Here is a 55,157-nt window from a genome sequence, read left to right as displayed (position 1 = left end):
GTGCGCGAGGAGCTGCGGCTGCACGCCGGGTACGCCGCGCGCTGGGGCATCGACCTCGCCGCGGTCACCCCGGCGCCGGCCACACTGGCCTACACCGACTTCCTGCTGGCCACGGCGTCCCTGGGTGGGGTCGCGCTGACCTGTGCGGCCATGACCCCCTGCATGCGGCTCTACGCGCACCTCGGGCAGTCGCTGACCGGCCGGGCCCGCGGTGACTACACCGAGTGGGTCACCACCTACGCCGACGCCGCCTTCGAGGAGCTGGCCGGCTCGCTGGAGCGGCTGCTGGACGCGACCGGCCCCGGTGACCCGGCCGTACCGGGGGCCTACCGGCGGGCGATGCAGCTGGAGGTCGGCTTCTTCACCGCCGCCTGGACCGGCTGACGGGGCTCAGCGCTTCCCCTGCGACCTCGGGTCGTCGATGGAGGGCTGCTCGGTGAACAGCGGCGGCAGGAAGCGCAGCATCAGCACCGACCAGGTCAGGTGGGTGATCATCGGGGCCTGGATGCCCCCGGTGGCCCGCCGCTGCAGCCCCAGCAGCAACCCCATCGCGATCGAGGCCAGCGTCAGCGCCGGGTTGCGGGTCGGGGTGGTGGCCAGCGCGTAGACGGCGGTCGACTTGAGCACCGGGTGCTCCGTGCCGACGGCGGCGTACAGCGCGCCGCGGAAGAACACCTCCTCGGCCAGGCCGTTGGCCAGGGTGGTGGTGAGCACCAGCGGCACGGAGCCCTGATGGGCGTAGCGCAGCACCCGGGTGATGGCCGGGCCGATCACCGGCACCCGACGGACCACCAGGGCCGCGCCGTAGAAGACGCCGAACGCCCCGACGCCGACGGCCACCGGGGTGAGCACCGGTCGCTGCAGGGTCTCCGACGGCGACCGCATCCAGCCCAGGTGCAGCGGCCCGGCGGCGAACCCCCCGGCCAGCCAGGTGCCGGCCACGGCCAGCGTCAGCCCGTAGAACGCCGGGGTGTTCGGCTTCTGCGACAGCGACACCCCGAGCAGCCCGGCGCCCGCCACCGAGACTCCCGCGGTGACCCGGCGGCGGCGGCGGAAGGCCTCGTCGGACTCCCAGTGGTCGCGAGGCACCTTGTCCACCAGCCATCCCGGCAGGCGGGCGGCGACGGCGGAGCGCAGCGAGGCCGGCCGACGGGTCATCCGACGAGCCGTCCGATGCGGCGGGGATCGCGGCCCGCGCGGGCCTCCCGCCGTTCCCGGGCCCGTTCCGCCAGGGCGGTCAGCACCGCCTCGTCGTACGTCATCGGCTCGAAGGGGACCACCCGGCGGATGGCGTCGTCCCGGACCACCACCTCGTTGGTCATCGAGTCGATCAGCGACCGGCCGGTCTGCACGTCCACGCTGGTGACCAGGGACAGCCAGCGCGAGGACAGCCGCGGGGTGAGCAGCGGCACCGGCACGATCAGCAGCCGTCGTCCCTGGATCTCCGCCACCCGGGTGAGCATCTCCAGGTACTCCAGCACCTCGGGGCCGCCGACCTCGAACACCCGCCCCTCGGCCTCCGGCGCCTCCAGCACCCCGACCAGGTACCGGACGACGTCGGCGACCGCGATCGGCTGGGTGCGGGTGTGCACCCAGCGGGGGGTGACCATGGCGGGCAGGTGCGCCACCAGCTGCCGGGTCATCTCCCAGGAGACGCCGCCGTGGCCGACGACGATCCCGGCCCGGAGCACCGTCACCGGGACGCCGGTCTCGCCCAGCAGCTGCTCCACCTGGCGGCGGCTGCGCAGGTGCGGGGAGAGGTCGTCGGAGTCGTCACCGAGCCCGCCCAGGTACACGATCCGGCGCAGGCCGGCCGCGGCGGCGGCCCGGGCGAAGGACCGGGCGGCCGCGGCGTCGCGCTCCTGGAAGTCCGCGGCGTCGAGGGAGTGCACCAGGTAGTAGGCCGCATCGCAGCCCTCCAGGGCCCCGGCCAGCGAGGACTCGTCGCCGACGTCCCCGGCGACCGGCGTCCCGGCGCCGGAGTACCGCTCGGGACGGCGGGTCATCGCCCGCACCTCGTGTCCCGCCTCCTCGAGAGCCGGCCCCAGTCTGCTGCCGACGAATCCCGACGCTCCGGTCACGAGTACCTGCATGGCCCCAGCTTGGTCGTTCACAACCGATGGCGCGACCGCTCGGCCGGAGGCCGCCCGGCGACCCAGCGCCGTGACCGGCATGATCGAGGCCGTCCCCGGTACCGGGGCGGAGGGGGGTGCAGCGACCGTGACGGACCCGTCCGCGACCGAGCGCAACGTGCTGGGCGGCCCGCTGGAGCCGTGCGGCACCGAGCCGCTGACCGGCTTCTACCGTGACGGGCACTGCAGCACCGGCCCCGAGGACGTCGGCAGCCACACCGTGTGCACCGTGGTGTCCGCGGAGTTCCTGGAGATGCAGCGGCAGCTGGGCAACGACCTGGGCACGCCGCGCCCGGAGTACGGCTTCCCCGGCCTGCGGCCCGGTGACCGCTGGTGCGTGGTCGCCGTCCGCTGGCTGCAGGCCTTCCGCGCCGGGGTGCCGGCCGGGGTCGTGCTCGCCGCCACCCACGAGCGCGCCCTGGAGGTGGTGCCACTGGAGGCGCTGCGCTCCCAGGCCGTCGACGTCCCCGACGACCTGTCGGCGCTGGGGGAACAGCCCCCCGGCCAGGACGGTTGACCGTCGCACCCGACCTGCCCGCCCGAGGAGCCGCCGTGCCCGACCTGCTGGACCTGCCGCTGACCACCCTGGAGGGCGCGGACACCACGCTCGGCGGGCTGACCGGGGGCCGGGTCGCCCTCGTCGTCAACGTGGCCAGCCGCTGCGGCCTGACCCCGCAGTACTCCCAGCTCGAGGCGCTGCACCGGGAGTACGCCGACCGCGGGTTCACCGTGCTCGGCGTGCCGTGCAACCAGTTCGGCGGCCAGGAACCGGGGTCGGCGGAGGAGATCGCCGGCTTCTGCTCGACCACCTACGGCGTCACCTTCCCGATGACCGGCAAGGTCGAGGTCAACGGCGAGGACGCCGCGCCGCTCTACCAGGAGCTGACCCGGGTCCCCGACCTCGCCGGGGAGGCCGGCCCGGTCGCCTGGAACTTCGAGAAGTTCCTGCTCGCCGGGGACGGCGCCGTGCTGGCACGGTTCCGCCCGCAGACCCAGCCGGACTCCCCCGAGGTGCGCACGGCCATCGAGGCCGCGCTCCCCGCCTGAGCCCCAGGAGCACCCGATGACCGACCGACCACCGCTGCCGCCGTTCACCGCGGAGACCGCCGCGCAGAAGGTCCAGGCCGCCGAGGACGCGTGGAACAGCCGCGACCCCGAGCGGGTCGCGCTGGCCTACACCGAGGACTCCCGGTGGCGGAACCGCGACACCTTCCTCACCGGCCGCGCCGAGATCGTCGCCTTCCTGACCGCCAAGTGGGAGCACGAGCTGGACTACGTGCTGCGCAAGTCGCTGTGGGCCTGGACCGACGACCGGATCGCCGTCCGCTTCCAGTACGAGTGGCACGACGCCGCGGGCCAGTGGTGGCGCAGCCACGGCAACGAGCTGTGGGAGTTCGACGGACACGGGCTGATGCGCCGCCGGGAGGCGAGCATCAACGACGTGGCGATCGCCGCCGCCGACCGCCGCTTCACCGGACCACGGACCCCCGAGGAGCACGGAGAGGACATCCCGCTGCGCTGAGCCGCCTCAGGTCGGCGCCGTCCCCGGGAGGACCGGCTCCGGTTCCTGGGTGCGGGCGGTCTGCGCCAGCACGATCCCGGTGAGGACGACGAGGCCGCCGGCGATCTGCCAGCCGCTGAGCACCTGCTCGACCCACAGCCACGCCACGATCGAGGCCAGCACCGGCTCGATGGTGGCGACGATCCCGGCGGCGGTGGGTGGCAGGTGCCGCAGCGCCGCGATGGACAGCCAGAAGGGCGCCACCGCGCCGAGGACGACGATCCAGACGACCAGCGTCCACACCGGCAGCTCCAGCGAGCCCAGCGACACCGGCACGGTGCGGCCGAGCAGCGTGGCGTCGAAGTCCCACCACGGCGCGGCCACCGCCCAGAAGACCCCGGCGGCCGCGAAGCTCCACGCGGTGAGGGTGACCGGGTCGCGGTCGGCCGTCGCACGCTCGCCGAGCAGGTAGTAGGTCGCCAGGCACAGCGCGGCGGTCAGCGCGGCCGCCACCCCCAGCGGGTCCAGCGACCCGCCCCGCCAGACCTCCGCGACCAGCACCAGGCCGGACAGCGAGAGGGCCAGCGCCGACCACAGCCGGCTGCGCACCTGCTCGCGCCGGACCAGCCAGACGTAGAGGGCGATGAACACCGGCGCGGTCATCTCGAAGACCAGCGCGATGCCCACCAGCAGCCGGCCGATGGCCACGTAGTAGAGGTACTGGGTCAGCGCCACGCCCACCACGCCGAACACCACGACCATCGGGACCTCGCGGCGGGTGAGCCGCAGCCGCCGCGGGGCCAGCACGCCCAGGACCCCCAGCAGGGTGAGCGCCGCGCCGGTGCAGCGCAGCCCGGTCAGGTTGGTGGGCGGGATCCCGGCACCCAGCGCCAGCGTGGACACCGTGCCGTTGACGGCGAACAGCCCGGCCGCGGCGACGGTGAACAGGTAGCCGGTGGCGGGGCGGACGGCAGGGGGCACGGTGGGCACCGTAGCCGCCCAAACGCCCCTTGCCCCCTACCGCCCCGGCAGCCCCGAGGTCACCCGGCGATCACCGCGGGGTCCATCCACATGGCCTCCCACACGTTGCCGTCCGGGTCGGTGAAGCTGGTGCCGTACATGACGCCGTGGTCCTGGGCCGGCTGCCAGGGCTTGCCACCCGAGGCCAGCGCGCGGGCCAGCAGGTCGTCGACCTCGTCCCGGCTCCCGGCGGAGATGCAGTTGAGCACCGAGGTGGCCTGCGCCGGGTCGCCCACCTGGCCGGCGACGAAGCTCGCGAACTTCTCCCGGGTCAGCAGCATCACCACGATGTTCTCCTCGACCACCATCGCGGCGGCGGTCTCGTCGGTGAACTGGGCGTTGTTCTCGAACCCGAGCCCCGCGTAGAAGGCCTTCGCCCGGTCCAGGTCGGTGACGGGCAGGTTCACGAAGATCATGCGCACGGTGCTCTCCTCGGCTGTGGCGGTCGGCGGGGTGCTGGGTGCACCCCTCGGCCCTTCAGACCGCCGGTCCGCGCGGAACTCATCGGTGCCCGCCGGACGTGTACCGCGTGTACCGGTCCCACCGCCGGGCGCGCCGGATGGACGACACTGGGGCGCCCCGGCTGCCCGCCGGGGACAGGGACGACGCGATCCGACAGCATGGGCGGTGTCGGACGGCTGACCACAGGGAGAGTCCACATGTCCACGTCGCGGGGCAACCGGGTACGTGCCGCGGTCGGCACCGTCACCCTGACCGGCGCAGCGATGGGCTTCCTCGCCGCCTGTGGCGCCGGTTCCGCCGGCAGCAACGACGAGGACGCCGAGGCCCGCGAGGTCTACTGCGTGGACGAGCAGGACCAGGTGGTCGACGACGAGCAGTGCGAGGAGGCCGAGCGCAACGGCGGCTTCGTCGGCGGCGTGCCGTTCTTCTTCCTGATGGGCGGGTTCGGCGGCAACCGCTACTCGGTGGGCCAGCGGATCCCCGCCCAGTACACCGGGGTGGCCACCCGGGTGAACCCGTCCGACGGCGCGGCCCGCGCCCGGAACGGCCTGCCCCGCTCCGGCACCGTCGCCTCCGGCACCCGGATCTCCGGTGGCCTCGGCGCCGGCAGCGCCGGGCGGGTCGGGAGCGGCGGTTCGTGAAGCGGTTGTACGGGAAGGCCCGGGTCGGCTGGGAGGCCGAGATCGAGAGCCAGGGGCTGGTCTACAACAGGACGGAGGTCCCCGGCGGCGAGGTCCGCTCCTACTGGCGCGAGGACGTGTTCTACGACTTCACCGCTGCCGAGGTCGACCAGTTGGCCGACGCCACCGACCAGCTGTTCGCGGCCTGCGTGGAGGCCGGGGACGCCGCGCTCGCCGACGAGCGGCTGCTGGACCGGATGCGCATCCCGCGCGCCGCCCGCGACGTCATCTGGGCCACCTGGGAGTACGAGCCGCCCAGCGTCTACGGCCGCTTCGACCTGCGCTGGGGCGGCACCGGTCAGCCCAAGCTGCTGGAGTTCAACGCCGACACCCCCACCTCGCTGGTGGAGGCCGCGGTCGTGCAGTGGGCCTGGCACCTGGAGACCGGGCAGGGCACCGACCAGTGGAACCAGCTCGACGACCGGCTGGTCGCCGCCTGGCAGCGCGTGCTCAGCCGCTGGGAGTCCGAGCACGGCCGCCGCCCCCGGGTGCACCTGGCCTGGACCTCGGCCGACGCCTCCGGCGAGGACTGGATGACCGTCGCCTACCTGGCCGAGACGGTGACCCGGGCCGGCTACGAGGCCAGCATCATCACCACCGAGCAGATCGGGCTGGACACCGGCGACGCCCGCTTCTACGACCCGGACGGGCAGCGGATCGACGTCGTCTTCAAGCTCTACCCCTGGGAGTGGCTGCTCGACGACCCGTACGGGCCCTCGGTGCTGGCCGACCTGCGCCGTCCCGGCGGCACCACCTGGATCGAGCCGATCTGGAAGATGCTGTGGTCGAACAAGGGGCTCCTGCCGGTGCTGTGGCAGCGCTACGCCGACGACCCGGTGATCTCCCGGCTGCTGCTGCCGGCGTACTTCGCCGACGACCCGCGCGCGCTGGAGCTGAACGAGACCGGGTACGCCCGCAAGCCGCTGCTGGGCCGGGAGGGCAACAACGTCGAGCTGATCGCCCCGGGCGGCCAGGAGGTGATCACCGGCCGCGGCGGGAAGTACGGCGCCGAGGGGTGGGTTGTGCAGCAGCTCGCCGAGCTCCCCGACTTCGCCGGCCCGGACGGCCCGCACCACCCGGTGCTGGGCACCTGGGTGGTCGACGGCGAGGCCGCCGGGATGGGCATCCGGGAGTCCGACGGCCTGATCACCGACGACCTGTCCTTCTTCGTGCCGCACACCATCGACTTCCGGCGCTGACCCGCGCCCACGGAGTGCGCTGATGCGCAGTTCGCCGGGGCGTTCCTGGGCATCCGCGCACGTCGTCGCACCGCTGGCATCCTTGCCGCCGGACCGAGGTCCTCAGGACGTGGTCAGGTCGCGGCGGGGCGCCCCGGCCAGGGCGGCCAGCTCGGCGACGTCCGGCTCGACCAGCACCCGGCCGTCCGGGGCCAGCACCACCGGCCGGTCCCTGCCGTCGGCGGGCGCGTCGGCGAGCGCCTCGTCGAGCAGCCGGCGGGCGGCCGGGTCGTCGGCGGGGTCGAGCCACTGGTGCGGGACGTCGTGGTCGGCCAGCAGCGTGCGCAGCTCGTCGCTGGCCGGCCAGCGGCGGTCGCCCACCACCCGCAGGCCGCTGGACTGGCCGATCAGCATGGCCCGGCGGATCAGGAACGACCGGGTGACCAGCTGACCCAGCTCCCGGTTGCGGGCCAGCAGCTCGCGCAGCCGCTCGAGGGTCACCACCAGCACCTCGCCGGGCTCGGCGGCCACCAGCGAGCGCACCGGGCGCTGCCCGGCCAGCATGTTCAGCCCCCCGAGGAAGCGTCCGGGCCCGCTGACCGCCACGACCCGCGGCGCCGCGCCGTCCACGCCGTCCAGCGGCCCCTCGACGACGGCGACGGTCCCCTCCAGGACGACGAAGAAGTCGTACTCCGCCGCCCCCGAGCGCAGCAGCACCTGCCCCTTCGTGGTGCGCACCCGGCGGCCGACCCGACGCAGCGCGGCGATGTGCTCCTCGCCCAGCCGCGGGGAGGAGCCGTCGTCCGGCGTCTCCGTGTAGTGCTCGACGGGTGGCAGCTGGACCACCGGGGTCAGCGTCCGGGTGGGCCGCGGTCCGGCCGCCACGGGCGGGGGCAGCGGGGTGCGCTGGGGGCCGCGGGGGTCGGAGGCGAGCAGCGCGGCGGCCAGCTCGGAGGTGTCGGTCCGGCCCTGGTGCCGCTCGCCGTTGACGAAGAACGTCGGGGTGCCGCGCACCCCGCTGGCCTCCGCGCTGACCACGTCGTCGCGCACCCGCTGGGCGTAGCGGCTCGCGCCGAGGTCCCCGGCGAACCGGCCCAGGTCCAGGCCGAGGGCCGCGGCGTGGTCGAGCAGGTCCTCGGCGGCCAGCTGGTCCTGGTGGGCGAACAGCCGGTCGTGCATCGCCCAGAACGCGCCCTGCGCGCCGGCGGCCTCGGTGGCCTCGGCGGCCAGCTCGGCGTGCGGGTGGACGTCGGACAGCGGCAGGTGCCGGAAGACGTACCGCAGGTCCTCGCCGAACCGCCGGCGCAGCTCCTCCACCACCCCGGTGGCGCGACCGCAGAAGGGGCACTCGACGTCGCCGTACTCGACCAGCGTCAGCGGCGCGTCCACCGGGCCGCGCACGTGGTCGACGGCGGGGTCGACCGGCGGGTCCAGCCGGGTGGGCCGGGCCGAGGTGGTGTGCGGGGTGCGCCGGCCGAGCAGCCAGAACCACAGCGTGCCCAGCGCCGCGGCGACGACGGCGGCGGCCAGCACACCGACCATCGCCTCCTCGCGCAGTTCCTCGTCGTCGAAGGCCAGGTCGGTGACGAACAGCGAGACGGTGAACCCGAGGCCGGACAGCGCCGCGCCACCCCACACGGCGGGGAGCCCCACCCCCGGCGGGAGCGCGCCCAGACCGGAGCGCACGGCGAGCGTCGCGGCCAGCCCGATGCCCAGCATCTTCCCGACGACCAGGCCGAGGAAGACGCCGAGGGTGACCGGCGAGGTCAGCGCCCGGTCGAGCAGGTCGGTGTCGAACCGCACCCCGGCGTTGGCCAGCGCGAACACCGGGACCACGACGTAGCCGCTCCAGGGGACCAGCAGCGCGCCGATCCGCTCGTTGGGCGAGATCGCCCGCTCCACCGAGAGCTTGGCGCGGCGGGCCAGCTCGGGGTCCGGCGCCTGCCGGAACGCCCGGGCGAGCACGCCGGCGGACTCGACCTCGGACCGGCGGGGCGGGTAGGCGCTCACCAGCAGCCCGAGCACGACGCCGCCGATCGTGGCGTGCACGCCCGAGGCGTGCATGGCGACCCACATGACGACGCCGACGGCGAAGTAGGCCGGCCCCCGCCACACCTGCAGCCGGGTCAGCAGCGCGAAGGCGAGCACGCACAGCCCAGCGACGGCCAGGGCGAGGACGTCGATGTCGTCGGAGTAGAAGACCGCGATCGCGCTGAGCGCGCCGATGTCGTCCACCACCGACAGCGAGAGCAGGAACACCCGCAGCTGGGTCGGGCAGCGCGGCCCGACCAGGGCCAGCGCGCCGAGCACGAAGGCGGTGTCGGTGGCCATCGGGATGCCCCAGCCGTTCGCGCCCGGCCCGCCGGCGTTCAGGCCGAGGTAGAGCAGCGCGGGGACGACCAGCCCGGCGATCGCGGCCAGCACGGGCACCGACAGGCGGTTGCGCTGGGTCAGCTCGCCCATCGAGAGCTCGCGGCGGACCTCCATCCCGATCAGGAAGAAGAAGAACACCATCAGGCCGTCGTTGACCCAGTGCTGCAGGTCCATCGAGATCGCCGCCGAGCCGAGCCGGACGGCGAACTCGGTGTGCCACAGCCGCTCGTAGAACGCGCCCCACGGCGAGTTGGCCCAGGCCAGCGCGATGAGCGTGGCGAGGACGAGCAGCCCGGCGCTGCCCGCCTCGGTGCGCAGGAACCGGCGGGCCGGCGCGGAGAGCTGGGCGACGAAGGTGCCCGACCGCGAGCTGCTGGTGGTCCGCGGGGTCGAGCTCACGGCGTCCTTCCTACTCCAGCCCGTCCAGCCGCCCGGCCGGACGGGCGCTGCCCGCGGCGGACGGCGGAGGCCGCCGCGCCCCTGTCGAGATGCGGCGCCCCCGCGGCGGACGCCTCAGTGCCGCAGGCCGTGCTGTCGCATCAGCGGCATGACCTCGTCGCCGAACTCCTTGAGCTCCTTGGCGTAGTCGAGGAACCCGAAGATCGCGCCGCTCATGCCGGCCTCGCTGAACTCGGCGAACTGCTCGACGACCTGCTCCGGCGTGCCGACCAGGTTGGGACCGCCCCACCCGGCGATGAACCGCTCCTGGAACTGCTTGATCTGGGTGCCGAACGACTGACTCTGGATGCCGAGGACGTCCATGATGATCTGCGCGCCGGGCCAGTCGCCCTTGTCGATGATGGCCTGGTGGGCGGCCCTGGCCTCCTTCTCGGTCTCCCGGCAGACGACCAGGCAGTAGGTCCAGACGTCGATGTCGCGCTCGTACTTCCCGTTGGCCAGCGCCTTGATGTCCTTGACGTAGGCGGGCACCTCCTCCGTCGGCAGCGCGATGAGGTTGACGTCGACGTTGCGGGCGGAGAACTCCTGCCCCGCGGGTGAGGCGCCGGCGTTGAGCAGCGCCGGCCGCGGGTCCTGCACCGGCTTCGGGTAGGCGTGCGCGCCCTTGGACTGGAAGTACTTCCCGTCCACGTCGAAGCTGCCCGGCTCGTTCCAGAGCCGCTGGGCGAAGTCCAGCCACTCCTGGCCATAGGCGTAGCGCTCGTCGTGCTCGAGCTGCTTGCGGCCGAACAGCTCCATCTCGGGGGTGAACCACCCCATGACCAGGTTCATCCCGAACCGGCCGTCGGAGATGTGGTCGATGGTGGTCGCCATCTTCGCCGCCACGATCGGGTGCACCGTCGGCACGTGCGTGGTGGTGAAGATCCCGATGTCCTCCGTCGCCTGGGCCAGCCCGGCCGCCCAGGTGTAGGTCTCGAAGCAGACGCCGTTGAAGTTGGTCTCCCCGCCGAAGCCGGTCCAGCGACCGACCGGGACCATCGCCTCCATGCCGAGGGCGTCGGCGGTCCGCGCGATCTCGAGCTGCTGGTCCCAGGTGACCCGGAAGCCGGTCGGCTCGTGGCTCATGATCACGCCGCCGCTGCAGTTCGCGGAGAAGATGCCGAGCTTCATCTTCTGGTCGTTGAAGACCGGGTTCTCGCGGACGGACCTGTACTTGCCGAGGAGGCCGTCGGCCTCGTGCATCGGGAGTGTCACGCTCCAGCTCCTCACCACTCGTCGGGCACCGCAGGGGACGTCGTGGCCGGCGCCCCACCGACGACCGGCCGCGGGAGCAACGTAAGCGGCGTCACACGACGGGCCTATCCCGTGCGCGCCAGGTGATGTCCACTCCGTGCGCTCTCCGGTCAGAACCGGACGCTGGGCGGATAGTGCGCATGGCGGCGGGTCCCTACCGTCGGCGGGACCGGAACGTGTCCTGCGCCACAGGTGGGAGGTCGGCGATGACCGGAGGTACCGGCGTCCAGCGCGCTGTTCCCGACGAGGTGTTCCGTGACGTGATCGGCCGCTTCGCCAGCGGCGTCACCGTGATCACGACCAGGGCGGACGGCGCCGACTTCGGCACGACCGCCAGCGCGGTGTCCTCGCTGTCGATGGAGCCGCCGATGATGCTGGTCTGCCTGAACAGGACCAGCGACACCCAGGCCGCCGTCCTGCGGTCCGGCGTGTTCGCCGTCAACATCCTCGGCGAGGACCAGGGGCAGGTCGCCTACGCCTTCGCCAAGAAGGGCACGGACAAGTTCCGGGGGGTCGGCGTCGTCCGCGGGGAGAACGGCGTCCCGCTGGTCGAGGGGGCGCTCGCGCACCTGGAGTGCGAGGTCGACGAGACGGTCACCGGCGGCACCCACACCGTCTTCCTCGCCCACGTCCGGCAGGCGGCCGGCGCGGAGGGCGCGCCGCTCACCTACTTCCGCGGGCGCTTCGGCCGGCTGGAGAGCGCCCTGGACGAGGCCGCCTACCGGACGCTGCGCGACCGGGTCATCGGCCGCGAGCTGCCCCTCGGCCGGCCCCTCGACCTCGAGCAGCTCGCCACCGAGCTCGACGCCGACGCGCAGCGCGTCTACTACGCGCTGACCAAGCTCTGCGCCGACGGCCTGGTGTCGCGCGGGGCCGACGGGTACGTCGTCGAGCCGCTCACCCCGCAGGCGGCCGAGGCGCTCTTCGACGCGCGGTGCACGGTCGAGATCGGCGTCGTCGAGGAGACGGTCGGCAGGGTGGACGACGCTGCGGTCGACGACCTGCAGACGCTGGCCGACGACCTGGCGCGGATCGTCCGCGGCGACGCCCCGGACCTCGTCGCCTTCCTGCGCACCAGCCACGCCTTCCACAAGCGCCTGGTCGCGCTCGCGCGGTGCGACCAGCTCAGCGAGCTCTACGAGCGCCTGGGCATCCCGTCCTTCTGGCACCGCACGATGGCCGACCGCCGCTGGTGGGAGGAGTTCGACGTCGTGCACCACGCGCAGCTGGTCGAGGCCTACCGGACCGGCGCGCGGGACACCGCCAAGCAGCTCGTCTACGCCCACCGCGACCAGGTCAAGGACCTCGTCCGTGGACTGATCACCGAGGCGGGCGGGGAGGTCTGAGCCGGCGCCGGCCCGGCGGTCAGCAGGCCGTGGCGTCCGACCGCGGCCGCGACCGTCCGCCGGCGCGGTAGAGGTTGCTCGTCAGCGGGTGGCCCACGACCTCCTCGACGACGGCGGCCGCGCGCAGCACCGCCTCGAGGTCCAGGCCGGTGGAGACGCCCGAGTCCTCCAGCAGGTAGACGACCTCCTCGGTGGCGATGTTGCCACTGGCACCCGGCGCGAAGGGGCAGCCGCCGAGGCCGCCCACCGAGGCGTCGACCTGGGTCACCCCGGCGTCCACCGCGGCCAGCACGCCGGCCAGGCCCGCACCCCGCGTGTCGTGGAAGTGCACGCCCACCTCGGTCCCCGGGCAGGCGTCGCGCACCCGGTCGAGCAGCTCGGCCACCCGGCCGGGGACGGTGGTCCCGATCGTGTCGCCCAGGCAGAGCTGGTCGGCGCCCTGGTCGACGGACCGGCGGGCGACGTCGACGACCCGCTCGACCGGGGTCCGCCCGTCGAACGGGCAGTCCCAGGCGACCGCGATGATCGCCTCGCACCGGCCCCCCGCGTCGTGCGCCAGCCCGGCGATCTCCTGGACCGCGGCCACCGCCTCGGCGGTGGACCGCCCGGAGTTGGCCCGGCTGTGCCCGTCGGAGGCGGAGATGACGTACTCCAGGTGCGGCATGCCCGCGGCGATCGCCCGGTGGGCGCCGCCCCTGCCGGCGACGAGCGCGGAGAAGTGGACGCCCGGCCACCTGCCGAGCTCGGCCACGACCTGCTCGGCGTCGGCCATCGCCGGGACCGCCCGCGGGGACACGAACGCGGTGACCTCGACCCGGGAGACGCCCGTGGCGGCCACCGCCTCCAGGATGCGCAGCTTGCCCTCCAGGGGGACGGGCTCCTCCATCTGGAGCCCGTCCCGGAGGCCGACCTCCCGGATGTCGACGGTGGCTGGCAGGTGCACGTCGTCCTCCCTGGTCCGGTGGTCCGCGCCCGCGTCAGATGACGCCGGCCGCTTCGAGCTCGTGCAGGTGCTGGTCGGGCAGGCCCAGCAGGTCGCGGTAGACCTCGGCGTTGTGCGTGCCAGGGCGCGGCGGCCCGGCCCAGCGGACCGAACCCGGGGTGGCCGACAGCTTGGGCACCACGCCGGGGCCCAGGACGTCGGCGCCAATGCCCTCGTCGAAGTGCGGGACGAGCATGTCGCGGGCCCGGAACTGCTCGTCCTGGACCACCTCGGCGACGGTGTTCACCGGGCCGACGACGACACCGGCGTCCTCGAGCACGCGGGTGAGCGTCTCCGCGTCGTGCCGGCGGGCCCACGCGGCGACGATGTCGTCGATCTCGTCCTGGTGCCGCCCGCGGGCGGTGTGCGAGCGGAAGCGCTCGTCGGTGGCCAGCTCCGGCCGGTCCATGGCGGCGCACAGCCGGGTGAAGACGGAGTCCTGGTTGGCCGCGATCACCATCCAGCGCCCGTCGGCCGACTGGTACAGGTTGGACGGGGCGATGCCGGTGAGCCGGGTGCCGGAGGGCTCCCGGACGACGCCGCCCCGGTCGTAGTCCGGGATGCTGGACTCGAGCAGTGCCAGGCACGCCTCGGTCAGGGCCACGTCGACCACCTGCCCGGTGCGCCGCTCGCCCCGCTCTCGGGCCAGCAGCGCCATCAGGACGCCCTGCGCGGCGAACATCCCGGCCAGGGAGTCACCGATGGACAGCGCCGGCCGCGGCGGCGGTCCTCCCGGGTAGCCGTTGAGGTACCGCATGCCGCTGACCGCCTCGGCCACCGACGCGTACCCGGGGCGCCGGCTCATCGGGCCGGTCTGGCCGTACCCGGACACCCGGGCCACGACCAGCCCGGGGTTGCGGGTGGCGAGGTCCTCGGGGTCCAGCCCCCACTTCTCCAGGGTGCCGGGCCGGAAGCTCTCCACGAGGACGTCGGCCACGTCGACCAGGTTCAGGAAGAGCTCCCGGCCCTCCGGCCGGCGCATGTCGAGGGTGATGCACCGCTTGTTCCGGGCGTGGACGGTCCAGAAGAAGTGGCGGCCGTCCTGCTCGGCCTGGCCCCACTCCCGCAGCGGGTCCGGGGAGCCGGGTGCCTCGATCTTGATCACGTCCGCGCCGTGGTCAGCGAGCAGCCGGCCGCAGAAGGGCCCGGCGATGATCGAGCCGAGCTCGAGCACCCGGATGCCGTCGAGCGCCGAGGTGGAGGCGGCGCGGGTTCGGGCGGGGTCAGCGGCCACGGGGACGACGCTAGGAAGGGCCCCCGCGCCGGTCTATCCCCCACGTGCGTGCGACTGTCCACCTTGCGCAGGCCGTGGCGCCGCCGCCGGTGGTCCGGCGACGACGCCACGGTCAGGCCCCCTGCAGGGCCCCGCCGTCGGCCCCGCTGCAGGGGCCCGCGCCGAGGTACGAGGCGTGAGGGCAGGTCAGGCCCCCCTGCAGGGTCCCACCGCGAGCTTGCGAGTGGTGGGGGGCAGGGGGGTCCTTTCAGTGCCGGATGCCCGCCTGGACCATGCGCGGCATGACCTCGGAGCCGAAGTACTTGAGCTCCTCGTTGAAGTCGACCAGGCCCATGATCATCCCGTCCATGCCCGCCTCGTTGAGCTTGGCGAACTCCTCGGCGACCTGGTCGGGGGTGCCGACGATCGGGTAGCCGCCCCAGCCGGCGATGAAGCGGGTCTGCATCTCCTTGACCGCGTGGTCGAAGGACTGACTCGCCCCGGAGCTGGCGATCTTGATGACGTTGCCGGCGGCGCCCCAGTCGCCCTCGTCGATGACCTTCTGGTGGAAGTCCTGGGCCTCCTTCTCGGAGTCCCGCGCGATGACCAGGCCGTAGGTCATGACCTGGATCTCCCGGCCGTGCTCCCGGCGCGCCTTCTCCTTGATGTTGGTCGTGTAGGCCTTGATGTCGTCCAGGGTGGCCAGTGAGGCGAAGTTGATGTCCACGTTGCGCGCCGAGAACTCGATGCCGGCCGGCGAGTTGCCGGCGTTGAGCAGGACCGGCCGGGGCGCCTGGTGGGGCTTCGGGTAGGCCTCGAGGTCGCGGCCGTGGAAGTAGCTCCCGTCGACGTCGAAGGAGCCCTCCTCGCTCCACAGCTTCTGCACGACGTCCAGCCACTCCTGGCCGAAGGCGTACCGCTCGTCGTGCTCCCGCTGCTCGCGTCCGAACATCTCCATCTCGGGCGTGACCCACCCCATCACCAGGTTGAGCGCGAAGCGGCCCCGGGAGATGTGGTCGATCGTCGTCGCCGCCTTGGCCGCGACGATCGGGTGCACCGTCGGCAGGTGGCTGGTGGAGGTGATGGCGATCCGCTCGGTGAGCGCGGCGATGCCGGCGGCCCAGGTGTAGGTCTCGTAGGCCTTGCCGTTGAAGTTGGTCGTGCCCCCGAAGCCCTTCCACCGGGCGATGGGGACCAGCGCCTCGAGCCCCAGCCGGTCCGCCCGCTGCGCGATCTCCAGGGTGTGGTCCCAGGTGACGTCGTAGGTGCTCGGGGCGTGGCTCATGACCAGCCCGTAGGAGCAGTTGGTGCCGAACAGGCCCAGCTTCATCTTCTGGTCGCCGAGCAGGGGGTTGGTCTGGCGGCGGTCGACCAGCGGCTTGGTCTCCTCCGGCGGGCGCGGCTCGGTCGGGGCCAGGCCGAAGCGCTCGTTCGCGGACTGGGTGATGCTCACGGCTCTCTCCTCGGGTGCTCGGGTGCCGCCGGACCGCGGTGGGGCGGTCGGCCGGGTGTGTCGCAGGTCACATCAACCGCGACGCTATGGCCCCGTCCACGGAGGAGACAGCCGCCCAGCGCAGGCCGGTGACCGTCCACGGCAGACATCGCTCGACCTGCTGGATCAGGAGTCGGCGCTGCGGAACTCCAGGTCGTGCCCCATCCGCTCCCGCTTGGTGCGCAGGTAGCGGACGTTGTGCGGCGTCTCCACCACCGGCAGGGCGACGCGGCCGACGATGGTGAGGCCGTAGCCCTCGAGGCCGCCGAACTTGGCCGGGTTGTTGGTCATCAGCCGGAGCCTGCTGATGCCGAGGTCGCCGAGGATCTGCGACCCGACGCCGTAGCTGCGGGAGTCGGCCGGCAGCCCCTGCGCGGTGTTGGCGTCCACGGTGTCCAGGCCCTGGTCCTGCAGCGCGTAGGCGCGGATCTTGTGCGCCAGGCCGATGCCGCGGCCCTCGTGCCCGCGCAGGTACACCAGCGCGCCGCAGCCCTCCGCGGCGATGGCGCGCAGCGCGTGCTCCAGCTGCCCGCCGCAGTCGCAGCGCAGCGACCCGAGGATGTCGCCGGTGAGGCACTCGCTGTGCACCCGCACCAGCGCGCCCTGGGCGGAACGCCCGGCCTCGGCGACGTCCCCCATGACCAGGGCCAGGTGCTCGCTGCCGTCGATCGTGGAGCGGTAGGCCACGGCGCGGAACGTGCCGAAGGCGGTGGGCATGCCGGAGGTGGCCACCTGCTCGACCAGGCGCTCGGTGGCCCGCCGGTAGCGGACCAGGTCCGCGATGGCCAGCAACTGCAGGCTGTGCTCCTGGGCGAAGGCAACCACCGAGGCGCCGTGCGGCATCGTCCCGTCGTCGGAGGTGATCTCGGTGATCACGCCGGTGCCGGACAGGCCCGCCATGGTGGTCAGGTCCACGGCGGCCTCGGTGTGCCCGGGTCGGACGAGCACGCCGCCCGCCCGGGCCCGCAGCGGGAAGACGTGCCCGGGCCGGCGCAGCTCCCCGGGCTTGGTGGCCGGGTCGGCCAGCGCCCGCACCGTGGCGGCACGGTCGGCGGCCGAGACACCGGTCCCGGTGTGCATGTGGTCGACGCTGACGGTGAACGCGGTGCCGTGGGCGTCGGTGTTGTCGGCGACCATCGGCGGCAGCCGCAGCTCCTCCGCGCGCTCCGCGGACATCGGGACGCAGACGATCCCCGTGCCGTGCCGGACCATGAAGGCCATCTGCTCCTGCGTCACCAGCTCGGCGCCGACGACCAGGTCGCCCTCGTCCTCCCGGTCGGCGTCGTCGACGACGACCACCATCTGCCCGGCCGCGAGGGCGGCGACGGCGTGCTGGACGGCCTCGGCCGGCGAACGGCGGGTGTTCACTGCGGACCCTCTTCCTGCCGCACCCGGCGGCACCGGTCGGCCAGCCTTCAGGGTCCCGCGCCGAGCTCGCGAGGCGTGGGGGGAAGGGTGGTCCTCTTTCAGTCGCGGAGCTTGAAACCGACCTTGACGGTGACCTGGTAGTGCCCCACCTGGCCGTCCTCGATGTGCCCGCGGATCTGGCCGACCTCGAACCAGTCGAGGTTCTCCAGGGTCTTGCCGGCCCGGCCGACGGCGTTCGTGATCGCCTCGGTGACGCCGACGGGCGAGCTGCCGACGACCTCGACGACCCGGTACACGTGGTCACTCATGAGCTCTCCTCGTACGGGGCAGCCGGCGGCTGCGCGGAACGGAGCGGCCCCCCTGCAGGGTCCCGCCGCGAGCTCGCGAGCGGTGGGGGGCAGGGGGGTCCTCACCCGAGCTGGAAGGGGTCCCGGGTCCCGCCGGTCAGCTCCACGAAGACCGACTTGGTCTCGGTGTACTCGTTCATCGCCTCGACGCCGTTCTCCCGGCCCAGGCCGCTGTGGCCGAACCCGCCGAAGGGCATGTTGGGCGCGACCACCCGGTAGGCGTTGATCCACACGGTCCCGGCGCGCAGCTTCGCGGCGACCCGGTGGGCGCGGTGCACGTCCTTGGTCCAGACGGCCCCGGCCAGCCCGTAGGGGGTGTCGTTGGCCATCTTCAGCGCCTCCTCCTCGGAGGTGAAGGTGACCGCGGCCAGGACCGGCCCGAAGACCTCCTCGCGGACGATGGTGTTCTCCGACGTCACGTTCGTGACCACGGTCGGCTTCACGAAGAGCGCGCCGCGCTCGCTGTCGGCCTCGCCCCCGTAAGCGAAGGTGGCACCCTCCTCCTGCGCCGTCTTCAGGTAGCCGAGCACCTTCTCGTACTGCGGCTGGTTGGCGACCGGGCCCATCTCGGTCTCGGCGTCCAGCGGGTCACCGAGCTTGATGGTGCTCGCCCGGGCGACGACCTTCTCGATGAGCGCGTCGTGGACGTCGGCGTGCACGATCAGCCGCGAGCCCGCCATGCAGGTCTGCCCGGTGGCCGCGAAGACGCCGGCCACCAGGCCGTTGGCCGCGGCGTCGAGGTCCGCGTCGGGGAAGACGATCTGCGGGCTCTTGCCACCGAGCTCCAGGGTGACGCGGTTGACGTTCGCGGCGGCCGCCTGGGCGACCTTGATCCCGGTGGCGGTGGAGCCGGTGAAGGCGACCTTGTCCACCCCGGGGTGGCTCGCCAGCCGCTCACCGGTCGACCGGTCCCAACCGGTCACCACGTTGAGCACGCCGGCGGGCAGGCCGGCCTCGAACAGCACCTCCGCCAGGGCGATGGTGGACGCCGGCGAGTGCTCGGACGGCTTGACCACGCAGGTGTTCCCGGCGGCCAGCAGCGGGGCCAGCTTGAAGGTGAGCAGCAGCAGCGGGGAGTTCCACGGGGTGATGGCACCGACCACGCCCAGCGGCTCACGCCGCGTGTAGGCGAAGTAGTTGGCGTTGACCGGCGGGATGGTGCGGCCCTCGAGCTTGTCGGCCAGCCCGGAGAAGTAGTAGTACCACTGCGGGAGGGCCTTCAGCTGGCCCAGCATCTCCCGCAGCAGCTTGCCGGAGTCCTGGACCTCCAGGCGGGCCAGCTTCTCGGCGTTGGCGGCGATCGCGTCGCCACAGGCCCGCATCACGGCGGCCCGCTCGAAGCCGGTCTTCGCGCCCCACTCACCGTCGAAGGCCGCCCGGGCGGCACCGACCGCGGCGTCGACGTCGTCCGGGCCGCCGTCGGCGATCCGCGCCCACGGCCGCCCCAGGTAGGGGTTCTGCGACTCGAAGGTCCGGCCCGACAGCGCGTCGACGGACCTGCCGTTGATGAAGAGCCGGAACTCTTGCATCTCGGTCGACTGGGTGGAGGTCATGGACCTCTCCTCTCACTGGATGTGGCGCCCGACACGTTGAGTGCTGCCGACGCTAGGCAGCGGCGGCGCCTCCCGCTATCCGCCCAGTGAACGGGCGTGACCGGAGAGCGCAGTCCGGACGCCCCGGGTCGGGGTCACGACCGGAGCGTGCGGCTGGGGAGCTCGCCGAAGTGGTCCCGGTACTGCTGCGCGAACCGGCTCTGGTGGAAGAAGCCCCACTTCATGGCCACGTCGGTCACGCGCACCACGGAGGGGTCGCTGCGCAGCAGCTCCGCCCGGACGTGGTCCAGCCGGATCCGCCGCAGGTAGGACATGGGGCTCTCGCCGAAGGTCTGCTGGAAGGAGGCGTGCAGCGTGCGGACGCTCATGCAGCCGACCCGCGCCAGCTCCTGCGGCGTCAGCGGCTCGTCGGCGTTGGCCTCCATGTACTCGACGATCGGACCCAGCCGGCCCAGCCGGACACCCTCGGCCGGCGCCATGAGCGCGTCGGTGTACTGGTGCCGTCCGGCGTGCAGCAGTTGCGTCATGACGAAGGCCTCCAGCTGCTCCCGCGCCAGCGGCATGGAGGCCAGACCGTCGGGCCGGTCAAGCTCGTCGGCCAGGAAGCGCACCGCGTGCAGCAGGCTGCGTCCGGCACCGGTGGTGAGGTCCAGCCCGAAGCCGAAGTCGACGACCTGGGTGACCGGCTGCCCGAGCAGCTCGCCAAGGTGCGTCTCCAGGCTGCTGCGCGGGATCTTGAGGATGAGCTGCTCGGCCTGCGGCGTCCAGCGGACCGTGTTGCGCTGCACGGGGCTCAGGACCAGGCCGCGTTCCTCGGCGAGGGTGCGCTCACGGGCGCCGTCGGTGCGGTCGGCGTCGGTCTCCCCGGCCGTGGTCAGGTTGACGTGGTAGCAGTTCTCCGTCGGCGGCATGACCAGCTCGGTGGAGGCGTGGTACGTCAGGTAGCCGAGCGTGAAGTGGTGGTCGGAGACGGCGTTGAGGGTCATGTCCACCCGGTCGTCCCGGGCGGTCAGGTCGTGCGGCAGGTAGACCCGGGTGACAGCGTCGCGGGCCTCCTCCAGGCTCCGGGTGCACACGACCGGGAAGTGCAGGAGCGGGCTCTCCCGCCGGGGCTCGTGGAGTGTGTCGGTGGGCACCCTGGACCTCCGCTGCCGCGCCGACGGCGTCGTCGGCGTCCTGTGGCGCGCGCCACATCCCGGCACGATAGGGCCCGCCGGCCGGTGCCACCAGCCACTGAGTGCGCCGACCTGTCCGCGCAGCGCGCGGCTGTCGGACGGCACCCAGCGGATACCCCGCGCGCCCCCGGCTTCCTACTCTCGGGCCTCGACCCCAGGACTGCCGTCCGGCCGGACGCGCACCCGGACGAGGAGGAGCGGATGGCGACGATCATCGGACTCGCGGGCGGCCCCGAGGCCGGCGGGCGGACCGCGACGGCGGTCGCCGGCATCCTGGCCGGAGCCGCCCAGCAGGGTGCCGACACCCGGCTGCTGGAGCTGAGCCAGGTCGCGCTGCCCGAGGTGACGGCCGCCATGGACGGCGCCGACGCGGTGGTCTTCGGCAGCCCCGTGTACCGGGCCACCTACAGCGCCCTGCTGAAGGGCGTGCTGGAGGGCACCGAGCGCGGCAAGTGGGGCGAGACCACCGCCCCGCTGCAGGGCAAGGCGGCGGCCGTCGTCCTCACCGGTGCCAGCAGCCACCACTTCCTGGCGGTCAACGACCTGCGCGACGTGCTGTCCGGGTTCTTCGCCGTCCAGGTGCTGGCGCCCGGGCTGTACCTGGACCACAGCGGCTACGTCGACCGCACCACGCTGGACGAGGGCAGCGTCGCCCTGACCGCCGCCCACGGCGCGGCGCTGGCCGACCTGGCCGCCGCCGTCCGCGGTTCGGCGGCGCTGGCCGGCCTGCGGCCGCAGCTCTGACCTACTCCAGGACGACGAGGAGGTCGCCGCCCTCGACCTGCTGGACCGCGCCGATCGCCACCCGGGCGACCTTCCCCGCCCGCGGTGCGGTGATCCCGGCCTCCATCTTCATCGCCTCGATGGTGGCGATCTGCTGGCCGGCCTCGACGGTGTCGCCGTCGGCGACAGAGAGGCTGACCACCCCGGCGAAGGGGGCGGCGACGTGGTCGGGGTTGCCGCGGTCGGCCTTCTCCGCCGACTTCACGTCCGCCGAGACGGACCGGTCCCGCACCGAGACCGGCCGCAGCTGCCCGTTGAGCGAGCACATGACGGTGCGCATGCCGCGCTCGTCGGCGTCCGAGACGGCCTCGATGGTGATCAGCAGCCGGACGCCGGGCTCCAGGTCCACCGAGTGCTCGACCCCCTGGCGCAGGCCGTAGAGGAACTCCTTGCTGGGCAGCACCGAGGTGTCGCCGTAGGACTCCCGGTGGGCCAGGAACTCCTTGGTCGGCCCGGGGAACAGCAGCCGGTTGAGCGTGGCGCGGGGCTCCTCGGCCAGCCCGCGGACGTCGTCCTCGGACAGCTCGGCGGGCGGCTCCTCGGGACGGCGGCCCTCCAGCGCGCGGCTGCGGAACGGCTCGGGCCAGCCGCCGGGCGGGTCGCCGAGCTCCCCGCGCAGGAACCCGACCACCGAGTCGGGTAGGTCGAACTTGCCCGGGTCGGCGGCGAAGTCGTCCACCGACACCCCGGCGCCGACCAGCTGCAGGGCCAGGTCGCCCACCACCTTCGACGACGGGGTGACCTTGACCAGGCGCCCCAGCAGCCGGTCGGCGGCGGCGTAGGCGTCCTCGACCTCCTCGAACCGCTGCCCGAGGCCCAGCGCGATGGCCTGCTGGCGCAGGTTGGACAGCTGCCCGCCGGGGATCTCGTGGGTGTAGACCCGGCCGGTGGGCGAGGGCAGCCCGGACTCGAACGGCGCGTAGACGCGGCGCACGGCCTCCCAGTAGGGCTCCAGGTCGTTCACCGCCCGAAGGTCCAGCCCGGTGGCCCGCTCGGTGTGGTCGGTCGCCGCGACGATGGCCGACAGCGGCGGCTGGCTGGTGGTGCCGGCCATGCTGGCGACCGCGCCGTCCACGGCGTCCACGCCGGCCTGCCAGGCCGCCATCAGCGTGGCCAGCTGACCGCCGGCGGTGTCGTGGGTGTGCAGGTGCACCGGCAGGTCGAAGCGCTCGCGCAGCGCGGTCACCAGGGTGGCCGCGGCCGGCGGGCGGAGCAGCCCGGCCATGTCCTTGATCGCCAGCACGTGCGCGCCGGCGTCGACGATCTGCTCGGCGAGCCGCAGGTAGTAGTCCAGGTCGTACAGCTGCTCGGCCGGGTCGGAGAGGTCGGCGGTGTAGCAGAGCGCGACCTCGGCGATCGCCGTCCCGGTCTCCCGGACGGCGTCGATCGCCGGCCGCATCTGGCTGACGTCGTTGAGCGCGTCGAACACCCGGAAGACGTCGATGCCGGTGCGCGCCGCCTCCTCCACGAACGCCGTCGTGACCTGCTCGGGGTAGGGGGTGTAGCCGACGGTGTTCCGGCCGCGCAGCAGCATCTGCAGGCAGACGTTGGGCACCGCCTCGCGCAGCGCGGCCAGCCGGTCCCAGGGGTCCTCGTGCAGGAACCGCAGCGCCACGTCGTAGGTGGCCCCGCCCCAGGCCTCGAGGCTCAGCAGCTCCGGCGTGGAGCGGGCGACGTGCCCGGCGACGGCGAGCAGGTCCTTGGTGCGCACCCGGGTGGCCAGCAGCGACTGGTGGGCGTCCCGGAAGGTGGTGTCGGTGACGGCCAGGGCGGTCCGGTCGCGCAGGTCGGCGGCGAACCGCTCCGGGCCCAGCTCGCGCAGCCGGTCCCGCGACCCGCTCCGCGGCTCCTGCGCCAGGTCCACCCGCGGCAGCTTCTCCACCGGGTTGACCAGGTGCGGCCGGTCGCCGTGCGGGTGGTTGACGGTCACGTCGGCCAGGTAGGTGAGCAGCCGGGTGCCCCGGTCGGCCGAGCTCCGGGCGGTGAGCAGGTGGGGGCGTTCCTCGATGAAGGACGTCGTCGCCCGGCCCGCGGCGAAGTCGGGGTCGTCCAGCACCGCCTGCAGGAAGGGGATGTTGGTGGAGACGCCACGGATGCGGAACTCGGCCACGGCCCGGCGGGCCCGGGCCACCGCGATGTCGAAGGTCCGCCCCCGGCACGTCAGCTTCACCAGCATCGAGTCGAAGTGCGCGGCCACCTCGGCACCCAGCGCCGTCCCGCCGTCCAGCCGCACCCCCGCGCCTCCGGGCGACCGGTAGGCGGTGATCCGGCCGGTGTCGGGACGGAAGCCGTTGGCCGGGTCCTCGGTGGTGATGCGGCACTGCAGCGCGGCGCCACGCAGCTGGACGGCGTCCTGGGAGAGGCCGAGGTCGGCGAGCGTCTCCCCCGACGCGATCCGCAGCTGGCTCTGCACCAGGTCGACGTCGGTGACCTCCTCGGTGACCGTGTGCTCGACCTGGATCCGCGGGTTCATCTCGATGAACACGTGCCGGCCCTCGCGGTCGACGAGGAACTCGACCGTCCCGGCGTTCACGTAGCCGATCTGGCGGGCGAAGGCGACGGCGTCGGCGCAGATCCGCTCCCGCAGCGCCGGGTCCAGGTTGGGCGCGGGGGCCAGCTCGATGACCTTCTGGTGGCGGCGCTGCACCGAGCAGTCCCGCTCGTAGAGGTGGATGACGTTGCCTTCGGCGTCGGCGAGCACCTGCACCTCGATGTGCCGCGGGTCGACGACCGCCTGCTCGAGGAAGACGGTCGGGTCGCCGAACGCCGACTCGGCCTCCCGCATCGCCGCCTCGATGGAGCTGCGCAGCTGGCCGCGGTCCTCGACCCGGCGCATGCCGCGGCCGCCGCCGCCGGCGACGGCCTTGACGAACACCGGGCCGTCGATGGCCTCGGCCGCGGCCAGCAGCGCGTCGACGTCCCGGTCCGGGTCGGTGGAGGCGAGCACCGGCAGCCCGGCCTCCCGCGCCGCGGCGATGGCCCGGGACTTGTTGCCGGTGAGCCGCAGCACGTCGGCGGACGGGCCGACGAAGGTGACGCCCGCCTCCGCGCAGGCCGCGGCCAGGTCGGGGTTCTCCGACAGGAACCCGTAGCCGGGGTAGACCGCGTCGGCGCCGGCGCGCTGGGCGGCGCGGACGATCTCGCCCACGTCGAGGTAGTTGCGCACCGGGTGGCCGGGCTCGCCGATCTCGTAGCTCTCGTCTGCCTTGAGCCGGTGCACGGAGTTGCGGTCCTCGTGCGGGAACACCGCGACGGTGCCCGCGCCCAGCTCGTAGGCGGCACGGAAGGCGCGGACCGCGATCTCCCCGCGGTTGGCGACCAGGACCTTTTCGAACACGGGCGGAGTCCTCTCGTGCCGGGCGGGCCCTCGGGCACCGCGTCGGGTCCGACCGTAGCGGTGCCGCGTTTCGGCGGGCATCCCTCGGTCGAACTCGCGCGGACCGATCGCCGTCCGATCGTGCCGGCCGGCCATCCGGGGGGTGTCGCCGCGGTTCGCGCAGCCCTCTGACCTGGCCTTTCCTCTTGTACGGACACCCGCGTGGCGGTAGACTTCGAACACCAGTTCGAAGCGCTGCGGGAGGTGTCATGGGCGAGCTCACCTCGACCCTGGACGCCTACGCCGCCGAGGACCTGCACGACCTGAGCGACGGGCTGGTGCTGGACCGGGTCGCGGAGCTGCTGCAGGCGCGTAACAAGCTCGACGCCGAACTGACCCGCACCGTGCGGCACGCCGACCGCACCCAGGCCACCGAGCACGACGGGATCAAGACACCACAGTCCTGGCTGCGCGGCCACGGCCGGCTCTCGCCGGGCGCCGCGTCACGGCTGGTGCACTCGGGTCGGGCGCTGGAGCACCTGCCCGCGGTGGCTGCGGCGTTCGCCGCCGGGGAGGTGACCGCCGAGCAGATGGCGGTGCTGGCCACCGCGGTGCGGCCCGACCGGCTGGCCGCCGCCGCCGAGCAGGGCATCGACCTTGCCCCGTTCGACCAGGCCTGGGCGCAGGTGGCCGCGGAGGAGCCCTACGAGCGGCTGGTCGGAGCCGTGCAGTCCTTCCAGGCCGCGCTCGACCCGGACGGGCCCGAACCCGACCCGACCGAGGGGCGGCGGCTGAGTTTGGCCAGGCACACCGAGGGTGGGAGCGGCCGGTTCGAGCTCGACACCGTGGGCTTCGAGAAGAGGAAGGACCACCCCCTCCCCACGCCTCGCACGCTCGGCGCGGGCCCCTGGGGGTGGCCGCTCCCGTGGCCCGACTGCAGGGGCCCGGCGCGAGCTTGCGAGCGGCGGGGGGCAGCCGGGTCCTTCTGCTGCCCTTCCTGCGCACCGTCAAGCCGCACGTCATCGTCACCATCGACGTCGAGGACCTCACCGACACCACGACCACCGGGCCAGGGGCAGCCACCACCGGTTTCGGCGCGCAGATCTCCGCCGCCCGGGCCCGGTGGCTGGCCTGCGATGCGACGATCTCCCGGATGGTGATGAGCCCTGATGGGCTACCGCTCGACGTGGGCCGCGACAAGCGGGTCGTCCCGCCACACATCCGGCGGGCGGTGGAACGCCGGGACCGGCACTGCGTCTTCGCCGGCTGCACCGCCCCGACCCACTGGTGCGACGTCCACCCGGCCGCCCCCAGGGGCCCGCGGCGAGCTTGCGAGTCGTGGGGAGGGGGTGGTCCTTCCACACACCAAGGTCCACCACGGGTTCCGGGTCGAGCGACCACCGGACGGCCGATGGCGCACCTACCGCCCCGACGGCACCCAGATCCTCATCGCCCCACGCCTGTAGGCAGTGGCCGGAGGCTGCCGCCGCCGAAGGGATCTTCGGCGGCGCAGTACCACCGCCTCAATAGACGGAGCCGTCCGGCAGGTGCGTTCCGGGCTCGAGGATGGCCGCTTCGAGCTCCGCGCCGACGAACGAGCATCGGTCCAGCCACAGCCGAGCAGGCAAGCGCAGCGACACGAGCTCCAACCCGTCGAAGGACAGTGCCTGCACGCGCACTGCGGCCGAGAGCAGCTGCTCTCGGGTACCGAGCTCACGCGCCGACTGCAACACGCGGACATGATCCAGCAGGGCGGTACCAGCGGTCGTCTCGGGGCGGACTGACACTGCAGGGCATGGCGGAGCCGCCTGGGGGTAGCGGAGCGAGGTGACGGCTGAGCAGACAGCAACCCCTCCCTCGTCCACCCCCGAAGAGCTCGGCCGCCGCGAGGTCGTGCTGGTCACCGGCGCCTCCAGCGGGATCGGCCGGGCGACCGCCGTCCTGTTCGCACAGCGCGGCGCCTCGTTGGTGCTCGTCGCCCGCAGCGAGCAGACGCTGACCGCGGCCGCCGTCGAGTGCCGCGCGGCCGGGGCCGCGGCCGTCGAGATCGCAGCGGTCGACGTGCTGGACCGGGCCGGCCTGCAGGCCGCCGTGGACACCGCGACCGGCACGTTCGGCCGGCTCGACGTGGTCGTGCACGCGGCCACGGTGATGGCCTACGGCCGGCTCGAGGACCTGGACCCCGACGTCTTCGAGCGGGTCGTCGACACCGCGCTGCACGGCACGAACAACCTGATCAAAGCGGTCATCCCGGTCTTCCGTCGCCAGCAGCAGGGCTCGATGATCGTGGTCAGCTCCCTGCTCGCCTCCGTCAGCGCGCCGACCATGGGCGCCTACATCGCCGCCAAGTGGGGCCAGTTGGGCATGGTCCGGACGCTGCAGCAGGAGCTCCGCGAGCTCCCCGACGTGCACGTGTCCGCCGTCGCGCCGGGCGGTACGACCACGCCCATCTACGACCAGGCCGCCACCGTGCTCGGCAACACCGGCCACCCGCCGCCGCCGGTCTACACCCCGGAGCGGGTGGCCCGGGCCATCGTCGACCGGGTCGCGCACCCGCGCCGGCTCAAGCAGTCCGGCTTCGCCAACCCGCTGATCATCGCCGGGTTCCGGCTGTTCCCGCCGGTGTACGACGCCCTCGTCGGCCCGCTGCTGCGGGTGTTCGGCATGTCCCGGGACGACGTCCCGTCGACCACCGGCAACGTCTTCGCCCCCGTGCCGGAGAAGGAGGCCACCCGGGGGAAGTACTGGGGCCTCTGAGCGACCTCCCGTGCTCCCCCTGACCGGCCTGCCCGGGATCGCCCGCGCCCGCTTCCGGGCCCGGGTCTCCGGCGACCCCACCGGCGCCCCGGACTGGGTCCGCGACATCGCCTCGGTCGGCGAGGGGCCAGGCTGGTTCGCCCCGGACGGCGTGGTGTGGCGGGTGCACGGCGACCTCTCCACCCTGGTGGGCGGCGTCGGCGCCCTGCTCGGTCAGGGGGCGCACCCCCTCGCCCTGGCCGGCGTCCAGCGGCACTCGGCCTACCAGCTGGACCCGTGGGCCCGGCTGGCCGGCACCGCCCGCTGGTTGGTGGTCAGCACGTTCGGCTCCGCGGAGCTGGCCGAGCGGGAGTCGGCCCGGGTCCGCGCCCTGCACACCCGGGTCCGCGGGACCACGGACGACGGGCGGGCCTACTCCGCCTCGGACCCCGAGCTGCTCCGCTGGGTGCACCTCGCCTTCACCGACGCCTTCCTCGCCGCCCAGGAGGCCGTGGGCAGCGACCTGACCCCACGCTTCGGCCGTCGCTGGGCCGACACCTACGTCGCCGAGTGGGCCCGCAGCGCGCAGGCGCTCGGAGCACGGGACCTGCCCGCGAGCGAGGCCGAGCTCGCCGAGGCCCTGGCGGAGTACGCGCCGGTACTGGAGCCCGTGCCGCAGGACCTGCGCAGCTTCCTGTCCGCACCGCCCGGGTTGAGCCCGCCGGAGCAGCTGTTCTACGCCGGGCTGTCCGGAGCGGCCGCGCTGCTGGTGTCCCCGACGATCGCCCCGCTGGCCGGCGTCCCCGGCCGGGCGGCCCGCGGACCGGCCCAGCGGGGGCAGCTGGTGGTCACCCGCCTCCAGCTGCGTGCGCTGCACCTGGCCCTCGGCTCCCACAGCCCCTCGGAGGAAGCCGCCCGCCACCGGACCGGCCTCGGACCCGCGCCCGCCTGGGCCGGCTGACCCGGCCTCGCCGGCCGCGCCGCACGGCTGGGCGAAGATGGTGCGATGACCAGCGTGCGCACCAGCTTCTCCGGCGAGGTCCAGGAGGCCGCCCGACGGCTGGCCGGGGTCGCCGAACGGACGCCGCTGCAGCGCAACGCCCGGCTGTCGGAGCTGACCGGGGCCGCGGTCTGGACCAAGCGGGAGGACCTCCAGGTCGGCCGCTCGTACAAGGTGCGCGGCGCCTACAACACGATCAGCCGGCTGGACGCCGCCGGGCGGGCCGCCGGAGCGGTGACCGCCAGCGCCGGCAACCACGGGCAGGGGGTGGCCTACGCCTGCCGGGTGCTCGGCGTCCGGGGCCGGGTCTTCGTGCCCGGGACGACGCCGCGGCAGAAGCGGCAGCGGATCGCCGCCCTCGGCGGGGACATGGTGGAGCTCGTCGTCCAGGGGGACACCTACGACGACGCCGCGGCCGCCGCGGCCGCCCACGCCGCGGCCACCGGGGCGACCCTGGTGCCGGCCTTCGACGCGCTCTCCACCGTGGCCGGGCAGGCGACGGTGGCCGTCGAGCTGCTGGAGCAGCTGGGCACCGTCCCCGACGTCGTCGTCCTGCCGGTGGGCGGCGGCGGCCTGCTGGCCGGCTGCGCCACCTGGCTGCGCGAGCACTCGCCGGGCACCCGGGTGGTCGGGGTGGAGCCGGCCGGCGCGGCCAACATGGCCGCCGCACTCGCCGCCGGGCACCCGGTGGAGCTGTCCGAGATCGACACCTTCGTCGACGGCGCCTCGGTCCGCCGGGCCGGGGACGTGACCTTTCCGCTGGTCCGGGACGCCGGCTGCGAGCTGGTGACCGTGCCCGAGGGCCAGGTCTGCACCGAGATGCTCGAGCTGTACCAGGTGGACGGCGTCATCGCCGAGCCGGCGGGCGCCCTGGCCAGCGCGGCGCTGACCGGTGGCGCCGTCCTGGTGGAGCCCGGGCAGACGGTCGTGTGCCTGTTGTCCGGCGGCAACAACGACGTCAGCCGGTACGCCGAGGTGGTCGAGCGCTCGCTCGTGCACCAGGGGCTCAAGCACTACTTCCTGGTCGAGTTCCCCCAGGAGCCCGGCGCGCTGCGCCGCTTCCTGGACGAGGTGCTCGGACCGGACGACGACATCGTGCTGTTCGAGTACGTCAAGCGCGACAACCGGGAGACCGGCGCGGCGCTGACCGGCATCGAGCTCGGCAGCGTCGACGGGTTCGCACCGCTGATGGCCCGGGTCGAGGCTGGTCCGCTGAAGATCCAGCACCTCGCGCCCGGCACCACGGCCTACCGCTTCCTGGTCTGACGGACCCGTCCCGCGCTTTCGGTACCGAAAGCGCGGGTGTCGGCCCCCAGCAGGGGCCCGCGCCGAGCTCGCGAGGCGTGGGGGGCAGGGGGTCCTCACTCAGTCGACGAGGTCGAGGGCGGCGCCGATGATCGTGTCGGCGTCCAGGCCGTGGTGCCGGTAGACGCTGTCCAGGTCCCCGGACTGCCCGAACCGGGTGACGCCCAGGTGCGTCCCGCGGACCTGGTGCACCCCGGTCAGGAACGCCAGGGTGTGCGGGTGCCCGTCCAGCACGGTGACCATCGGGGTGGCGCGGGGGTGCGGGAACACGGTGTCGAGCACGCCGGTCGGGGCGTCGTCCAGACCCCGCCGGGCCTGCAGGGCGCGGAAGAGCAGCCCCGGGCTGGTCACGCAGACGACGTCGGCCGGGAACCCCAGCTCGCCGAGCCGGTCGGCTGCGGCCAGCGCCTCGGGGAGCACCGCGCCCATCGCGACCACGGTGACGGCGGGCCGGTCGGCGCGGCGCAGCGCGTAGGCACCGGACACCACCTGCCGACGGCGGCGCTCCCGGGCGGCGGGGTCGGTCGGCACGCCCGCGAGGGCCTGGTCGACCGGGCGGGTGGACAGCCGCAGATAGGCCGAGCCGCCGTCCGGGCGGCCGAGCCGGGCCATCGCGGCCAGCAGGCACCACTCGGTGTCCAGCGCGAACGCCGGCTCGTAGGTCACCACGCCGGGCTGCTCCAGCCCGATCGACGGGGTGGTGATCGACTGGTGCGCGCCGCCCTCCGGGGCGAGCGTCACCCCGGACGGCGTACCGACCAGGATCGACTGCCCGCCGGCGTAGACGCCGAACGACCACGGCTCCAGCGCCCGGGCGACGAACGGGTCGTACATGACCCCGATCGGCAGCAGCGGCTGCGACCAGCGGCTCCAGGTGGCGCCGAGCTCGCCCATCAGCCCGACGAGGTTGGTCTCGGCGATGCCCAGCTCGACGTGCTGGCCGCTGGGCCGCTCGCGCCAGTGCAGGATCGTCTCGGGGTCGTCGGAGAACCAGTTGTGCCGGTCCTCGGCCGACCAGACCCCCACCTTGTTCACCCAGCCGCCGAGGTTGGTGCTGGAGCTGACGTCCGGGCTGACGGTGACCACCCGCGCCCCCACCTCGGGCGCGGCCCGGTTCAGGTCCAGCAGCGTGCGCCCCAGCGCCGCCTGCGTCGTCGCCGTCCCCGACGGGGTGCGCCCCAGGTCCGTCGGGACGGCGGGTGCGGGGGCCCCCTCGTGCTCGGTCCGCCGGAGCCGGGCCGCCGCGGCGGCCAGCAGCTCGGCCGGGGCGCTGCCGGCGGGGAACCTCGCCCACGGGTCGCTCGGGTCGACGCCGACCCGGGCGGCCAGCTCGCCGAGCTGGGCCTCGGTGAGCAGCGCGGAGTGGTTCTGCGGGTGCCCCTCGGTGGCCAGGCCGTAGCCCTTGAGCGTGTAGGCCAGCACGACGGTGGGCCGGGTGTCGTCGATCGCGGCGAACGCGGCCCGCAGCGCGGCCAGGTCGTGCCCGCCGAGGTTGCGGACGGCGGCCACGAGGTCGTCGTCGCCCACCCCGGCGATGAGCTCCGCGACCGCCGACGCCCCTGGTCCGTCGCCGGGCAGCTGCGCGCGCAGCTCGGCCGCGTCGCGGCGCAGCATCCGCTGGTACTCCGGGTTGGTCATCTCGTCGATCCGGCCGCGCAGCTCCGCGCCGCCGGGGCGGGTGAACAGCTCCTCCAGCAGCGCCCCGTACTTGACCGTGAGCACCTGCCAGCCGGCCGCGGCGAACATCCCCTGCAGCCGGGTGGCGCCGAAGGTCGGGACGACGCGGTCCAGCGACTGCCGGTTGTAGTCGACCACCCAGACGACCTCACCGAGCTCGGCGACCATCGGGTCGAGCACGGCCTCCCAGACCGCGCCCTCGTCCAGCTCGGCGTCGCCCACCAGCGACCACTGCCGGCCCGCGCCGCCGGTGCCGAACTGGGTGTTCACGTAGCGGCGGGCGATCGCCCCCCAGACCGGGGCGGTGGCACCGATGCCGACCGACCCGGTCGAGTAGTCGGCCGGCACCGGGTCCTTCAGCCGGCTGGGGTAGCTCTGCAGCCCGCCGAACTCCCGCAGCGTGGTCAGGTAGCGCCCGTCCAGCTGACCCAGCAGGTACTCCAGGGCGTGCAGCACCGGCGAGGCGTGCGGCTTGACCGACACCCGGTCCTCGGCGCCCAGCTGCTCGAGCCACAGCGCGGTCATCAGCGTGACCATCGACGCGCTGGACGCCTGGTGGCCGCCGACCTTGAGCCCGCTCGGGTTGGGCCGCACCCGGTTGGCGTGGTCGACGATCGCCGTGGCCAGCCACAGCACCCGCTGCTCCACCTCGCGCAGCGCCGCGTCCTCGGTGCGCGTCCCGGCAGGGACCTGCGTCAGGGTCATGCGGACAGCATGACGACGTCGGGCAGGCCGCGCCGCCCGACCTCTGGGTGCACGGGCTTGTGGTGCGCGCCACACTGTCGGGCGTCGTCGACCACCGACCGGGAGCCGAACGTGGACTACGCCGAGCTGCAGGCCGCCTTCCTGACCGAGCCCGCCCCCGGGCGGGCCGCCCCCCGGGTGCCAGAGGGCCCCGCCCGCCGGCTGCGGGACGCCGCCGAGCCGATCGCCACCGTCGGCTTCTGGGGACGCCCGGCCTACGACGCGCTCGAGGAGCTGGGCCTGGAGTTCCTGACCGGGTACGTCTGGGCGCGCACCGCCCCGATGGGCGAACCGACCGCCCCGGTCGTGGTGGCGGCGTTCGGCGTCTTCGAGCCGGGCCTGGTCACCGGCCTGTACGAGCAGGCGAGGGGGCTGTGCACCCGGGAGCAGGTGCTCGCCGCCCGCGAGGCCGGCGCCGTCGCCTCGCTCCACCAGCTGCTGCCCGACGTGCCCGCGGAGGAGGTGTCGGCCGCGGCCGACCGGCTGCGCCGGGCGACCGACGTCGCCGCCGAGGACGTCGCCGGGCGGCCGCTGTTCGCCGGGCTGGCCTCGCTGCCCTGGCCCGCGGACCCGTTCGGCCGGCTGTGGCACGCCGCCAACCTGCTGCGCGAGTACCGCGGCGACGTGCACCAGGCGGCCAACGTCGCGGCCGGCCTCACCGGGCTGCAGATGAACCTGGTGACCGAGTACTGGCTGGGGTGGGAGCCCACCGCCTACGCCGGCACCCGCGGCTGGTCACCCGAGGCCATGGCCGCGGCCGACGCCGACCTGGTCCAGCGCGGCTGGGTGGCCGACGGGGCGCTCACCCCCGAGGGGCAGCGGCGCCGGGACGAGGTCGAGGCGGCGACCGACGCGGCGATGGACCGGGTGCTCGCCCCGGTCCGCGACGAGCTGCCCGACCTCACCGCGCGGCTGGACCGCTGGTCGGCCGCGATCCTGGCCGGCGGCGCGGCCCCGCCGGACGTCTACAAGCGCGTCAGCGGGTAAGGACCCCCGTTCCCCTCATCCCTCGCTCCGCTCGGGACGAGCCTCTGAACGGGGGCCATGCGCCGGGACTCGGCGCGAGCTTGCGAGTGCCGGGGGGCGAGGGGGTCCTTCACGGTTCCAGGAGGACCTTGATGGCGCCGTCGCGCTTGGTAGCGGCCACCTCGAAGGCCTCCGGGGCGTCCTCGAGCGGGAAGCGGTGGGTGACCAGCGGGTCCAGGTCGACCCGGCCGGTGCGGATCAGCTCCAGGGACCGCTCGTACTGGCCGCGTCCCCCGTTGCCGCCGATGCCGTAGACGGTGAGCGTCTTGAGCATCATCGGCACGACCGGGATGCCGGGCAGGTCGTTGGCGTAGCCGATGAAGGAGGCCTTGCCCTCCTTGCGCACCAGGTCGATCACCGACGCGGTGGCCGCCGGAGCGCCGGAGGTCTCGACGACGACGTCGGCGCCCCGCCCGCCGGTCAGCTCCCGGACCCGGTCGACCAGACCGTCGTCCCGGCTGTCCAGGCAGGTCGTGGCGCCGAAGGCGCGGGAGACGGCGAAGACCTCGTCCCGCACGTCGGTGACGAGCAGCTGCCCGGCACCGGACAGCGCGGCCAGCCGGGCGACCGCCAGCCCGATCGGCCCCTGCCCGAGCACCAGCACCGTGTCGCCCAGGGCGACCTGCAGCCGGTCGACGCAGTTCAGGCCGACGGCGAAGGGCTCCAGCAGCGCCGCACCCCACAGCGGGACGCCGTCGGGCACCGGCACCAGGTTGACCCGCGGCACCGCCACCAGCTCGGCGAAGCAGCCGTCGGACCACAGCCCCATCAGCTTCTTGTTCGGGCAGTCCAGTGACGGACCGTTCCCGCACGCGGGGCAGGTGCCGCAGGGCAGCGACGGCTTGACCGCGAACTGCCGCCCGACCAGCGACGGGTCGACGCCCTCCCCGACGGCGACCACGGTGCCGGCGAAGTCGTGGCCCGGGACCCGGGGGAACGGCGAGTCGATCCGGCCCTCGAACTGGTGGGTGTCGGTGCCGCACAGCGACGCCACGTCGACGTGGACGACGACGTGCAGCGGACCCGGCTGCGGGTCCGGGCGGTCCTGGACCTCCACCCCGCCCACCCCGGTGAGCACCACGGCGCGCATCAGGCCGCGCCGTCCCCAGCGGAGGAGGTGTCGAAGCGGGCGGGCAGCCGGCCGCGGGAGCGGAGCACGTCGTGCAGCTGGTCGCGGTGGTGCGCCACGTGCCCGACGACGATCGGGAGCCACTCGGCGACGGTCCGGCGGCCCAGGGTGGTGATGTCCACCTCGCGGGCCAGCAGCTCCTCGGTGTGCATCGGCAGCGTGGTGAGCATCGTCCGCCGCAACGAGGCGATCTTGTCGGCGGCCTCGGCGGCGGTCGGGGGGACGGCGCCGATCGCGTCGTGCCCGATCTCCTCCCGGTAGAAGGAGTCCAGCTGCGGGTCGGCCTGCAGGCGGGCCACGTCGCCCACCCACAGCAGCCCGGCCAGCGTCATGTGGCTGACGATCGTCGCGCCGGTCCAGCCGCCGCCGGGGTCGGCCCGGTGCAGGTCGGCGTCGTCGATGGTGCGCAACAGCTCCTCGACGCCGGTGAGCGTCTCGTCGGCGATGCGGGTCTGCTCGGCCACCAGCGGCGGCACATCGGGAGCGGACACGGGGGTCTCCTCGGCGGACGGTCGGGCGCCGGTGCCCGACGGACGCAGGGAAAGGTAGGGCCCGACCTATCGCTGCGTCCAGACCGCCCGGACGACGTCCGATCGGCCCGGGGTCAGCGCGCGTAGCGGGCGGCGGAACGCTCCCGGGCCTGCGCGGCCAGCACCTCGCGGTCCCGCGGCGGCGCGCTGGTGACCAGGTCGTCGAGCAGGTGCCGGGTGGCGTGCGCGACCTCGGCCACGGCCCGCTCGAAGGCCGCCTGGTTGGCCTGGGACGGCTTGGCGGAGCCGCTCACCTTGCGCACGTACTGGAGGGCGGCGGCGTGCACCTCGTCGTCCGTCGTCGCCGGCGCGAGGTTGTGCAGCACGTGGATGTTCCGGCACATGGTCCGAGCCTAAGAGCTGTGCGACGTGACCGGCGTCACGATCGGCGCCGTCACCCCCTAGGCTCCCCGTGCCCGGCACTGGCACTGAGTGCCACGAACTCGACGGATGGAGCGACGATGCCCCTGACGACCCGCGCCTCGATCATGCGCAAGGCCCCCGGCACGTACGAGACGGTCGAGGTGGAGCTCGACGACCCACGCCAGAACGAGGTGACCGTCAAGCTGGCGGCCTCGGGCCTGTGTCACTCCGACGACCACATAGCGACCGGCGACATCATGGTCGGCCACTACCCGATCTGCGGCGGCCACGAGGGCGCCGGTGTGGTCACCGCGGTCGGCCCGAACACGTCCGGCTTCGAGGTCGGCGACCACGTCGTCTTCTCGTTCCTGCCCGCCTGCGGCCGCTGCCCGTCCTGCGCCCGTGGCGACTTCAACCTCTGCGACACCGGCGCCAACACGCTGGTCGGCTCCCGCGCCGACGACCCGACCAGCTTCCGGATGAAGCTGGACGGCGAGGACGTCGGCCAGATGGCCGGCATCTCCACCTTCGCCGAGTACACGACGGCGCACGTCGACTCGGTCGTGAAGATCCCGAGGGACATCCCGCTCAAGCAGGCCGCGCTGATCGGCTGCGGCGTGCCCACCGGCTGGGGTGCCGCGGTGAACTCCGCCAACGTGCAGCCCGGGGACGTCGTCGTCGTCATGGGCACCGGCGGGGTCGGCGTCAACGCCGTCCAGGGCGCCCGGCACGCCGGCGCGACGACGATCATCGCCGTCGACCCGGTCCCCTTCAAGCGGGAGAAGGCCCAGGAGTTCGGCGCCACCCACGCCTTCGAGGGCATCGAGGAGGCCACCGCCTACGCCCAGTCGATCACCAACGGGCAGGGCGCGGACTCGGCCATCATCACCATCGGCGTGGTGACCGGTGACCACGTGGCCCAGGCGATGGCCGCCATCCGCAAGGCCGGCACCGTGGTGGTCACCGGGGTCGGGAAGATGACCGACATCGGCGCACCGGTCTCGCTGTTCGAGCTGACCATGATGCAGAAGCGGATCCAGGGCTCGCTCTACGGCGAGAACAGCCCGCACGACATCATCCCGAAGCTGCTGCGCATGTACCAGGCCGGTCAGCTCAAGCTCGACGAGCTCATCACCCGCGAGTACACGCTGGACCAGATCGCCGAGGCCTACGAGGACATGCACGCCGGGGTGAACATCCGCGGCGTGGTCGTCTACGACTGACGAAGGACCCTGGTGCCCCCCACGCCTCGCACGCTCGGCGCGGGGCCCTGCACCAGGGCCTGACAGCCACCGTGCTGGGTGCCCCCCACGCCTCGCACGCTCAGGCGGAGGGCCCCTGCACCAGGGCCTGACGGCCCGGGACGCGACGTCCCGGGCCGTCAGGCCACGGGTGGGGCGGCGACCGTGCTGGCCGCCGTCCCGCCCTTGGCCAGGGCGCGGCTGATCACCAGCCGCTGGATCTGGTTGGTGCCCTCGAAGATCTGCATCACCTTGGCCTCGCGCATGTACCGCTCGACCGGGAAGTCACGGGTGTAGCCGTAGCCACCGAGCACCTGGACGGCGTCGGTGGTCACCTTCATCGCGTTGTCCGTGGCCACCAGCTTGGCGATCGAGGCCTCCCGGCCGTAGGGCAGCCCGGCGTCCCGGCGGCGCGCGGCGGACAGGGTCACCGCCCGGGAGGTCTCTACCGCCGCGGCCATGTCCGCCAGCAGGAACGCCAGCCCCTGGTGCTCGATGATCGGGACGCCGAAGGTCTCCCGCTCCTCGGCGTAGGCCAGCGCGTCGTCCAGCGCGCCCTGCGCCAGCCCGGTGGCGACGGCGGCGATCCCCAGCCGGCCGGCGTCCAGCCCGGACAGCGCGATCCGCATCCCCTCGCCCTCGGCGCCGAGCCGGCGGTCGGCGTCCACCCGGACGCCCTCGAACCGCATCGTCGCCGTGGTGGACCCGGTGAGGCCCATCTTCCGCTCCGCCGGGTCGGCGGACAGCCCGGCGCTGTCGCCGGGCACCAGGAAGCAGGAGATGCCCCGCGACCCCTCGCCGGTACGTGCCATGACCTTGTAGAAGTCCGCCTGCCCGCCGTGCGTCGTCCAGGCCTTCTCGCCGGTCAGCACGTACGCGTCGCCGTCCCGGACCGCCTTGGTGCGCATCGCGCCCGGGTCGGAGCCGGCGTGCGGCTCGGACAGGCAGTAGGCGCCCAGCAGCTCGCCGCCGAGCATCTCCGGCAGCCAGCGCTGCTGCTGCTCGGGGCTGCCGACCGTCGCCAGGCCGAAGCAGGACAGCCCGTGCACGCTGACCCCGACGGCGACGCTGGCCCAGACCGCCCCCAGCTCCTCGAGCACCTGCAGGTACACCTCGTAGGGCTGGCCGCCGCCGCCGACGTCCTCCCCGTAGGGCAGCCCGAGGAGCCCGGCCCGGCCCAGCGTGGTGAACACGTCCCGGGGGAACACCTCGTCGGCCTCGGCCGCCGCGACCCGGGGCGCGAGCTCCTCGCGGGCCAGCTCGCGGGTGAGGTCCAGCAGGTCGGCGGCCTCCTGGGTGGGGACGAGACGCTGCACGGGCACGGGGCACCTCCGCGGACGGTCGGGACGACGCCGTCCCGGTCCCGCACGAGGGTAGGCAGTCCGCCGGCCACTGGGGACGGCGGCCGGGTGGGTAAGGTGAGCCTAACCAGCCCGGCCGAGCCCTGACGGCCGGCGCACCCGCCTCCAGGAGCCGCCCGTGTCACCGCGCACGGCCACCCGGCCCCGGACGGCGACCCCGGCACCGCCGCGCGGCCTGCTGCGCGGCACCGGCGCCCGGGCGACGGGCGTGTGGCTGCTGCTGCTCCTGGTCCTCGCCGTCTGCGTGCTGAGCATCGCCGTGGGCACCCGGTCTATCGGGCTGGGCACCGTCTGGCAGGCGCTCTCCGACCCGGCCACCCCCGGGGACGACGCCATCGTGGTCCGCCAGCTGCGCGTGCCGCGGACCGTGCTGGGGCTGCTGGTCGGCCTGGCCCTGGGCGTCGCCGGCGCGCTGATGCAGGGCCACACCCGCAACCCGCTGGGCGACCCCGGCCTGCTGGGCGTGACCGCCGGGGCCTCGCTGGCCGTCGTCCTGGCCATCTCGCTGCTCGGCGTCACCGACCCGGCCGGGTACGTCTGGTTCGCCTTGATCGGCGCCCTGGCCGGCACCGTGCTCGTCTACGCCATCGGCTCGGCGGGCCCGGGCGGGCCCACCCCGGTCACCCTCGCCCTGGCCGGCTCGGCACTGTCCGCGCTGCTCTACGCGCTGGTGCGGGCGGTGCTGATCGGCGACCAGCAGGCGCTGGACTCCTTCCGGTTCTGGGTGGTCGGCGCGCTGGCCGGCCGGGGCGCGGAGGTGGCCTGGCAGGTCGGCCCGTTCATCGCCGCCGGGCTGCTGCTGGCCGTGGTGAACGCCCCGGCGCTGAACCTGCTCGGGCTGGGCGAGGACGTCGCCCGCGGGCTGGGGCAGCGCATCTGGCTGGCCCGGGTGGTCGGGCTCGCCGCCATCACCCTGCTGGCCGGCGCGGCGACCGCGGCCTGCGGGCCGATCGCCTTCGTCGGCCTGGTGGTGCCGCACGCGGTGCGCGCGCTGACCGGCCCCGACCACCGCTGGCTGGTCCCCTGCTCGGGGCTGGCCGGCGCGGCCCTGCTGCTCGCGGCCGACGTCGTCGGCCGGGTGGTGGCCCGGCCCGGCGAGCTGCAGGTCGGTATCGTGCTCGCGCTGATCGGCGCCCCGTTCTTCATCGCGCTGGTCCGTCGCCGCCGGACGGCCGCGCTGTGAGCGTCGCCGCGCCGGCGCGGCCGGACACCCCGTACCGGTCCGGGACGGTCGTCCGCATTGGCCCCGCCTCGGGCATCGTGCGGTGGCGCGCGCTGGCCGTCCCCGCCGGGGCCCTCGCCGTCCTGGTGCTGCTGTCCGCGGTCGGTCTGGGCCGCGGCGACTTCCCGATCGGCGTGGCCGACGTGCTGCGTACCCTGGCCGGGCTCGGGGAGCGCAGGCAGGAGCTCGTCGTCCTCCAGCTCCGGGCGCCGCGGACCGCCGTCGGCGTGCTGGTCGGCCTGGCGCTCGGGGTGGCCGGTGCGCTGTTCCAGACCTTCGCCCGGAACCCGCTGGCCTCGCCAGACACCCTCGGCATCACCCAGGGCGCCTCGGTCGGGGCGGTGGCGGCCATCGTGCTGAGCGCCGGGGCCGGCGGCGTGGGTGGCGGCATCGGCGGGCTGGCCGTCCCGCTGGCCGCGCTGCTCGGCGCGCTGGCCGCCGGCCTGCTGCTGTTCGGGCTGACCTGGCGGGCCGGCATCGACGGACACCGCCTGGTGCTGGTCGGCATCGCCCTGTGGTCGATGGCCGCGGCGCTCACCGACTGGCTGCTCACCAACGCCGAGATCAACGACGCCGCGTCGGCCTACGTGTGGATCACCGGGTCGCTCAACGCCCGCACCTGGGAGCACGCCGTCCCCCTGGCCCTCGCCCTGCTGGTGCTGCTCCCGCTCGCCCTGGCGTGCAGCCGGGTGCTGGGGGTGCTGCAGTTCGGCGACGACACCGCCCGCGGGCTGGGGGTGCGGCTGCCGCTCGCCCAGGCGGCCGTCGTCCTGGTCGCCGTCGGCTGCGTCGCCTCCGCCGTCGCCGCCGCCGGGCCGATCACGTTCGTGGCGCTGGTCGTGCCGCAGATCGCCGTCCGGCTGGCCGGCGGGTCCCGCCCGCCCGTGCTGGCCTCCGGGCTGCTCGGCGCGGTGCTGGTCGTGGGCGCGGACCTGCTGACCCGGACCGTGCTCCCCGACACCCTGCCCGTGGGCATCCTCACCGCCGTCGTCGGCGCCCCCTACCTGCTCTGGCTCCTGGTCCGCGGAAGGCGGCGATCCACCCTGTGACCGCTCTGGACACCCCCCGCACGACCGCGCCGGTGCGGCTGGCCGCCGACGGCGTCCGGCTGGCCTACGGCGACCGCGTCGTCGTCGACTCGCTCGACCTCTCGCTGACCGACGGCTCGTTCACCGCGATCATCGGCCCCAACGGCTGCGGCAAGTCCACCCTGCTGCGCGCCCTGGGCCGGCTGCTGCGCCCCACAGCCGGCGCGGTGCTGCTGGACGGCCGGGCGATCACCGCCACGCCGACCCGCGAGGTGGCCAAGGTGCTCGGCCTGCTGCCGCAGACGCCGCTGGCACCGGAGGGGCTGACCGTCGCCGACCTGGTCGCCCGCGGCCGGCACCCGCACCAGAGCTGGCTCCGGCAGTGGTCCTCGGACGACGCCGCGGTGGTCGCCGAGGCCCTGGCCTGGACCGACCTGTCCGAGCTCGCCGACGCCCCGGTGGACGCGCTGTCGGGCGGGCAGCGCCAGCGCGCCTGGATCTCCATGGCGCTGGCCCAGGGCACCGACCTGCTGCTGCTCGACGAGCCGACCACCTACCTGGACCTCGCGCACCAGGTGGACGTGCTGGAGCTGATCTCCCGGCTGCACACCGAGCGGGGCCGCACGGTGGCCGTCGTGCTGCACGACCTCAACCTGGCCGCCCGCTACGCGCAGCGCCTGGTGGCGATGAAGGACGGCGTGCTGGTGGCGGCCGGGACGCCGGAGGAGGTCCTCACCGAGCGCCTGCTGGCCGAGGTGTTCGAGCTGGAGGCCCGGGTCCTCCCCGACCCGGTGACCGGGACGCCGATGGTCGTGCCGGTCCGCCGGCTGCGCGACGGGCGGACCCCGTCCTCCTCCTGAGCGCCGCAACGGGGCCCCGTGACCTCGGTGGCGGCGGTCACGGGCCACACTGGACGGCGATGGAAACCCTCGCCATAGCCCCCGTCAGCGACTTCGTCGACTGGGCCCGCGACCGCGGGCTCCAGGTCCTGCTGATCATCGTCGGGTCGGTGCTGCTGGCCCGCTTCGTCAGCTGGACCGGCCGCCGGATCACCGACCGGATCGACGCGAACGCCAGCGGCTCGGACGCGCTGGTGCGCTCGGAGGCGGCCAAGCACCGGCACTCGCTGACCCAGGTCCTCACCTGGGTGGCCATCGTGCTCATCTACTCGATCGCGGTCTTCTTCGTGCTCGACCGGCTGGGCATCCCGGTGACCGGGCTGGTCGCCCCGGCCACCGTGCTGGGCGTGGGCCTGGGCTTCGGCGCGCAGCGGATCGTCGGGGACGTGCTGGCCGGCTTCTTCCTGATCACCGAGCGGCAGTACGGCTTCGGCGACGTCGTGTCGATCAGCGTCGTCGGCGCCCCGGAGGCCGCCCGCGGCACGATCGAGGACGTCACGCTCCGGATCACCCGGATGCGCTCCGCCGACGGCGAGGTGGTGATCATCCCCAACGGGCAGATCGTCAAGGTGGTCAACCTGTCCCGCGACTGGGCCCGGGCGGTGGTGGACGTGCCCGTGCCCTCGACAGCCGACGTCAACCGGGTGCAGGACGTGCTCCGCGGGGTCGGCCGGCAGGCCTTCGCCGACGAGCGGCTGCACCCGCTGCTGCTCGACGAGCCCAGCGTCATGGGGGTGGAGAGCCTGTCCCTGGACGAGGTGAACGTGCGGGTGGTCGCCCGGACCCTGCCGGGCAAGCAGTTCGAGGTCTCCCGGGACCTGCGCGCCCGGGTGGCGCTGGCGCTGTCCCGGGAGGGCGTCTCGCTGCGGGCCGGAGCGGTGCCCGACGGACCCGGGAGCGTGCAGGACGAGGCGCTGGCCGAGGACCGCGTGCGCAGCGGGAGCCGGGCATGACCGGCCCGTCGGGCCCGCCGACCCGGGCTCTGCCCGCGGCCGCCCCGCCGCCGCCGTCGTCCGAGCCCTCCTCGTCGGCCCCCGCGCCGGCGTCCTTCTGGCGCCAGCGGGTGCCCGCCCGGATCGGCCGGGCCCGCACGTCCACCGTCGTGCTGGGGGTGCTGTTCGTCGTCCTCGCCACGCTGTACGTGCTGGTCCGGCCGGACGTCGAGTACACGACCGTGACCACCGAGACCGGGCAGACGGTCCGGGTGCCGGTGTCCCAGCTCGGCCCCACCACCGAGCCGGCCGAACCGGCCACGCCCACGACCGAGGCCCCGGTGGAGACCGGGCCGAGCGCGGTGCCCACGACCACCGACCCCGCGGAGCCGACGACCTCCCGGGACACGGCCCCGGCCCCGACCACCGCGGAGGAGGAGACGGAGCCCACCGGGACGACGCGGGAGACCACCAGCGAGGCACCGGCGACGACGGAGGAGTCGGCCCCCGACCCGGAGACCCAGGAGACGACCACCCCGACCGGCTGAGCCGGGCTCAGAACCGGGTGACGACGGCGATCCCCGGTTCCCGGCCCACCGCCGCCAGCGCCGGCCCGGCGTCGTCCAGGGACAGTTCCGTGGTGACCAGCAGCTCGGGCCGCAGCCGGCCGGCGGCGATCAGCGACAGCAGCGCCGGGTAGTCCGCCGCGGCCATCCCGTGGCTGCCCAGCACGGCCAGCTCGCGGGCGATGACCAGCTCCATCGGCACCTCCGGGCGGCCGAGCGCCGGGGGCAGCAGCCCCACCTGCACGTGCCGGCCGCGCGGGCGCAGGCAGCGGATGGAGTCGGTGCAGGTGTCCGCGCTGCCGACGGCGTCCAGCGAGACGTGCGCGCCGCCGCCGGTGAGCTCGCCGACGGCGGCCGGGACGCCGTCCGGCCCCCGCACGGTGTGCTCGGCGCCCAGCCGGCGGGCCAGCGCCAGCGCACCGGGGGCGACGTCCACCGCGACCACCCGGGCGCCCGCGGCGACGGCGACCTGCACCGCCGACAGCCCCACCCCGCCGCAGCCGAGGACGGCCACCCACTCCCCCGGGCGCACCCGGGCGACCCCGGTGACCGCCCGGAAGGCGGTGGCGAAGCGGCAGCCCATGCTGGCCGCCGTGGAGTCGGGCAGCTCGGGGGGCAACGCGACCAGGTTGACGTCCGCGGCGTCCAGCGCCACGAGCTCGGCCAGCGAGCCCCAGTGGGTGAAGCCCGGCTGCGTCTGGCGCAGGCACACCTGACCGGCGCCCTCCCGGCAGGGGCCGCACGTGCCACAGGCGCAGACGAACGGCACGGTCACCCGGTCGCCGACCGCCCAGCTCCGCACCCGCCCGCCGACCGCGGCCACCGTGCCGGCCAGCTCGTGACCGGGCACGTGCGGCAGGACGACGTCGGGGTCGTGCCCGGACCAGGCGTGCCAGTCGCTGCGGCAGATGCCGCTGGCCCCGACCCGGACGACGACGCCGTCGGGCGCCGGCGCCGGGTCGGGCACCGACCGGACCTCCAGGGGGCCACCGAACTCCTCGAACACCAGTGCGCGCACGCACCCCAGCCTGCCGTGCGCCGGGACGTGCCCGGCGGCGGACCGGCTCCGGACCCCCGGCGCCCGGGGCCTCTGCGCGGCCCCGCGGGCGCCGTCCTAGGATCACCGCAGCTCACGAGAGGCAGCGACAAGCACCTGGCTGGCTGCCCGGCAACCTCAACTCCGTCTGAGGTGCTCCAGGGGAAGAGCTGGCCGGACGGCGACCGCCGCCCGGCAAGGACGGAGCGTCCTCGCGCCGGAGGCTCCGCGACCCGAGGAGGACCTGGCGCATGACCGAACCCAGCGGCTGGAGCTTCGAGACCCGGCAGATCCACGCCGGCGCGGCCCCCGACCCCACCACCGGCGCCCGCGCGCTGCCCATCTACGCGACGACGAGCTACCAGTTCCGCGACACCCAGCACGCGGCGGACCTGTTCGCCCTGGCCGAGCTGGGCAACATCTACACCCGGATCATGAACCCGACGCAGGACGCGCTGGAGCAGCGGGTCACCTCGCTGGAGGGCGGCGTCGCGACCCTGGCCGTGGCCAGCGGCCAGGCGGCCGAGACCCTGGCGATCCTGAACGTCGCCGAGGCCGGCAGCCACGTGGTGGCCTCCGCGTCCCTCTACGGCGGCACCTACAACCTGCTGCACCACTCGCTGCCGAAGATGGGCATCGAGGTCTCCTTCGTGGAGGACCCCGACGACCCGGAGAACTGGCAGTCCCTGGTGCGGGAGAACACCAAGGCGTTCTACGGCGAGACGATCGGCAACCCCAAGGGCGACGTCCTGGACATCGCCGCGGTCGCCGAGGTGGCGCACCGCAACGGCGTCCCGCTGATCGTGGACAACACCATCGCCACGCCCTGGCTGATCCGACCGATCGAGCACGGCGCCGACGTCGTCGTCCACTCGGCGACCAAGTACCTCGGCGGCCACGGCACCGCGATTGCCGGGCTGATCGTCGACTCGGGGAACTTCGACTGGACCGGGGGCAAGTTCCCCGGGTTCACCACCCCGGACCCGACCTACCACGGCGTGGTCTACGCCGACCTCGGCGCGCCCGCCTACGCCCTCAAGGCCCGGGTGCAGCTGCTGCGCGACCTGGGCCCGGCCATCTCCCCGTTCAACGCCTGGCTGGTCGTGCAGGGCATCGAGACGCTGTCCCTGCGGCTGGAGCGGCACGTCGCCAACGCCCAGCAGGTCGCCGAGTGGCTGGACGCCCGGGACGAGGTCGAGTCGGTGCACTACGCCGGGCTGCCGTCCTCCCCCTGGCACGCCGCCCAGCAGCGGTACGCGCCCAAGGGCGCCGGCGCCGTCCTCGCCTTCGAGATCGTCGGCGGCAAGGAGGCCGGCCAGCGCTTCGTGGAGGCGCTGGAGCTGCACAGCCACGTGGCCAACATCGGGGACGTGCGCAGCCTGGTGATCCACCCGGCCTCGACGACGCACTCGCAGCTGACGCCGGATGAGCAGCTGACCGCCGGCGTCACGCCCGGCCTGGTGCGGCTGGCGGTGGGCCTGGAGGGCATCGAGGACATCCTGGCCGACCTGGAGTCCGGCTTCCGCGCCGCCAAGGGCGCCTGAGGTGGCCGGGGTCCGGGACGCCGGACCGGTGTCCCGGACCCCGTCGCCGCCGGTCCGGGCGGGCGGGTGGCTCGAGGGCGACCCGGTCGCCGACCGGCTGTTCCTCGACCTGGACGGACCGGTCCGGCTCGAACGCGGCGGCTCGCTGCCCGCCGTGCGGGTCGCGTACGAGACCTGGGGGACGCTCGCGCCCGACGGCGGCAACGCCGTGCTGGTCGAGCACGCGCTCACCGGGGACAGCCACGTGGTCGGTCCCGCCGGGCCCGGACAGCCGACGCCGGGCTGGTGGCCCACCCTGATCGGGCCCGGCGCGCCGCTGGACAGCGACCACTGGTTCGTCGTCTGCGCCAACGTGCTCGGCGGCTGCCAGGGCACCACCGGGCCGTCCTCGACCGCGCCGGACGGCGGCCGGTGGGGCTCCCGCTTCCCCGAGGTGACCATCGGCGACCAGGTGGCGGTGGAGGCCGCGCTCGCCGACGCGCTGGGGATCGACCGGTGGCGGGCGGTGCTCGGCGGCTCGATGGGCGGCATGCGGGCGCTGGAGTGGGCGGTGTCGCGGCCCGACCGGGTCGGGGGGCTGTTCTTCCTCGCCTCCGGCGCCGTCGCCACGGCCGACCAGATCGGCACCCAGACCACCCAGCAGACCGCCGTCCGCACCGACCCGCGCTGGGCGGGCGGCGACTACCCGCTCGGCGAGGGACCGGTCGCCGGCCTGGGCACCGCCCGACGGATCGCGCACCTGACCTATCGCAGCGGTCTGGAGCTGGACGCCCGGTTCGGGACGACGGTGCAGCCCGACGGCCGGTTCGCCGTCGCCTCCTACCTCGACCACCACGCCGCCAAGCTCGCCGCCCGCTTCGACGCCGGCAGCTACGTGGTGCTCACCGAGGCGATGAACAGCTGGGACGTCGGCCGGGGCCGCGGCGGGGTGGAGGCGGCGCTGGCCCGGGTCACCGCCCGGTCCGTGGTGGCGGGGGTGGACACCGACCGGCTCTACCCGCCGGCGCTGCAGCAGCGGGTGGCCGACGGGCTCGGCGTCCCGCTGCGGCTGATCCCCTCGCTGTTCGGCCACGACGGCTTCCTGGTCGAGACCGAGGCCGTGGGCGGGCTGGTGCGCGAGCTGATGGCCGGCTGAGCCGCGTTCTCCCCCGCGGGCCCGAAGATCTCCCCGCGGCCCGAGGATCAGCTCGTGGGAACCGGTTCGGGCCAGCCGGCCAGGTGGCCGATCCACGCCAGGGCCAGCCAGGCGCCGGACATCGTGAGGGTGTCCCGGCCGTCGGTCAGGGTCAGCGCCCAGGGTGCGGTGGCGTGCCGGGGACGGCGTGACCCGCTGCCCGGCACGGCGCCGACGACCCGCAGCTGCTCCACCGGCAGCCGGTGCGTCGGCCGCTCCGACCGCCCAGGAAGGAGCCAGACGTCCCGCCGGGTGGCCCCGACGAGCCGGGCCTCGCCGGGGCCGGGCAGCAGCCGGCTACGGCCGCGCAGCTCCACGATCCCGATGTCCACGAAGGCGTCCGGGTCGGCCGGCACCTCCCAGGTCGGCGTCCGCCGGCCGCCGGTCGCGTCCGCGCCGAAGGTGACCACCGCGGACACCAGGTGCAGCAGCCCGGTCAGCCGCCGGCCGGCCACGACCTCCGGCGGGGTGTCGTCGACGGTCCAGCCGACCTGGTCGCGCAGTCCGGGGCCGGTCACCCGCCCAGACTGCCCGACCGGCGCGTGCTCAGCCCGCCGGGGTGGCCGCCTCCCGGGCCCGTCGCCGGGCGACGACCACGGACGCGGTCGCCGCGCCGGCGGCGGCGATCAGCCAGCCGAGCCCGGCCAGCCAGGAGCCGGTCCCGCCGGTGGTGTCGGCCCGGTCCACGTCCACCGTGCCGGCCACCACCCAGCCGGCCAGCAGCCCCAGCGCCGACACCCACAGCAGCACGGCCGCCCGCGGCCAACGGTGCTGCACCGCCATCACCACCGGCGGGACGACGGCGGCCGCCACCGGCATCCCGAGGAAGAACACCAGCACCACGCTGACCAGCACGATCTCCACCGCCGGAGTGTGCCCCGCCGGGGACCGGTCCGGGAACACCCGGCGGAGCGACCGGGCCTGCGGGCTACTGCAGGCGGCGGACGGCGCGGTGCCGGTCCAGCCGGTCGGTGTAGCTGACCGCGTTGGCCTTGATCGCCGCGACGTCGTCCTCGGTGGTCTCCCGGCGGACCTTCGCCGGGACCCCGGCCACCAGGGAGTTGGGCGGGACGTCCGCGCCCTGCATCACCACGGCGCCGGCGGCGATGATCGACCCGGAGCCGATGTGCGCGCCGTTGAGCACGGTGCTGCCCATGCCGACGAGCACGTCGTCGTCCACCCGGCAGCCGTGCAGCACCACGCCGTGCCCGACGGTCACGCCGCGGCCGACGACCAGGGGGAACCCCGGGTCGCTGTGCAGCGTGGAACCGTCCTGGATGTTGGAGTCGGCGCCTATCTCGATGACCTCGGCGTCGGCGCGGGCGATGGCGCCGTACCAGATGCTCGCCCGCGGGCCCATCGTCACCTTGCCGACGACGACCGCGGTGGGGGCCACGAAGGCCTCCGGGTCGATGTCCGGCGCCCCGAAGTCGAGCTCCCCGATGTAGCTGTCAGCCACGCTGCCGTCCTCTCGTCGTCCGTCCGGCCGCGAGCGGTTCCCGCGGCCGGCCGCTGTACCTCAGTGCGGCTCCTGCGCGCCCCACTCGGCCAGGAACGTCCCCGGGTCGAGCTCGTCGAGCTGCCGCTGCACCAGGGCCAGCATGTCGCCGGGCACGTTGGGGTCGCCGGCCGGCACCCGGACCAGCTCCAGGCCGTCCCGGCGCCGGGTGACCACCACGTCGCTCAGCGACGGCCCGGGCAGCAGACCCCAGGCCAACTCGGCGGCGAAGGCGGCCAGGAAGCGGGCGCTGCGCAGCAGCCGGCCACCCGGGCGCGGCTCCAGAGCGGCGACGAAGACGTCCCGGGCCCGTCCGCCGCCGGCCTCCGCGGACGTCATCAGAGGTCGATCTCGGCCTGCACCCGGGGGATCTCCGGCGGCAGCTCGCGGGCCAGGAAGCCCAGCCGGCCGACCTGGGCGGCCAGCCGTTCACCGGCCCGGCCGTGCAGGTGGGCCGCCCACACCGCCGCCTGCTCCGGGCCGGCGCCCCGGGCGAGCAGTCCGGCCACGATCCCGGCCCGGACGTCGCCCGACCCGGAGACCCCGAGTCCGGCGCCGCCGCTCTCGTCCCGCCACAGCCGGCCGTCCGCGGCGGCGACCCAGCTGGTCGCCCCGCCCAGGCCGACCGTGGCCTGGGCCTCGTCGGCCAGCCGCTGCGCCGCGCCGGCCGGGTCGGCGTCGACCTCGTCCGGCTCCAGGTGCAGCGTGATGGCCAGCTCGCTCGGGTTCGGCGTGAGGACCGTCCGGCCACCGAGGTGGTGCAGGCAGCCCGGGTCGGCGGTGACCGCGGCGAGCCCGAGCGCGTCGAGCACCACCGGGCCCTCCAGGCGCGGCAGCAGCGACTCCACGAACCCCTGGGTCTCCTCCTTGTCGGCCATGCCCGGTCCGACCAGCACCGCGGACGCGCTCGTGGCCAGGTCGAGCACCAGGTCGGCGGACTCGGCGCGGATGGCCCCGGCCTCGGTCGACGGGACGCCGCGCACCAGCGCCTCGGGCAGCGAGATGGACACGTGCGGCGCGACCTTCGACGGGACGACGACCTGCAGCTTGCCCGCGCCGGACCGCAGCGCCGCCTCGGCGGCCAGCAGCACCGCGCCGATGGTCTCCGTGCTGCCGCCGACCACCAGGATGGAGCCGCGCGACTCCTTGCCGCCGGTCGGCTCGGGCAGCCGCCAGCCGCGCAGCACCTGCGGCGTGACGAACGTGGACTCAGGCTGGGGACGGGACATCGGGCTCCTCGGTCACGTCGGCGCCGGCATCCCGGTCACCGGGGACCAGGTGGTCCACGGAGTTGAACGCGGTGAGCTCCCAGCGGTCGCCGTCCCGGCGTTCGTAGCAGGTCAGCGAGGTGTTGGCGACCTGGTCGCCACGGTCGACCTCCAGCAGCTGGGACTCGGTCAGCTCCTCCACCACGTAGCGGAAGACCATGACGACGGCCTGGTGGGAGACGCACATCAGCCGCTCGCCGTCGTGCCGCAGCGCCTCGGTGGCCAGCAGACTGCGCACCCGCAGTGCCACGTCGGCCCAGCTCTCCCCACCCGGGGGCCGGTAGTAGAACTTGCCCAGCAGGTCCCGCCGCCGCGCCTCGTCGGGGTACTCCTCGCGGATGCCCTCGCGGGTCATCCCGTCGAAGGCGCCGAAGTCCCGCTCCCGGAGCCGCTCGTCGTACCGGATGGTGAGGTCCAGCCCGCTGGCCGCCACGGCCCGGTCCGCGGTGGCCGCGGCCCGGGTGAACGGCGAGCTGAGCACCGTCGTCGGCCGCTGCGCGGGGTCCAGCCGGGCGAGCCAGTGGCCCAGGGCGTCGGCCTGCTCCTCGCCGGTGTCCGACAGCGGCACGTCGGGGTCACGGACGTCGAGCTCCAGGCGACCCGCGCCGGACCGCTGGGCGAGCGCGTCGGCCACGTTGCCCTGGCTCTCGCCGTGCCGGACCACCCACAACGCGCTGGGTCCCGGTGCGTGCGCCATCAGCGTCCCTCCTGAGGGCGCCGGGGCCGGTGCCGTCCGGTCTGCCGTAGCCGGTGACCGGCCGAACGAAACGGAACGCCCCTGGCCCCGTCCCGAGGCTCACCCCGAGCTGGCGAGGTGTGAGGAGGACGGGGTCCTTCTCGGGGGGCAGGGGGTCCTTCAACCGGTGACGCGGACCGCCTTGACGTAGCCGCCCTTGTCCACGCTGGTCACCGCGACCGGCCGGCCCGGGACGCTGGCGTGCACCATCTGGCCGTTGCCGATGTACATGCCCACGTGGCTGATCGGCGTGTAGAAGAACACCAGGTCGCCGGGCTGCAGGTCGGCCCGGGCCACCGGGACGCCGAGGGTCGACTGGGACCGGCTGGAGTGCGGCAGGCTGACCCCGGCGGCTGCGTAGGCGTACTGGGTCAGCCCGGAGCAGTCGAAGACGTCCGGCCCGGCGCCGCCGGGCACGTAGCGGTCGCCGAGCTGGGCGAGCGCGGCCTGCACCGCGGCCCCGGCGGCGGCGGTGGGGGCGGGCGCGGGGTTCGCGGCGGCCAGCTCCGGGCCGGCGAGCACGGTCTGCACCCTGACCTGGTCGGCGGCGGTGAGCCGCGCGAAGTCGGCCTCGTAGCCGGCCAGCTCGTCGGCCAGCTCCTCCTGGCGCTGCTCGAGCTCGGCCACGGCGGCCGCGGCCTGCTCGGCGGCCGCGGTGGCCGCGGCCTGCGCCGCCGTCGCCGCGTCGCGGGCCACGGCGGCCTGGGCGACGACGCCGTCGGCGTGCACGGCCAGCCGGTCGAGGGTGTTCATCTGCTGGACCAGGTCGTCGGCCGAGGCGCTGGTCAGGAAGGCGGCGATCTTGGACCGGGTCGACCCGGTGTAGCCGGCGTAGGCGATGGCCCGCAGCTGCGGGGCGAGCGCGTCCACGGCGACCTGCGCCTGGGCGGCCGCCTGGCCGGCGGTGGCGGCGGCGGCCCGGTGCTGGTCGGCGGTGGCCTCGGCCTCGTGCACCTGCTCGTCGATCTCGCGCAGCTCGGCGCCGGCGTCGACGACGGCCTTGCGTGCCTGCTCCGGGGTGGCCGGTGGCGCGGCCGGGGCGGTGCCCGGGGAGAGGACGACGGCGAGCCCGGCGGTCACGGCCAGCGCCGCGGCGCGGGTCCAGCCGCGAGCGGTCGAGCGGGTCACCGGGCCTCCTCTGCGCCCGCCCGGCCCCCGGGAGGGGGCGTCAGGAGGCTGGCGCGTCGGAACGGAACGTAGGGGCCGATCGACGCAGCGTCGGCCCGGCGCGCTCAGGGACGGTCAGTCCCAGAGACCGCGCGCCCCACCCGTCCCTCGCGTCCCGCCCGTCGCACGCCGATCGCCGCGAGGAGGTATGAGCCGGTCGGCCACCAGACCGGTGGCGAAGGAGTAGACGGCCTTGTGCAGCACGTCGACGACCTGGTCCTCGCGCGACCACGTCCACGGCGGAGCACCCACGCCGGTCGCGTTCTCCAGGGTCTGGTCGGTAGCCAGCCGGACGGAGGTGTGCCAGGCCGACGCCCGCCAGCCGCGCAGCCCGGCGGCCGACCAGATGCCGCGCAACGCGCCGAGGGTGGCGCCGGTGCCCCAGTGCATCAGGTGGTTGCGCACCGGCGGGCGCGCGGACTCCGGCAGCCGACGGCCGGTGGTCAGCGCCGTGAGGGTGCGCCCGGGGACGTAGGAGTCCGGGCGGTGGGTCAGCTGCTGCTCCAGCTTCTCGCCGGCGGTCATCACCGCGACGCCGGCCAGGCCGGCCAGTGCGCCGCGCAGCGCTGCTCGTCCCCACATGGGACAGGGCCTACCCGGGCACGGCCACCGGGAACCGGCTCCTCGTCTCCCGGCGGTGGGTCAGCCGGCCGCGGGCTCCTGGGACTCCAGCGCCTCGACGGCGGCCACGTCGCGGAGGATGGCCTGCAGCTCACCCGAGGTCCACGCCTCGCAGCAGTCGCACCGGCCGTCGGCGGTGAAGCTGCGCAGCCCGAGGCTGCCCCCGGCCTCGTCCTCGGACAGGGCCAGCTGACCGTCGACGGGGTTGCGGTGGCAGCGGCAGGACGGCGCGCACATGCCCAGCCCCCACCCGGAGACGATGACCGAGGCGCCGTTCTCGTGCACGGTGCCGAGCTGGAAGATCGACGGCTTCTGCGTGTAGGTCATCTGAGGCTCCCCTCGCCGTCCCTGACAGGGGGTCAGGGGTGGTCATCGGCTCGGGAGAAGTAGAGCGGAACACGGTCACGTGCCCGGTCCGGCGCCGCTTGACACGCGACGTCGCCGTCCGTCCTCCCCCGCCCGGCCCATCCGTCCCAGCCGTACCGACACCGGGGCCAGGAGTCGTCCAGCCGGCCCTGGGTACCGCCCGGCCATGTCGACGACGCGACCGTTGGAGCCGGAGCTGCCGGGTGGGGACGACGGGATCCCCGCCGCGGACGCGGGAGCCGGCGCGCCTCCCCCGGCCGACGGCTTCGGGCGGGCGGGGGAGGAGCCCGACGTCCTCGACGAGCCGGCCGACCGGACCGACGCGGGGATGCCGGCGGCCACCCCGTTCCGCACGCCGGACCCCACGGAGATCGGCCCCGACGTCCGGTAGCCCGAGCCGTTCCCGGCGGCCCGCCGGCGGGTAGGGGTGCGGGCATGTCCACGACACAGCCCGGTCACGACCCGTCCACCGAGCCCACCAGCGACGACGCCGCCACCCAGGGCACCGAGCCCACGGGCAACCCGGTCGACCCCGCGATGGCCTCCTCCAGCCCCGACCCCGGCCAGACCGAGCGGGACCTGCGGCACGAGGGCGACTGACCACCCGGCCCGGTCTTGCCCCGCGGCGGGATGGGGAGGAACCTCACCGACCGGTGTGGCACGACACACACCGCCGGGCGGACGGCCCGGCCCTCTTCGGCCCCGGGAGCCCGCATGAACACAGCCGCACTGGACGCCGTCCTGACCCGCGCCGTGGACAGCGGGGCGGTGCCCAACGTGGTCGCGATGGCCGCGGACCGCAGCGGCCCGGTCTACGAGGGGGCCGCCGGTCCCCGGGTGGCCGGGGGCGACGAGCCGGTGGGTGCGGACACCCACTTCCGGATCATGTCGATGACCAAGATGGTCGCCACGGCCACCGCTCTGCAGCTCGTCGAGCGCGGACTGCTGGACCTGCGCGCCCCGGTCGAGCAGTACTGCCCCGAGTTCGCCGACCTGCAGGTGCTGGACGGCTTCGACGGGGACACCCCGCGGCTGCGCCCCCCGGCGTCCAAGGCGACCGTCGAGCAGCTGATCACCCACACGTCCGGGCTCGGCTACTGGTTCTTCAGCGAGGAGGTGCGCCGCTGGGAGGCCGCCACCGGCACGCCCAACGTGCTGTCCGGCTCGAACGTCGTCTTCACCGCGCCGCTGCTCGCCGACCCGGGGACCCGGTACGAGTACGGCATCAACACCGACTGGCTCGGCAAGGTCATCGAGTCCGCCGGCGGCACGACCCTCGACGTCGCGGTCAAGGAGGGCATCACCGGCCCGCTCGGGATGGACCAGACGTCGTTCTCCCCCAGCCCGGCGCAGCGGGCGAACCTGGTCCCGGTCCACGTGCGCGGCGCCGACGGCGCGTGGACGCCGACCGACGTCGAGCTGCACCCCGAGCCGGAGTACTTCGCCGGCGGCCACGGGCTGTACTCCACGCCCCGCGACTACCTGACCTTCCAGCGGGCCCTGCTGGGTGGCGGCGAGGTCGACGGCACCCGGATCCTGCAGGAGTCGACCGTCGACGCGGCGTTCACCAACCAGATCGGCGAGCTTGACTTCCCGGCGGCGATCCGCACGGCCGACCCGGGGTCCACCGCCGACTTCAACGCCGGACCCGGCCACAAGTGGGGCCACGGGCTGCTGCTGAACACCGCCGACGTCCCCGGTCGCCGGCGGGCCGGCAGCGGCGCCTGGGCGGGTCTGTGCAACACGCACTTCTGGGTGGACCGCACCGCCGGCATCACCGGCGCCGTCTACACCCAGACGCTGCCGTTCGTGGCGCCGGAGGTGTACCAGGTCTACGTCGACTTCGAGACGGCGCTGTACGCCGAGCTCTGAGCGGGCCGCCGCGGTACCGGTCGCCCCGGTACCGCGGCGCCCGGCCAGCAGGCCGCCCGGACGCTCCCGGCGCCGTCAGCTGGCGGGCGACACCGAGCTCATGTTGAAGTCCGGCACCCGCAGCGTCGGCATGGCGGCCCGGCTGAACCAGTCGTTCCACTCCCGCGGCAGGGTCCGCTCGGTCACGCCGGCCTGGGTGGCCCGGCCGAGCAGGTCGACCGGCGACTCGTTGAAGCGGAAGTTGTTCACCGCCCCGGTGACCTCGCCGCCCTCCACGAGGAAGACGCCGTCCCGGGTGAGCCCGGTGAGCAGCAGGGTCTGCGGGTCGACCTCGCGGATGTACCAGAGCGTGGTCAGCAGCAGCCCGCGCTCGGTCGCGGCGACCATCTCCGCCTGCGTGGCGGTGGCGGTCGGGTCCTCGAGCACCAGGTTGTCGACGGCGGCGGTGGCCGGCGCCGTCGTCTTCAGCGCCCACGCGCGCGGCCGGATCAGGTTGGTGAGCACGCCCCCGGAGATCCAGTCGACCGCCGGCGTGGCCATGCCGTTGTCGAACACCGACGCCGTCCCGGACGAGCCGCCGACCACCTGGAACGGGCAGGCCTCCAGCCCTGGGGCGTGCGGGTCGCTGCGCAGGGTCAGCGGCAGCGCCGCCAGCCGTTCGCCGATCCGGTTGCCGCCGCCGGCCTTGGCGTAGACGTTGCGGCCCTCGTCGGCGTCCCGCGCCTCCATCGTCCAGTAGGCGTAGATCATCAGGTCGCTGACCGTGGACGGCGGCAGCAGGGTCTCGTAGCGGCCCGCCGGCAGCTCGATCCGGCGCTGCGACCAGGCCATCTTGCGCTGCACGTCGGCCGCCAGGTCGGCCACCGACACGTCGGAGAAGTCGCGGGTGCCCACGCCGGCCCAGACCGAGCGGCCGAAGTCCGGGGTCTTGCCGTTCAGCTCGACCCGGCCGGTGGGCTGGTCGTGGCGCAGCCGGAGCCCCGTCGAGGTGCCCAGGTACGTGGTGGACAGCTGGTGCTCGGCGAACCCGAACAGCAGCTCCCCGCGGTCCCGGGCCTCGCCGAAGGCCTGCCCGAGCGCCGGGGCGAACTCGCTGAACACCCCGATCGAGGTCTCCGCGGCGTCGGCGTCCCAGTCCCCCGAGCCGGGCGGCACGTCGCTCACCAATGGCATCGCGTCCTCGGCCGGGCCGGCGTCCCGGGCGGCCTGCTCGCTGGCGGCCACCAGCGCGGCGACGTCCGGCGTCCCGGTGCGGGCGACCGTGCCCGTCGCCATCCCGGCGCCGCCGTCGACGAAGGAGATGACCACCACCTGGCGCGACCGCATCGCGCCGTTGGTGGTCAGGCTGTTGCTCGCCCAGCGGAGGTTGGCCTCCGAGCTCTCCACGACGTAGGTGACCTGCCCGTCGGCGGTGGAGGCGTCCAGCGCCCGCTCGACCAGCTCCTGCGGGGTGGGGGCGCTCATCGGCCGGACTCCTGCGCGGTGTTGAGGATGGTCGTGTTC

Annotated in this window: 56 protein-coding genes and 1 riboswitch (2 of these 57 running past the window's edge); of the genes, 24 read left to right on the top strand and 32 right to left on the bottom strand. The window is 74.5% G+C overall.

Features of this window, described 5'->3' with window-relative positions; all coding sequences use genetic code 11:
- Positions 1 to 384, top strand: partial view of a TenA family protein gene (locus ACWIX6_RS02090; protein WP_448615192.1) — the 3' portion only. The gene continues 231 nt to the left of window position 1, outside the view; the window shows 384 of its 615 coding nt (coding positions 232-615); its start codon lies off the left edge, out of view; it ends in the stop codon at positions 382 to 384.
- A gap of 6 nt (positions 385 to 390) precedes the next feature.
- Here ACWIX6_RS02090 and ACWIX6_RS02085 read toward each other — a convergent pair whose 3' ends face one another.
- Positions 391 to 1,158, bottom strand: coding sequence for a CPBP family intramembrane glutamic endopeptidase (locus ACWIX6_RS02085; protein ID WP_448615191.1), 768 nt, complete (start codon positions 1,156 to 1,158; stop codon positions 391 to 393).
- A complete protein-coding gene (locus tag ACWIX6_RS02080; protein ID WP_448615190.1) occupies positions 1,155 to 2,093 on the bottom strand; it encodes an NAD(P)H-binding protein in 939 nt (312 codons plus the stop codon). Before ACWIX6_RS02080 ends, ACWIX6_RS02085 begins: the two co-directional genes overlap by 4 nt.
- 127 nt (positions 2,094 to 2,220) lie before the next feature.
- Here ACWIX6_RS02080 and ACWIX6_RS02075 point away from each other — a divergent pair, with 127 nt between their 5' ends.
- Genes ACWIX6_RS02075 through ACWIX6_RS02065 form a run of 3 tightly spaced genes read left to right on the top strand, consistent with a single transcriptional unit; the run spans position 2,221 to position 3,654 of the window.
- Positions 2,221 to 2,649 (top strand): DUF2237 family protein, encoded by a 429-nt coding sequence (locus ACWIX6_RS02075; RefSeq protein WP_448615189.1) that lies wholly within the window; start codon positions 2,221 to 2,223, stop codon positions 2,647 to 2,649.
- 35 nt (positions 2,650 to 2,684) lie between these two features.
- Positions 2,685 to 3,179 (top strand): glutathione peroxidase, encoded by a 495-nt coding sequence (locus tag ACWIX6_RS02070; protein WP_448615188.1) that lies wholly within the window; start codon positions 2,685 to 2,687, stop codon positions 3,177 to 3,179.
- Between the two features lie 16 nt (positions 3,180 to 3,195).
- Positions 3,196 to 3,654: a nuclear transport factor 2 family protein gene (locus tag ACWIX6_RS02065; protein WP_448615187.1), complete on the top strand. Its 459-nt coding sequence runs from the start codon at positions 3,196 to 3,198 to the stop codon at positions 3,652 to 3,654.
- A 6-nt stretch (positions 3,655 to 3,660) separates the two neighbouring features.
- On the opposite strand, the gene ACWIX6_RS02060 is transcribed toward ACWIX6_RS02065, so the two are convergent.
- Positions 3,661 to 4,614 carry an EamA family transporter gene (locus ACWIX6_RS02060; protein WP_448615186.1) on the bottom strand — a complete coding sequence of 318 codons (954 nt, stop codon included), beginning with the start codon at positions 4,612 to 4,614 and terminating at the stop codon, positions 3,661 to 3,663.
- Between the two features lie 59 nt (positions 4,615 to 4,673).
- A complete protein-coding gene (locus ACWIX6_RS02055) occupies positions 4,674 to 5,069 on the bottom strand; it encodes a VOC family protein (RefSeq protein WP_448616969.1) in 396 nt (131 codons plus the stop codon).
- Positions 5,070 to 5,312: 243 nt separating this feature from the next.
- On the opposite strand from ACWIX6_RS02055, the gene ACWIX6_RS02050 reads away from it, so the two are divergent.
- Positions 5,313 to 5,756, top strand: coding sequence for a hypothetical protein (locus ACWIX6_RS02050; RefSeq protein WP_448615185.1), 444 nt, complete (start codon positions 5,313 to 5,315; stop codon positions 5,754 to 5,756).
- Positions 5,753 to 6,994 (top strand): glutathionylspermidine synthase family protein, encoded by a 1,242-nt coding sequence (locus ACWIX6_RS02045; RefSeq protein WP_448615184.1) that lies wholly within the window; start codon positions 5,753 to 5,755, stop codon positions 6,992 to 6,994. Before ACWIX6_RS02050 ends, ACWIX6_RS02045 begins: the two co-directional genes overlap by 4 nt.
- Before the next feature lie 102 nt (positions 6,995 to 7,096).
- Here the strand turns inward: ACWIX6_RS02045 and nhaA are convergent, their stop codons facing one another.
- Together nhaA and ACWIX6_RS02035 are read right to left on the bottom strand one after the other, a co-directional pair.
- On the bottom strand, positions 7,097 to 9,745 hold the full coding sequence (nhaA, locus tag ACWIX6_RS02040) for a Na+/H+ antiporter NhaA (RefSeq protein ID WP_448615183.1): 2,649 nt from the start codon (positions 9,743 to 9,745) through the stop codon (positions 7,097 to 7,099).
- Between the two features lie 114 nt (positions 9,746 to 9,859).
- Complete coding sequence (locus ACWIX6_RS02035) at positions 9,860 to 10,999, bottom strand: LLM class flavin-dependent oxidoreductase (protein WP_448615182.1); 1,140 nt, start codon at positions 10,997 to 10,999, stop codon at positions 9,860 to 9,862.
- A 245-nt stretch (positions 11,000 to 11,244) separates the two neighbouring features.
- On the opposite strand from ACWIX6_RS02035, the gene ACWIX6_RS02030 reads away from it, so the two are divergent.
- Complete coding sequence (locus ACWIX6_RS02030; protein WP_448615181.1) at positions 11,245 to 12,384, top strand: flavin reductase; 1,140 nt, start codon at positions 11,245 to 11,247, stop codon at positions 12,382 to 12,384.
- A gap of 19 nt (positions 12,385 to 12,403) precedes the next feature.
- Here the strand turns inward: ACWIX6_RS02030 and ACWIX6_RS02025 are convergent, their stop codons facing one another.
- From ACWIX6_RS02025 to ACWIX6_RS01995, 7 genes are all read right to left on the bottom strand, one after another.
- Entirely contained in the window at positions 12,404 to 13,327 is a 924-nt protein-coding gene (locus ACWIX6_RS02025) for a hydroxymethylglutaryl-CoA lyase (protein ID WP_448615180.1), read from the bottom strand.
- Positions 13,328 to 13,361: 34 nt separating this feature from the next.
- The gene (locus tag ACWIX6_RS02020) at positions 13,362 to 14,600 is read right to left on the bottom strand and encodes a CaiB/BaiF CoA transferase family protein (RefSeq protein ID WP_448615179.1); all 1,239 of its coding nucleotides are present in this window, start codon (positions 14,598 to 14,600) and stop codon (positions 13,362 to 13,364) included.
- Positions 14,601 to 14,847: 247 nt separating this feature from the next.
- Entirely contained in the window at positions 14,848 to 16,032 is a 1,185-nt protein-coding gene (locus ACWIX6_RS02015; protein ID WP_448615178.1) for an LLM class flavin-dependent oxidoreductase, read from the bottom strand.
- A gap of 165 nt (positions 16,033 to 16,197) precedes the next feature.
- On the bottom strand, positions 16,198 to 17,439 hold the full coding sequence (locus tag ACWIX6_RS02010) for a bifunctional 3,4-dihydroxy-2-butanone-4-phosphate synthase/GTP cyclohydrolase II (RefSeq protein ID WP_448615177.1): 1,242 nt from the start codon (positions 17,437 to 17,439) through the stop codon (positions 16,198 to 16,200).
- Positions 17,440 to 17,537: 98 nt separating this feature from the next.
- Entirely contained in the window at positions 17,538 to 17,747 is a 210-nt protein-coding gene (locus ACWIX6_RS02005; RefSeq protein ID WP_448615176.1) for a dodecin, read from the bottom strand.
- Between the two features lie 101 nt (positions 17,748 to 17,848).
- Positions 17,849 to 19,339 (bottom strand): aldehyde dehydrogenase, encoded by a 1,491-nt coding sequence (locus ACWIX6_RS02000; protein ID WP_448615175.1) that lies wholly within the window; start codon positions 19,337 to 19,339, stop codon positions 17,849 to 17,851.
- A gap of 134 nt (positions 19,340 to 19,473) precedes the next feature.
- Complete coding sequence (locus tag ACWIX6_RS01995; RefSeq protein ID WP_448615174.1) at positions 19,474 to 20,475, bottom strand: AraC family transcriptional regulator; 1,002 nt, start codon at positions 20,473 to 20,475, stop codon at positions 19,474 to 19,476.
- A 240-nt stretch (positions 20,476 to 20,715) separates the two neighbouring features.
- Here ACWIX6_RS01995 and ACWIX6_RS01990 point away from each other — a divergent pair, with 240 nt between their 5' ends.
- Positions 20,716 to 21,258, top strand: a complete 543-nt coding sequence (locus tag ACWIX6_RS01990) for an NAD(P)H-dependent oxidoreductase (RefSeq protein ID WP_448615173.1) — start codon at positions 20,716 to 20,718, stop codon at positions 21,256 to 21,258.
- A 1-nt stretch (position 21,259) separates the two neighbouring features.
- Here ACWIX6_RS01990 and ACWIX6_RS01985 read toward each other — a convergent pair whose 3' ends face one another.
- Complete coding sequence (locus ACWIX6_RS01985) at positions 21,260 to 24,634, bottom strand: pyruvate carboxylase (RefSeq protein WP_448615172.1); 3,375 nt, start codon at positions 24,632 to 24,634, stop codon at positions 21,260 to 21,262.
- A 248-nt stretch (positions 24,635 to 24,882) separates the two neighbouring features.
- Between ACWIX6_RS01985 and ACWIX6_RS01980 the strand changes: the two genes are divergently transcribed.
- Positions 24,883 to 25,773 carry a DUF222 domain-containing protein gene (locus ACWIX6_RS01980; RefSeq protein WP_448615171.1) on the top strand — a complete coding sequence of 297 codons (891 nt, stop codon included), beginning with the start codon at positions 24,883 to 24,885 and terminating at the stop codon, positions 25,771 to 25,773.
- Between the two features lie 363 nt (positions 25,774 to 26,136).
- Here the strand turns inward: ACWIX6_RS01980 and ACWIX6_RS01975 are convergent, their stop codons facing one another.
- Positions 26,137 to 26,346, bottom strand: a complete 210-nt coding sequence (locus ACWIX6_RS01975) for a hypothetical protein (RefSeq protein WP_448615170.1) — start codon at positions 26,344 to 26,346, stop codon at positions 26,137 to 26,139.
- 94 nt (positions 26,347 to 26,440) lie between these two features.
- On the opposite strand from ACWIX6_RS01975, the gene ACWIX6_RS01970 reads away from it, so the two are divergent.
- Genes ACWIX6_RS01970 through ilvA form a run of 3 tightly spaced genes read left to right on the top strand, consistent with a single transcriptional unit; the run spans position 26,441 to position 29,615 of the window.
- Positions 26,441 to 27,370, top strand: coding sequence for an SDR family NAD(P)-dependent oxidoreductase (locus ACWIX6_RS01970; RefSeq protein WP_448615169.1), 930 nt, complete (start codon positions 26,441 to 26,443; stop codon positions 27,368 to 27,370).
- A 10-nt stretch (positions 27,371 to 27,380) separates the two neighbouring features.
- On the top strand, positions 27,381 to 28,310 hold the full coding sequence (locus tag ACWIX6_RS01965) for an oxygenase MpaB family protein (RefSeq protein WP_448615168.1): 930 nt from the start codon (positions 27,381 to 27,383) through the stop codon (positions 28,308 to 28,310).
- A gap of 45 nt (positions 28,311 to 28,355) precedes the next feature.
- Positions 28,356 to 29,615, top strand: coding sequence for a threonine ammonia-lyase IlvA (gene ilvA / locus ACWIX6_RS01960; RefSeq protein WP_448615167.1), 1,260 nt, complete (start codon positions 28,356 to 28,358; stop codon positions 29,613 to 29,615).
- A gap of 99 nt (positions 29,616 to 29,714) precedes the next feature.
- Here the strand turns inward: ilvA and ACWIX6_RS01955 are convergent, their stop codons facing one another.
- The gene (locus ACWIX6_RS01955; RefSeq protein ID WP_448615166.1) at positions 29,715 to 32,036 is read right to left on the bottom strand and encodes a transketolase-like TK C-terminal-containing protein; all 2,322 of its coding nucleotides are present in this window, start codon (positions 32,034 to 32,036) and stop codon (positions 29,715 to 29,717) included.
- Positions 32,037 to 32,147: 111 nt separating this feature from the next.
- Between ACWIX6_RS01955 and ACWIX6_RS01950 the strand changes: the two genes are divergently transcribed.
- Positions 32,148 to 33,062: an SCO6745 family protein gene (locus tag ACWIX6_RS01950; protein ID WP_448615165.1), complete on the top strand. Its 915-nt coding sequence runs from the start codon at positions 32,148 to 32,150 to the stop codon at positions 33,060 to 33,062.
- A gap of 109 nt (positions 33,063 to 33,171) precedes the next feature.
- On the opposite strand, the gene ACWIX6_RS01945 is transcribed toward ACWIX6_RS01950, so the two are convergent.
- The 3 genes from ACWIX6_RS01945 to ACWIX6_RS01935 form a co-directional block, all read right to left on the bottom strand.
- On the bottom strand, positions 33,172 to 34,191 hold the full coding sequence (locus ACWIX6_RS01945) for a zinc-dependent alcohol dehydrogenase (protein WP_448615164.1): 1,020 nt from the start codon (positions 34,189 to 34,191) through the stop codon (positions 33,172 to 33,174).
- Complete coding sequence (locus ACWIX6_RS01940; RefSeq protein WP_448615163.1) at positions 34,191 to 34,721, bottom strand: DinB family protein; 531 nt, start codon at positions 34,719 to 34,721, stop codon at positions 34,191 to 34,193. Before ACWIX6_RS01940 ends, ACWIX6_RS01945 begins: the two co-directional genes overlap by 1 nt.
- A gap of 113 nt (positions 34,722 to 34,834) precedes the next feature.
- Positions 34,835 to 35,104 (bottom strand): DUF2277 domain-containing protein, encoded by a 270-nt coding sequence (locus tag ACWIX6_RS01935; RefSeq protein WP_448615162.1) that lies wholly within the window; start codon positions 35,102 to 35,104, stop codon positions 34,835 to 34,837.
- 117 nt (positions 35,105 to 35,221) lie between these two features.
- On the opposite strand from ACWIX6_RS01935, the gene ACWIX6_RS01930 reads away from it, so the two are divergent.
- Positions 35,222 to 36,346, top strand: a complete 1,125-nt coding sequence (locus tag ACWIX6_RS01930) for an NDMA-dependent alcohol dehydrogenase (RefSeq protein WP_448615161.1) — start codon at positions 35,222 to 35,224, stop codon at positions 36,344 to 36,346.
- Between the two features lie 158 nt (positions 36,347 to 36,504).
- On the opposite strand, the gene ACWIX6_RS01925 is transcribed toward ACWIX6_RS01930, so the two are convergent.
- Positions 36,505 to 37,686 carry an acyl-CoA dehydrogenase family protein gene (locus tag ACWIX6_RS01925; RefSeq protein WP_448615160.1) on the bottom strand — a complete coding sequence of 394 codons (1,182 nt, stop codon included), beginning with the start codon at positions 37,684 to 37,686 and terminating at the stop codon, positions 36,505 to 36,507.
- A gap of 157 nt (positions 37,687 to 37,843) precedes the next feature.
- On the opposite strand from ACWIX6_RS01925, the gene ACWIX6_RS01920 reads away from it, so the two are divergent.
- The 5 genes from ACWIX6_RS01920 to ACWIX6_RS01900 are packed head-to-tail and all read left to right on the top strand — an operon-like array spanning position 37,844 to position 42,354.
- Entirely contained in the window at positions 37,844 to 38,908 is a 1,065-nt protein-coding gene (locus ACWIX6_RS01920; protein WP_448615159.1) for a FecCD family ABC transporter permease, read from the top strand.
- Positions 38,905 to 39,996, top strand: coding sequence for a FecCD family ABC transporter permease (locus tag ACWIX6_RS01915; protein WP_448615158.1), 1,092 nt, complete (start codon positions 38,905 to 38,907; stop codon positions 39,994 to 39,996). The genes ACWIX6_RS01920 and ACWIX6_RS01915 overlap by 4 nt, the downstream gene beginning before the upstream one ends.
- Positions 39,993 to 40,835, top strand: coding sequence for an ABC transporter ATP-binding protein (locus ACWIX6_RS01910; RefSeq protein WP_448615157.1), 843 nt, complete (start codon positions 39,993 to 39,995; stop codon positions 40,833 to 40,835). The genes ACWIX6_RS01915 and ACWIX6_RS01910 overlap by 4 nt, the downstream gene beginning before the upstream one ends.
- Positions 40,836 to 40,894: 59 nt before the next feature.
- Positions 40,895 to 41,827 (top strand): mechanosensitive ion channel family protein, encoded by a 933-nt coding sequence (locus ACWIX6_RS01905; RefSeq protein ID WP_448615156.1) that lies wholly within the window; start codon positions 40,895 to 40,897, stop codon positions 41,825 to 41,827.
- Positions 41,824 to 42,354, top strand: coding sequence for a hypothetical protein (locus ACWIX6_RS01900; protein WP_448615155.1), 531 nt, complete (start codon positions 41,824 to 41,826; stop codon positions 42,352 to 42,354). The genes ACWIX6_RS01905 and ACWIX6_RS01900 overlap by 4 nt, the downstream gene beginning before the upstream one ends.
- 7 nt (positions 42,355 to 42,361) lie before the next feature.
- On the opposite strand, the gene ACWIX6_RS01895 is transcribed toward ACWIX6_RS01900, so the two are convergent.
- Complete coding sequence (locus ACWIX6_RS01895; RefSeq protein WP_448615154.1) at positions 42,362 to 43,390, bottom strand: zinc-binding dehydrogenase; 1,029 nt, start codon at positions 43,388 to 43,390, stop codon at positions 42,362 to 42,364.
- Positions 43,391 to 43,500: 110 nt separating this feature from the next.
- Positions 43,501 to 43,616, top strand: a riboswitch (SAM riboswitch).
- A 43-nt stretch (positions 43,617 to 43,659) separates the two neighbouring features.
- On the opposite strand from ACWIX6_RS01895, the gene ACWIX6_RS01890 reads away from it, so the two are divergent.
- Both ACWIX6_RS01890 and metX read left to right on the top strand, forming a co-directional pair.
- Complete coding sequence (locus ACWIX6_RS01890) at positions 43,660 to 44,952, top strand: bifunctional o-acetylhomoserine/o-acetylserine sulfhydrylase (RefSeq protein WP_448615153.1); 1,293 nt, start codon at positions 43,660 to 43,662, stop codon at positions 44,950 to 44,952.
- A 28-nt stretch (positions 44,953 to 44,980) separates the two neighbouring features.
- On the top strand, positions 44,981 to 46,087 hold the full coding sequence (gene metX, locus ACWIX6_RS01885; protein WP_448615152.1) for a homoserine O-acetyltransferase MetX: 1,107 nt from the start codon (positions 44,981 to 44,983) through the stop codon (positions 46,085 to 46,087).
- Between the two features lie 47 nt (positions 46,088 to 46,134).
- On the opposite strand, the gene ACWIX6_RS01880 is transcribed toward metX, so the two are convergent.
- The 9 genes from ACWIX6_RS01880 to ACWIX6_RS01840 form a co-directional block, all read right to left on the bottom strand.
- Positions 46,135 to 46,644, bottom strand: coding sequence for a hypothetical protein (locus tag ACWIX6_RS01880; protein ID WP_448615151.1), 510 nt, complete (start codon positions 46,642 to 46,644; stop codon positions 46,135 to 46,137).
- 28 nt (positions 46,645 to 46,672) lie between these two features.
- Positions 46,673 to 46,990 (bottom strand): hypothetical protein, encoded by a 318-nt coding sequence (locus ACWIX6_RS01875; RefSeq protein WP_448615150.1) that lies wholly within the window; start codon positions 46,988 to 46,990, stop codon positions 46,673 to 46,675.
- 64 nt (positions 46,991 to 47,054) lie between these two features.
- A complete protein-coding gene (locus ACWIX6_RS01870; RefSeq protein WP_448615149.1) occupies positions 47,055 to 47,585 on the bottom strand; it encodes a gamma carbonic anhydrase family protein in 531 nt (176 codons plus the stop codon).
- Positions 47,586 to 47,645: 60 nt separating this feature from the next.
- Positions 47,646 to 47,963, bottom strand: coding sequence for a hypothetical protein (locus tag ACWIX6_RS01865; protein ID WP_448615148.1), 318 nt, complete (start codon positions 47,961 to 47,963; stop codon positions 47,646 to 47,648).
- Complete coding sequence (locus ACWIX6_RS01860) at positions 47,963 to 48,853, bottom strand: NAD(P)H-hydrate dehydratase (RefSeq protein WP_448615147.1); 891 nt, start codon at positions 48,851 to 48,853, stop codon at positions 47,963 to 47,965. The genes ACWIX6_RS01865 and ACWIX6_RS01860 overlap by 1 nt, the downstream gene beginning before the upstream one ends.
- Positions 48,834 to 49,589: a histidine phosphatase family protein gene (locus ACWIX6_RS01855; protein WP_448615146.1), complete on the bottom strand. Its 756-nt coding sequence runs from the start codon at positions 49,587 to 49,589 to the stop codon at positions 48,834 to 48,836. Before ACWIX6_RS01855 ends, ACWIX6_RS01860 begins: the two co-directional genes overlap by 20 nt.
- Positions 49,590 to 49,748: 159 nt before the next feature.
- A complete protein-coding gene (locus ACWIX6_RS01850; protein ID WP_448615145.1) occupies positions 49,749 to 50,756 on the bottom strand; it encodes a C40 family peptidase in 1,008 nt (335 codons plus the stop codon).
- A gap of 114 nt (positions 50,757 to 50,870) precedes the next feature.
- Positions 50,871 to 51,377 carry a hypothetical protein gene (locus tag ACWIX6_RS01845; protein WP_448615144.1) on the bottom strand — a complete coding sequence of 169 codons (507 nt, stop codon included), beginning with the start codon at positions 51,375 to 51,377 and terminating at the stop codon, positions 50,871 to 50,873.
- Between the two features lie 60 nt (positions 51,378 to 51,437).
- Positions 51,438 to 51,743 carry a hypothetical protein gene (locus tag ACWIX6_RS01840; protein ID WP_448615143.1) on the bottom strand — a complete coding sequence of 102 codons (306 nt, stop codon included), beginning with the start codon at positions 51,741 to 51,743 and terminating at the stop codon, positions 51,438 to 51,440.
- A 205-nt stretch (positions 51,744 to 51,948) separates the two neighbouring features.
- Here ACWIX6_RS01840 and ACWIX6_RS01835 point away from each other — a divergent pair, with 205 nt between their 5' ends.
- The 3 genes from ACWIX6_RS01835 to ACWIX6_RS01825 all read left to right on the top strand — a co-directional run bounded on the left by ACWIX6_RS01835 (position 51,949) and on the right by ACWIX6_RS01825 (position 53,654).
- Entirely contained in the window at positions 51,949 to 52,173 is a 225-nt protein-coding gene (locus ACWIX6_RS01835) for a hypothetical protein (RefSeq protein WP_448615142.1), read from the top strand.
- A 44-nt stretch (positions 52,174 to 52,217) separates the two neighbouring features.
- A complete protein-coding gene (locus ACWIX6_RS01830) occupies positions 52,218 to 52,382 on the top strand; it encodes a hypothetical protein (protein WP_448615141.1) in 165 nt (54 codons plus the stop codon).
- 114 nt (positions 52,383 to 52,496) lie between these two features.
- Positions 52,497 to 53,654 (top strand): serine hydrolase domain-containing protein, encoded by a 1,158-nt coding sequence (locus tag ACWIX6_RS01825; protein ID WP_448615140.1) that lies wholly within the window; start codon positions 52,497 to 52,499, stop codon positions 53,652 to 53,654.
- 75 nt (positions 53,655 to 53,729) lie between these two features.
- Here ACWIX6_RS01825 and ACWIX6_RS01820 read toward each other — a convergent pair whose 3' ends face one another.
- Both ACWIX6_RS01820 and ACWIX6_RS01815 read right to left on the bottom strand, forming a co-directional pair.
- Positions 53,730 to 55,118, bottom strand: a complete 1,389-nt coding sequence (locus tag ACWIX6_RS01820; protein ID WP_448615139.1) for a metallopeptidase TldD-related protein — start codon at positions 55,116 to 55,118, stop codon at positions 53,730 to 53,732.
- Positions 55,115 to 55,157 carry the final stretch of a TldD/PmbA family protein gene (locus tag ACWIX6_RS01815; protein ID WP_448615138.1) on the bottom strand. The gene runs 1,469 nt beyond the window's last position, so 43 of the gene's 1,512 nt are visible here — the last part of the coding sequence; the start codon falls outside the window, past its right edge — the gene reads right to left on this strand; it ends in the stop codon at positions 55,115 to 55,117. Before ACWIX6_RS01815 ends, ACWIX6_RS01820 begins: the two co-directional genes overlap by 4 nt.

This window comes from Modestobacter sp. URMC 112, assembly GCF_053502575.1.
This window is presented reverse-complemented; position numbering and strand designations above follow the sequence as displayed.

Coding starts and splice junctions, on each gene's coding strand:
- ACWIX6_RS02085 (WP_448615191.1), bottom strand. CDS start 1,158: ATGACCCGTCGGCCGGCCTCGCTGCGCTCCGCCGTCGCCGCCCGCCTG.
- ACWIX6_RS02080 (WP_448615190.1), bottom strand. CDS start 2,093: ATGCAGGTACTCGTGACCGGAGCGTCGGGATTCGTCGGCAGCAGACTG.
- ACWIX6_RS02065 (WP_448615187.1), top strand. CDS start 3,196: ATGACCGACCGACCACCGCTGCCGCCGTTCACCGCGGAGACCGCCGCG.
- ACWIX6_RS02055 (WP_448616969.1), bottom strand. CDS start 5,069: ATGATCTTCGTGAACCTGCCCGTCACCGACCTGGACCGGGCGAAGGCC.
- ACWIX6_RS02050 (WP_448615185.1), top strand. CDS start 5,313: ATGTCCACGTCGCGGGGCAACCGGGTACGTGCCGCGGTCGGCACCGTC.
- ACWIX6_RS02030 (WP_448615181.1), top strand. CDS start 11,245: ATGACCGGAGGTACCGGCGTCCAGCGCGCTGTTCCCGACGAGGTGTTC.
- ACWIX6_RS02005 (WP_448615176.1), bottom strand. CDS start 17,747: ATGAGTGACCACGTGTACCGGGTCGTCGAGGTCGTCGGCAGCTCGCCC.
- ACWIX6_RS02000 (WP_448615175.1), bottom strand. CDS start 19,339: ATGACCTCCACCCAGTCGACCGAGATGCAAGAGTTCCGGCTCTTCATC.
- ACWIX6_RS01990 (WP_448615173.1), top strand. CDS start 20,716: ATGGCGACGATCATCGGACTCGCGGGCGGCCCCGAGGCCGGCGGGCGG.
- ACWIX6_RS01980 (WP_448615171.1), top strand. CDS start 24,883: ATGGGCGAGCTCACCTCGACCCTGGACGCCTACGCCGCCGAGGACCTG.
- ilvA (WP_448615167.1), top strand. CDS start 28,356: ATGACCAGCGTGCGCACCAGCTTCTCCGGCGAGGTCCAGGAGGCCGCC.
- ACWIX6_RS01955 (WP_448615166.1), bottom strand. CDS start 32,036: ATGACCCTGACGCAGGTCCCTGCCGGGACGCGCACCGAGGACGCGGCG.
- ACWIX6_RS01945 (WP_448615164.1), bottom strand. CDS start 34,191: ATGCGCGCCGTGGTGCTCACCGGGGTGGGCGGGGTGGAGGTCCAGGAC.
- ACWIX6_RS01935 (WP_448615162.1), bottom strand. CDS start 35,104: ATGTGCCGGAACATCCACGTGCTGCACAACCTCGCGCCGGCGACGACG.
- ACWIX6_RS01930 (WP_448615161.1), top strand. CDS start 35,222: ATGCCCCTGACGACCCGCGCCTCGATCATGCGCAAGGCCCCCGGCACG.
- ACWIX6_RS01905 (WP_448615156.1), top strand. CDS start 40,895: ATGGAAACCCTCGCCATAGCCCCCGTCAGCGACTTCGTCGACTGGGCC.
- ACWIX6_RS01900 (WP_448615155.1), top strand. CDS start 41,824: ATGACCGGCCCGTCGGGCCCGCCGACCCGGGCTCTGCCCGCGGCCGCC.
- ACWIX6_RS01890 (WP_448615153.1), top strand. CDS start 43,660: ATGACCGAACCCAGCGGCTGGAGCTTCGAGACCCGGCAGATCCACGCC.
- ACWIX6_RS01865 (WP_448615148.1), bottom strand. CDS start 47,963: ATGACGTCCGCGGAGGCCGGCGGCGGACGGGCCCGGGACGTCTTCGTC.
- ACWIX6_RS01860 (WP_448615147.1), bottom strand. CDS start 48,853: ATGTCCCGTCCCCAGCCTGAGTCCACGTTCGTCACGCCGCAGGTGCTG.
- ACWIX6_RS01855 (WP_448615146.1), bottom strand. CDS start 49,589: ATGGCGCACGCACCGGGACCCAGCGCGTTGTGGGTGGTCCGGCACGGC.
- ACWIX6_RS01845 (WP_448615144.1), bottom strand. CDS start 51,377: ATGTGGGGACGAGCAGCGCTGCGCGGCGCACTGGCCGGCCTGGCCGGC.
- ACWIX6_RS01840 (WP_448615143.1), bottom strand. CDS start 51,743: ATGACCTACACGCAGAAGCCGTCGATCTTCCAGCTCGGCACCGTGCAC.
- ACWIX6_RS01835 (WP_448615142.1), top strand. CDS start 51,949: ATGTCGACGACGCGACCGTTGGAGCCGGAGCTGCCGGGTGGGGACGAC.
- ACWIX6_RS01830 (WP_448615141.1), top strand. CDS start 52,218: ATGTCCACGACACAGCCCGGTCACGACCCGTCCACCGAGCCCACCAGC.
- ACWIX6_RS01825 (WP_448615140.1), top strand. CDS start 52,497: ATGAACACAGCCGCACTGGACGCCGTCCTGACCCGCGCCGTGGACAGC.
- ACWIX6_RS01820 (WP_448615139.1), bottom strand. CDS start 55,118: ATGAGCGCCCCCACCCCGCAGGAGCTGGTCGAGCGGGCGCTGGACGCC.